52 protein-coding genes and 1 other RNA gene (2 of these 53 cut by a window edge) are annotated in these 56275 nt (G+C 64.8%); 26 read left to right on the forward strand and 27 right to left on the reverse strand.

Annotated features, from left to right (window positions below; all coding sequences use genetic code 11):
* The 4 genes from ACOAPY_RS11890 to ACOAPY_RS11905 form a co-directional block, all read right to left on the reverse strand.
* A protein-coding gene (locus ACOAPY_RS11890) for a tetratricopeptide repeat protein (protein WP_465153405.1) crosses the window boundary here: on the reverse strand, nucleotides 1–117 show its 5' portion. 1254 nt of this gene lie to the left of the window's left edge; the window shows 117 of its 1371 coding nt (coding positions 1–117); the start codon lies at nucleotides 115–117; its stop codon lies off the left edge, out of view.
* On the reverse strand, nucleotides 114–1268 hold the full coding sequence (locus ACOAPY_RS11895) for a PilZ domain-containing protein (RefSeq protein ID WP_465153406.1): 1155 nt from the start codon (nucleotides 1266–1268) through the stop codon (nucleotides 114–116). Before ACOAPY_RS11895 ends, ACOAPY_RS11890 begins: the two co-directional genes overlap by 4 nt.
* A 40-nt stretch (nucleotides 1269–1308) precedes the next feature.
* On the reverse strand, nucleotides 1309–2790 hold the full coding sequence (locus ACOAPY_RS11900) for a glycosyltransferase family 2 protein (RefSeq protein WP_465153407.1): 1482 nt from the start codon (nucleotides 2788–2790) through the stop codon (nucleotides 1309–1311).
* A gap of 91 nt (nucleotides 2791–2881) precedes the next feature.
* Nucleotides 2882–4192, reverse strand: a complete 1311-nt coding sequence (locus ACOAPY_RS11905) for a nucleotide sugar dehydrogenase (RefSeq protein WP_021699762.1) — start codon at nucleotides 4190–4192, stop codon at nucleotides 2882–2884.
* A 693-nt stretch (nucleotides 4193–4885) separates the two neighbouring features.
* Here ACOAPY_RS11905 and ACOAPY_RS11910 point away from each other — a divergent pair.
* Complete coding sequence (locus ACOAPY_RS11910; RefSeq protein WP_465153408.1) at nucleotides 4886–6451, forward strand: methyl-accepting chemotaxis protein; 1566 nt, start codon at nucleotides 4886–4888, stop codon at nucleotides 6449–6451.
* 44 nt (nucleotides 6452–6495) lie between these two features.
* On the opposite strand, the gene ACOAPY_RS11915 is transcribed toward ACOAPY_RS11910, so the two are convergent.
* Nucleotides 6496–7164, reverse strand: a complete 669-nt coding sequence (locus ACOAPY_RS11915) for an alpha/beta family hydrolase (protein WP_465153409.1) — start codon at nucleotides 7162–7164, stop codon at nucleotides 6496–6498.
* A gap of 41 nt (nucleotides 7165–7205) precedes the next feature.
* Here ACOAPY_RS11915 and ccoN (ACOAPY_RS11920) point away from each other — a divergent pair, with 41 nt between their 5' ends.
* The 13 genes from ccoN (ACOAPY_RS11920) (at nucleotide 7206) to hemN (ending at nucleotide 20603) form a co-directional block, all read left to right on the forward strand.
* Nucleotides 7206–8645 carry a cytochrome-c oxidase, cbb3-type subunit I gene (gene ccoN / locus ACOAPY_RS11920; RefSeq protein WP_465153410.1) on the forward strand — a complete coding sequence of 480 codons (1440 nt, stop codon included), beginning with the start codon at nucleotides 7206–7208 and terminating at the stop codon, nucleotides 8643–8645.
* Nucleotides 8645–9259, forward strand: a complete 615-nt coding sequence (ccoO, locus tag ACOAPY_RS11925) for a cytochrome-c oxidase, cbb3-type subunit II (RefSeq protein ID WP_076426563.1) — start codon at nucleotides 8645–8647, stop codon at nucleotides 9257–9259. The genes ccoN (ACOAPY_RS11920) and ccoO (ACOAPY_RS11925) overlap by 1 nt, the downstream gene beginning before the upstream one ends.
* Nucleotides 9260–9265: 6 nt before the next feature.
* Nucleotides 9266–10216, forward strand: coding sequence for a cytochrome-c oxidase, cbb3-type subunit III (ccoP, locus tag ACOAPY_RS11930; RefSeq protein ID WP_076426562.1), 951 nt, complete (start codon nucleotides 9266–9268; stop codon nucleotides 10214–10216).
* A 331-nt stretch (nucleotides 10217–10547) separates the two neighbouring features.
* Nucleotides 10548–11990 (forward strand): cytochrome-c oxidase, cbb3-type subunit I, encoded by a 1443-nt coding sequence (gene ccoN / locus ACOAPY_RS11935; RefSeq protein WP_076426561.1) that lies wholly within the window; start codon nucleotides 10548–10550, stop codon nucleotides 11988–11990.
* Nucleotides 11990–12607 carry a cytochrome-c oxidase, cbb3-type subunit II gene (ccoO, locus tag ACOAPY_RS11940; protein ID WP_076426560.1) on the forward strand — a complete coding sequence of 206 codons (618 nt, stop codon included), beginning with the start codon at nucleotides 11990–11992 and terminating at the stop codon, nucleotides 12605–12607. Before ccoN (ACOAPY_RS11935) ends, ccoO (ACOAPY_RS11940) begins: the two co-directional genes overlap by 1 nt.
* A gap of 6 nt (nucleotides 12608–12613) precedes the next feature.
* The gene (locus ACOAPY_RS11945) at nucleotides 12614–12799 is read left to right on the forward strand and encodes a CcoQ/FixQ family Cbb3-type cytochrome c oxidase assembly chaperone (protein ID WP_043216308.1); all 186 of its coding nucleotides are present in this window, start codon (nucleotides 12614–12616) and stop codon (nucleotides 12797–12799) included.
* Complete coding sequence (gene ccoP, locus ACOAPY_RS11950) at nucleotides 12796–13773, forward strand: cytochrome-c oxidase, cbb3-type subunit III (protein ID WP_465153411.1); 978 nt, start codon at nucleotides 12796–12798, stop codon at nucleotides 13771–13773. The genes ACOAPY_RS11945 and ccoP (ACOAPY_RS11950) overlap by 4 nt, the downstream gene beginning before the upstream one ends.
* Before the next feature lie 135 nt (nucleotides 13774–13908).
* Nucleotides 13909–15324: a cytochrome c oxidase accessory protein CcoG gene (gene ccoG / locus ACOAPY_RS11955; RefSeq protein WP_465153412.1), complete on the forward strand. Its 1416-nt coding sequence runs from the start codon at nucleotides 13909–13911 to the stop codon at nucleotides 15322–15324.
* Nucleotides 15325–15337: 13 nt separating this feature from the next.
* Entirely contained in the window at nucleotides 15338–15841 is a 504-nt protein-coding gene (locus ACOAPY_RS11960; protein ID WP_465153413.1) for a FixH family protein, read from the forward strand.
* 4 nt (nucleotides 15842–15845) lie between these two features.
* Nucleotides 15846–18254 (forward strand): heavy metal translocating P-type ATPase, encoded by a 2409-nt coding sequence (locus ACOAPY_RS11965; RefSeq protein WP_465153414.1) that lies wholly within the window; start codon nucleotides 15846–15848, stop codon nucleotides 18252–18254.
* Between the two features lie 11 nt (nucleotides 18255–18265).
* Nucleotides 18266–18475, forward strand: a complete 210-nt coding sequence (gene ccoS, locus ACOAPY_RS11970; protein ID WP_076578513.1) for a cbb3-type cytochrome oxidase assembly protein CcoS — start codon at nucleotides 18266–18268, stop codon at nucleotides 18473–18475.
* Complete coding sequence (locus tag ACOAPY_RS11975; RefSeq protein ID WP_465153415.1) at nucleotides 18468–19151, forward strand: sulfite exporter TauE/SafE family protein; 684 nt, start codon at nucleotides 18468–18470, stop codon at nucleotides 19149–19151. Before ccoS ends, ACOAPY_RS11975 begins: the two co-directional genes overlap by 8 nt.
* 69 nt (nucleotides 19152–19220) lie before the next feature.
* Nucleotides 19221–20603: an oxygen-independent coproporphyrinogen III oxidase gene (gene hemN / locus ACOAPY_RS11980; RefSeq protein WP_465153416.1), complete on the forward strand. Its 1383-nt coding sequence runs from the start codon at nucleotides 19221–19223 to the stop codon at nucleotides 20601–20603.
* A gap of 46 nt (nucleotides 20604–20649) precedes the next feature.
* Here hemN and ACOAPY_RS11985 read toward each other — a convergent pair whose 3' ends face one another.
* Nucleotides 20650–21099 carry a hypothetical protein gene (locus tag ACOAPY_RS11985; protein ID WP_465153417.1) on the reverse strand — a complete coding sequence of 150 codons (450 nt, stop codon included), beginning with the start codon at nucleotides 21097–21099 and terminating at the stop codon, nucleotides 20650–20652.
* A 149-nt stretch (nucleotides 21100–21248) separates the two neighbouring features.
* Between ACOAPY_RS11985 and fnr the strand changes: the two genes are divergently transcribed.
* Both fnr and ACOAPY_RS11995 read left to right on the forward strand, forming a co-directional pair.
* Nucleotides 21249–21983 carry a fumarate/nitrate reduction transcriptional regulator Fnr gene (gene fnr / locus ACOAPY_RS11990; protein WP_076578508.1) on the forward strand — a complete coding sequence of 245 codons (735 nt, stop codon included), beginning with the start codon at nucleotides 21249–21251 and terminating at the stop codon, nucleotides 21981–21983.
* A 9-nt stretch (nucleotides 21984–21992) separates the two neighbouring features.
* Nucleotides 21993–22541, forward strand: coding sequence for an adenine phosphoribosyltransferase (locus tag ACOAPY_RS11995; RefSeq protein ID WP_076578506.1), 549 nt, complete (start codon nucleotides 21993–21995; stop codon nucleotides 22539–22541).
* A 116-nt stretch (nucleotides 22542–22657) separates the two neighbouring features.
* Here ACOAPY_RS11995 and ACOAPY_RS12000 read toward each other — a convergent pair whose 3' ends face one another.
* From ACOAPY_RS12000 to ftrA, 7 genes are all read right to left on the reverse strand, one after another.
* Complete coding sequence (locus ACOAPY_RS12000) at nucleotides 22658–23806, reverse strand: acyl-CoA dehydrogenase family protein (protein WP_465153418.1); 1149 nt, start codon at nucleotides 23804–23806, stop codon at nucleotides 22658–22660.
* Between the two features lie 56 nt (nucleotides 23807–23862).
* On the reverse strand, nucleotides 23863–24483 hold the full coding sequence (locus ACOAPY_RS12005) for an eCIS core domain-containing protein (protein WP_465156790.1): 621 nt from the start codon (nucleotides 24481–24483) through the stop codon (nucleotides 23863–23865).
* A gap of 13 nt (nucleotides 24484–24496) precedes the next feature.
* On the reverse strand, nucleotides 24497–25684 hold the full coding sequence (locus tag ACOAPY_RS12010) for a PepSY-associated TM helix domain-containing protein (protein WP_465156792.1): 1188 nt from the start codon (nucleotides 25682–25684) through the stop codon (nucleotides 24497–24499).
* Nucleotides 25685–25752: 68 nt separating this feature from the next.
* Complete coding sequence (locus ACOAPY_RS12015) at nucleotides 25753–28218, reverse strand: TonB-dependent siderophore receptor (protein ID WP_465153419.1); 2466 nt, start codon at nucleotides 28216–28218, stop codon at nucleotides 25753–25755.
* Nucleotides 28219–28329: 111 nt separating this feature from the next.
* Nucleotides 28330–29274, reverse strand: coding sequence for a FecR domain-containing protein (locus ACOAPY_RS12020; protein ID WP_465153420.1), 945 nt, complete (start codon nucleotides 29272–29274; stop codon nucleotides 28330–28332).
* Between the two features lie 3 nt (nucleotides 29275–29277).
* On the reverse strand, nucleotides 29278–29790 hold the full coding sequence (locus ACOAPY_RS12025) for a sigma-70 family RNA polymerase sigma factor (protein WP_465153421.1): 513 nt from the start codon (nucleotides 29788–29790) through the stop codon (nucleotides 29278–29280).
* Between the two features lie 58 nt (nucleotides 29791–29848).
* A complete protein-coding gene (ftrA, locus tag ACOAPY_RS12030; RefSeq protein WP_465153422.1) occupies nucleotides 29849–30835 on the reverse strand; it encodes a transcriptional regulator FtrA in 987 nt (328 codons plus the stop codon).
* A gap of 96 nt (nucleotides 30836–30931) precedes the next feature.
* Between ftrA and ACOAPY_RS12035 the strand changes: the two genes are divergently transcribed.
* The gene (locus ACOAPY_RS12035; RefSeq protein WP_465153423.1) at nucleotides 30932–31369 is read left to right on the forward strand and encodes a rhodanese-like domain-containing protein; all 438 of its coding nucleotides are present in this window, start codon (nucleotides 30932–30934) and stop codon (nucleotides 31367–31369) included.
* A complete protein-coding gene (locus tag ACOAPY_RS12040; protein WP_465153424.1) occupies nucleotides 31363–31839 on the forward strand; it encodes an N-acetyltransferase family protein in 477 nt (158 codons plus the stop codon). The genes ACOAPY_RS12035 and ACOAPY_RS12040 overlap by 7 nt, the downstream gene beginning before the upstream one ends.
* 1 nt (nucleotide 31840) lies before the next feature.
* Here the strand turns inward: ACOAPY_RS12040 and recR are convergent, their stop codons facing one another.
* The 3 genes from recR to dnaX form a co-directional block, all read right to left on the reverse strand.
* Entirely contained in the window at nucleotides 31841–32440 is a 600-nt protein-coding gene (gene recR / locus ACOAPY_RS12045; protein WP_076578491.1) for a recombination mediator RecR, read from the reverse strand.
* 164 nt (nucleotides 32441–32604) lie between these two features.
* Nucleotides 32605–32931 carry a YbaB/EbfC family nucleoid-associated protein gene (locus ACOAPY_RS12050; protein ID WP_003240957.1) on the reverse strand — a complete coding sequence of 109 codons (327 nt, stop codon included), beginning with the start codon at nucleotides 32929–32931 and terminating at the stop codon, nucleotides 32605–32607.
* 24 nt (nucleotides 32932–32955) lie between these two features.
* On the reverse strand, nucleotides 32956–35046 hold the full coding sequence (gene dnaX, locus ACOAPY_RS12055) for a DNA polymerase III subunit gamma/tau (protein ID WP_465153425.1): 2091 nt from the start codon (nucleotides 35044–35046) through the stop codon (nucleotides 32956–32958).
* A gap of 178 nt (nucleotides 35047–35224) precedes the next feature.
* On the opposite strand from dnaX, the gene imuA reads away from it, so the two are divergent.
* From imuA to ACOAPY_RS12070, 3 genes are read left to right on the forward strand one after another with little or no spacing between them, the layout of a single operon-like run.
* Nucleotides 35225–35830, forward strand: a complete 606-nt coding sequence (gene imuA / locus ACOAPY_RS12060; protein ID WP_465153426.1) for a translesion DNA synthesis-associated protein ImuA — start codon at nucleotides 35225–35227, stop codon at nucleotides 35828–35830.
* 8 nt (nucleotides 35831–35838) lie between these two features.
* Nucleotides 35839–37245 (forward strand): Y-family DNA polymerase, encoded by a 1407-nt coding sequence (locus tag ACOAPY_RS12065; RefSeq protein WP_465156794.1) that lies wholly within the window; start codon nucleotides 35839–35841, stop codon nucleotides 37243–37245.
* Entirely contained in the window at nucleotides 37221–40310 is a 3090-nt protein-coding gene (locus tag ACOAPY_RS12070) for an error-prone DNA polymerase (protein WP_465153427.1), read from the forward strand. The genes ACOAPY_RS12065 and ACOAPY_RS12070 overlap by 25 nt, the downstream gene beginning before the upstream one ends.
* A gap of 120 nt (nucleotides 40311–40430) precedes the next feature.
* Here the strand turns inward: ACOAPY_RS12070 and ffs are convergent.
* Nucleotides 40431–40527: signal recognition particle sRNA small type (gene ffs, locus ACOAPY_RS12075), an RNA gene on the reverse strand.
* Between the two features lie 81 nt (nucleotides 40528–40608).
* Complete coding sequence (locus ACOAPY_RS12080) at nucleotides 40609–42243, reverse strand: methyl-accepting chemotaxis protein (protein WP_465153428.1); 1635 nt, start codon at nucleotides 42241–42243, stop codon at nucleotides 40609–40611.
* Between the two features lie 149 nt (nucleotides 42244–42392).
* Between ACOAPY_RS12080 and ACOAPY_RS12085 the strand changes: the two genes are divergently transcribed.
* From ACOAPY_RS12085 to ACOAPY_RS12100, 4 genes are all read left to right on the forward strand, one after another.
* Nucleotides 42393–42701: a hypothetical protein gene (locus ACOAPY_RS12085; RefSeq protein ID WP_465153429.1), complete on the forward strand. Its 309-nt coding sequence runs from the start codon at nucleotides 42393–42395 to the stop codon at nucleotides 42699–42701.
* Nucleotides 42683–42883, forward strand: coding sequence for a hypothetical protein (locus ACOAPY_RS12090; RefSeq protein WP_465153430.1), 201 nt, complete (start codon nucleotides 42683–42685; stop codon nucleotides 42881–42883). The genes ACOAPY_RS12085 and ACOAPY_RS12090 overlap by 19 nt, the downstream gene beginning before the upstream one ends.
* A 66-nt stretch (nucleotides 42884–42949) precedes the next feature.
* Nucleotides 42950–43228 carry an HU family DNA-binding protein gene (locus tag ACOAPY_RS12095; protein ID WP_465153431.1) on the forward strand — a complete coding sequence of 93 codons (279 nt, stop codon included), beginning with the start codon at nucleotides 42950–42952 and terminating at the stop codon, nucleotides 43226–43228.
* A 135-nt stretch (nucleotides 43229–43363) separates the two neighbouring features.
* Nucleotides 43364–43672, forward strand: coding sequence for a TRL-like family protein (locus ACOAPY_RS12100; RefSeq protein WP_021702563.1), 309 nt, complete (start codon nucleotides 43364–43366; stop codon nucleotides 43670–43672).
* A gap of 36 nt (nucleotides 43673–43708) precedes the next feature.
* Here the strand turns inward: ACOAPY_RS12100 and ligA are convergent, their stop codons facing one another.
* From ligA to smc, 3 genes are all read right to left on the reverse strand, one after another.
* Complete coding sequence (gene ligA, locus ACOAPY_RS12105; RefSeq protein WP_465153432.1) at nucleotides 43709–46066, reverse strand: NAD-dependent DNA ligase LigA; 2358 nt, start codon at nucleotides 46064–46066, stop codon at nucleotides 43709–43711.
* 68 nt (nucleotides 46067–46134) lie between these two features.
* Nucleotides 46135–46947, reverse strand: coding sequence for a cell division protein ZipA (gene zipA / locus ACOAPY_RS12110; RefSeq protein ID WP_076426536.1), 813 nt, complete (start codon nucleotides 46945–46947; stop codon nucleotides 46135–46137).
* A 174-nt stretch (nucleotides 46948–47121) separates the two neighbouring features.
* Nucleotides 47122–50610 carry a chromosome segregation protein SMC gene (gene smc / locus ACOAPY_RS12115; RefSeq protein WP_465153433.1) on the reverse strand — a complete coding sequence of 1163 codons (3489 nt, stop codon included), beginning with the start codon at nucleotides 50608–50610 and terminating at the stop codon, nucleotides 47122–47124.
* 174 nt (nucleotides 50611–50784) lie between these two features.
* Here smc and ACOAPY_RS12120 point away from each other — a divergent pair, with 174 nt between their 5' ends.
* Complete coding sequence (locus ACOAPY_RS12120; protein WP_465153434.1) at nucleotides 50785–51399, forward strand: HD domain-containing protein; 615 nt, start codon at nucleotides 50785–50787, stop codon at nucleotides 51397–51399.
* Here ACOAPY_RS12120 and ACOAPY_RS12125 read toward each other — a convergent pair.
* The 6 genes in view from ACOAPY_RS12125 to ccmE are tightly spaced (at most 11 nt apart) and all read right to left on the reverse strand, a layout consistent with a single transcriptional unit that may run on beyond the window.
* The gene (locus ACOAPY_RS12125) at nucleotides 51396–51713 is read right to left on the reverse strand and encodes a hypothetical protein (RefSeq protein WP_465153435.1); all 318 of its coding nucleotides are present in this window, start codon (nucleotides 51711–51713) and stop codon (nucleotides 51396–51398) included. The genes ACOAPY_RS12120 and ACOAPY_RS12125 overlap by 4 nt on opposite strands.
* Complete coding sequence (gene ccmI / locus ACOAPY_RS12130; RefSeq protein WP_465153436.1) at nucleotides 51710–52906, reverse strand: c-type cytochrome biogenesis protein CcmI; 1197 nt, start codon at nucleotides 52904–52906, stop codon at nucleotides 51710–51712. Before ccmI ends, ACOAPY_RS12125 begins: the two co-directional genes overlap by 4 nt.
* On the reverse strand, nucleotides 52906–53388 hold the full coding sequence (locus ACOAPY_RS12135) for a cytochrome c-type biogenesis protein (RefSeq protein ID WP_076578453.1): 483 nt from the start codon (nucleotides 53386–53388) through the stop codon (nucleotides 52906–52908). The genes ccmI and ACOAPY_RS12135 overlap by 1 nt, the downstream gene beginning before the upstream one ends.
* A complete protein-coding gene (locus ACOAPY_RS12140) occupies nucleotides 53385–53918 on the reverse strand; it encodes a DsbE family thiol:disulfide interchange protein (protein ID WP_076426530.1) in 534 nt (177 codons plus the stop codon). Before ACOAPY_RS12140 ends, ACOAPY_RS12135 begins: the two co-directional genes overlap by 4 nt.
* Nucleotides 53915–55888: a heme lyase CcmF/NrfE family subunit gene (locus ACOAPY_RS12145; protein ID WP_076578809.1), complete on the reverse strand. Its 1974-nt coding sequence runs from the start codon at nucleotides 55886–55888 to the stop codon at nucleotides 53915–53917. Before ACOAPY_RS12145 ends, ACOAPY_RS12140 begins: the two co-directional genes overlap by 4 nt.
* A gap of 11 nt (nucleotides 55889–55899) precedes the next feature.
* A protein-coding gene (gene ccmE / locus ACOAPY_RS12150; RefSeq protein ID WP_076426529.1) for a cytochrome c maturation protein CcmE crosses the window boundary here: on the reverse strand, nucleotides 55900–56275 show its 3' portion. Its footprint extends 80 nt past the window's final position; 376 of the gene's 456 nt are visible here — the last part of the coding sequence; its start codon lies off the right edge, out of view — the gene reads right to left on this strand; its stop codon occupies nucleotides 55900–55902.

Genomic DNA, 56275 nt, shown 5'->3' on the forward strand with positions numbered 1-56275 from the left:
CTCGGCGGTGGCCAGGTCGCCGCCGGTCTGCGCACGCTTGGCCAGCTGCAGGTCGGGCAGCTGGGTGCAGCCGCCCAGTGCGGCCGCTAGCGCCAGGGCCAGGCCGCTGCGCTTCATTTGCCGGCCGCCACGCTGTCGAACAGCCCGCCCAGCGGCTGGATGCGCACGTCCACCGGACGCTTGGCCAGCTCGGTGGCCAGCGGCTGGTCAGGCTGAATGGCGACGCGGATATCCGAGGCCAGACCGCCATCCTGCAGCGCCAGGGTGCTGATGCGCCCGCTGCGCTGCTCGCTTTCGCCGGCCACTAGGAAGTTCACCGGGCTGCCCGGCTGCAGCTCGTCGAAGGCGCGATAGGGGAAACGCGCCTCAACCGTGGCCACGGCATCGACCGGCGCCATCATGAACACCGCAGCGCCCTTGGCCGCCACCTGGCCGTCGCCGACCAGCTGCGCCACCACCCGGCAGTCGCAGGGGCTGGTCAGGGTGCCCTGGAAGCTCTTGTCGAACAGCCGCTGCAGATTGTCGGGGGCCATCTCCTCCGGTTTCAGCACGTTCTTCAGCACATCCAGCGCGCTGGACGAGAACGTGCCCACCGGGGCGCCCTTGGCGACCGTGTCACCGACCTTCACCAGGCTCTGTACCGTACCCTCGCGCGGCATGGAAACCTGCTGCCCCGGGACCGAGACCTGGGCGGAATCGGCATGGGTGATGAAGTACACGTCATACAGCTGGTACAGCACATAGCTGCTTGCGGCCACACCCACCAGGAAGATGCTCATGCTCAGGCCGAGCGCCTTGACCCTGGCGGCCAGGCTCATCTTGTCGTCGCCCTTGCCCTTGCGCGGCTTGGTGAAATTTTCGCGCTGCAGGGTACTGATCAGGTCGCCAACATTGACCAGCTCGCCACTGAGGAAAGAGCTGATCAGGTAGCGCAGCGCCGCGATCTCGCGCGGGCGCAGCTCGTGGAACTCGCAGCCGGCGCGCTTGCCGTCGACCAGCGAGCGGACCTGAAACTGCACGTCCATGGCGAAGCCGATGCCTTCGACTTCGAACATCAGCTTGCCCTGGAAGCGCTGGCCCTCGCTGAGCAGCGTATTGCCCGGCTGGAAGCCGAAGCCGCCCACCGATAGGTCGAGCAGCTGCGCCTCCAGTTCCTGGCCCTGCGGCGTGCGATAGCGAATCTTCGCCGGCAGCTTGAGACGCGCGTACTGGCGCTGGGCTTCGGCTTCATGGACCACGTTGCTGTTCGGGCTGATCACTGCGTTCATCTTCGTTCCTTGTGCAAACTGCAAATTGAATGGGGCCGGGTCAGACCACCCACATCAGGGTGGCGGCGAAAACGCTGGCAGCCGAAAAGGTCATGGCGCGTGATGACCAGGTGTTGAACCACGCCTGGAAACCGCCCAGGCCGCGGTCGAGCTTGGTCTTCTGGCGGGTCCACGACTGCTGGTCGAGGCGAAAGAACACGTAGACCTTCACCAGTGCGCCGACGATCTGGTTGTAATAAAGGATCAGTGGGTAAGCCGGCCCTATGCGGTGCCCGGAGGCCAGCAGCAGCAGGGTCAGCACCAGGCGGGTGAGACCGATCCACAGCATGTAGATGAGCAGGTAGGCGAAGCCGTACTTGATGCTCGCCACGATGGCCACCGCCGGGCCGAGCAGGCTGGTCCACATGGACACCCGCTGATCGAGCAGCACCACGCTGGTGAACAGCCCCAGATGCCCGGTGCCGAGCCGCAGCGCCCGCGAGTTCTGCCGCAGGTTGTTGCCATACCAGCGGAACATCAGCTTGCGACTGGCCTTGATGAAGCTCTTCTCCGGCGGGTGCTCGACCGTGTTGATCGCCGCATCCGGCACGTAGAAGGTGTCGTAGCCCAGGCGCATCAGGCTGTACCAGCTGGACTTGTCGTCGCCGGTGAGGAACTTGAAGCGCCCCAGGCGCCAGTGCTCGAGGTGATCGTTCTCCACATCGGCAATGAAGCCGGCATCGGTGACCACTTGGGCACGAAATACCGACATGCGCCCGGTCAGCGTCAGCACCCGCTTGGACAGGGCCATGGAGCACATGTTGATGTGGCGCTGGGCGAAGCGCAGCTTGTGCCATTCCTCCATGATGTAGCCGCCGCGCACCTCACAGAACTCGTTGGTAGTGAGCCCGCCGAGGTTGTCGAACAGCTTGAAGTAGGGAACCGTCTTGCGCACCACGCCGGCGCTCAGCACGGTGTCGCCGTCGATCACCGCGACCACCGCACTTTCGTCCGGATGCGCCCGCGAGATGGCGCGGAAGCCCTGCGCCAGGCCGTCGCGCTTGCCGGTGCCGGGAATCCGCACGAAGTTCAGCTTGACCCGCTCCGGCGGCGCCAGCGCGGCCCACAGGTTCTTCACCAGCAGCTCGTCGGAGAGTTCGACGATCGAGCACACCACGGTGCTCGGGTAGCCGCAGTCGATGGCTTCCTGGATCACCGAGCGATACACCGCAGCCGTGGTCAGCGCATCGATGCGGAAGCTGGTGACCATCAGGAACACATGCGAAGGATCGGCCGATGCACCGAGCTTGCGGGCCTTGCGCCGGTAGTAGGGGTACACCAGATAGAGGAAGATCACCCCACGCACATAGTGGATGGCCCCCATCGAATAGCGCCAGATCCCCACGACCCCGAGCAGCAGCAGGAAGTCCGTGGATTGCGGATCGAACACGCTATGCGGCAGCAGCAAGGCCATGCCGCCCAATATCGCAAGGTAAAAAAGCCACCCGGCGCTCTGCAACAGGCGCCCTTTGAGATCATCCATTTTTCGCCAACCCCGTTAGGTTACAGCTCTGCAACGGGGGCGCTGTTGTTGTTGTTCTACGCCCGGTGCACAGTTCCAGCGGTAGCCTGGGCTACCAGCAGAGGCCTTCCTTGACCTCGTCGCTGCACTGGCGCATGAAGCCCACCAGATCGATCAGCTTCTTGCCCGGAGGGAGCTGCTGCACCACGGTTTCGAACAGCTCGTCACCGTTGCCGAGCACGATCACGTCGGCATCGGCCACCACCTGGTTGAGGTCGGCGCGCAGCAACGAGGATACGTGCGGGATCTTCGACTCGATGTAGTCGCGGTTGGCACCGTGGACGCGGGCGTACTCGACATTGCGGTCGAAGATCTTCAGGTCGAAGCCCTTGCCGATCAGCATCTCGGCCAGCTCGACCAGCGGGCTTTCGCGCAGGTCATCGGTTCCCGCCTTGAAGCTCAGGCCGAGCAGCGCGATCTTGCGCTTGTCCTGGCTGGCGATCAGGTTGTAGGCGTTGCGCACCTGCGCCTCGTTGCTGGGCATCAGCGAGCTGATCAGCGGCGAGTCGACGTCCAGCTGGGTAGCGCGGTAGTTCAGGGCACGCACGTCCTTGGGCAGGCAGGAGCCGCCGAAGGCAAAACCCGGACGCATGTAGTACTTGGACAGGTTGAGCTTGTGATCCTGGCAGATCACTTCCATCACCTCGCGACCATCGACGCCCACCGCCTTGGCGATGTTGCCGATCTCGTTGGCGAAGGTGATCTTGGTGGCATGCCAGACGTTGCAGGTGTACTTGATCATCTCGGCGACCTCGACGGTCTTGCGGATGATCGGTGCGTCCAGCTCGCTGTAGATGGCCTCCAGCAGGTCGCCGGAAGTCTGGTCCAGTTCGCCGATCACGGTCATGGCCGGGAAGTCGTAGTCCTTGATCGCGGTGCTCTCGCGCAGGAACTCGGGGTTCACCGCCACGCCGAAATCCTTGCCTGCGACCAGCCCGGAGTATTTTTCCAGGGTCGGGATCACCACGTTGCGCAGGGTTCCCGGCAGTACGGTGCTGCGCACCACCACGGTGTGGCGGGTGCTCTTCTCGGGCAGGACCCGACCGATCTGCTGGCACACCTCTTCGATGTAGGAAACATCGAGATCACCGTTGCGCTTGCTCGGCGTCGGCGGCGCGAGAAAGGAGATGTCAGTCTCCAGCACGGCCTCGCGCACATCCAGCGTACCGCGCAGGTTGCCGCTGCTGACGCCCTTGCGCAGCAAATCCTCCAGCCCCGGTTCGACAATCGGCGACTTGCCGCTGTTGATCAGTTCGATCTTCAGTGGCTGAACGTCCACACCGATGATCTGATGCCCCCTGGCCGACAGGCATCCTGCACAGACGGCCCCTACATAACCCAATCCAAAAATGCTGATGCGCATCGAGCGATCTCCTCCTTGCGTTGATCGAGACGGCCGCCACACGGCTGACCGGCACACTTCGCGAGACCGACTACTGGGACTACGAACTCCACGGTTCTCTACTACCGCTGCAAAACAACTTCCGCTTCGGCACAAGCCATGGCCGAAAGTTCAACTTGGCAGGGAGCAAAACAAATGCCATGTGAGGTAACTAAGCTCCTCGCACGACAATTAGAAAGTTATTCTTTTTAAAACAGTAACCTAGTTACCGAGAGTAACGCGTGATCGTGATCACAAATGCCATTTTTTTGGCACCACGATGGAGCAGCTGCTCTGGAATGCAGCATACAGCCGAAAAAATAGAAAGTAACACCTAATTTTCCCTGGGCATGGCACGGAATAAGACGACCATAAAGGTAACAAAAAACACCATAACGCCATTTTTATGACGTCAAAAATAGCCAAGCAATCCCGTGCGGATCAATTATCCAGATCCATTACCCAAGATTAATAAAAAGTGACATCCGACCAAACCCAACAATATTGGCTTCATTAACCCTTATAACTTCCGGAAAAATACCGAAAGTTGCACAGCGGTATTTTCTTATCCAGGCGGACAACTTCTTCTCCCCGCAAGCGCGTGACTCCGGCTAAACTTTGCGCTGCGCCGGCCGATCTGCCGGGGACTAGCCACAGGATCAAGAAGCGACAGGCATGCGAAACAACCAGCCCGTTACCCAGCGCGAACGCACCTTCCCTGCGCAGCAGCGACTGATTTCCACCACCGACCTGAAAGGCCAGATCACCTATTGCAATCAGGCCTTCATCGAGATCAGCGGTTTCGAGCGCGAGGAGTTGATGCGAGCGCCGCACAACATCGTGCGCCACCCGGATGTGCCGCCTGCAGTCTTCGAGCACATGTGGCAAACCCTGAAGAAGGGGCGTCCCTGGATGGGCGTGGTGAAGAACCGCAGCAAGAACGGAGACCATTACTGGGTCAATGCCTACGTCACGCCCATTCTCGACAAGGGCCAGGTGGTCGGTTACGAGTCGGTACGGGTCAAGCCGAGCGCCGAGCAGGTCCGCCGAGCCGAAGCGCTGTACGCCCGGATCAACACGGGCAAGCCAGCCATCCCCAGCACCGACCGCTGGCTGCCGGTCCTGCAAGCTTGGCTGCCGTTCATCCTGATCAGCCAGATCGGCTTCCTCATCGGCCACTGGATCGGCTCGACCTGGGGCTTCCTGCTCTCCGCCCTGCTCTCGGTGCCACTGGGCCTGGCCGGCCTGGGCTGGCAGAACCGCGGGGTCAAGCGCCTGCTGCGCCTGGCCGAGCAGACCACCTCGGACCCGCTGATCGCCCAGATGTACACCGACAGCCGCGGCGCCGAGGCGCGCCTGGAAATGGCCATGCTCAGCCAGGAGGCGCGCCTGAAAACCTGCCTGACTCGCCTGCAGGACACCGCCGAACGCCTGACCAGCCAGGCCCGCCAGGCCGACCACCTGGCCCATAACAGCTCGGCCGGCCTGGAGCGCCAACGCATGGAAACCGAGCAGGTAGCCACCGCGATCAACGAAATGGCGGCCACCACCCTGGAGGTGGCGAGCAATGTGGCGCGCACCGCCATCGCCACCCAGGAAGCCAACCGCCTCACCGGTGAGGGACGCAACGTGACGACCGAAACCCGGGAGGCGATCCAGCGCCTGTCGCTTTCAGTCAGCGAAACCGGTGAGACCGTCTCGCGCCTGGCCCAGGACAGCAACGAGATTGGCGGCGTCGTCGACGTCATCAAGGGCATCGCCGACCAGACCAACCTGCTTGCCCTGAATGCCGCTATCGAGGCGGCGCGCGCCGGGGAGATGGGCCGCGGTTTCGCCGTAGTCGCCGACGAGGTGCGCTCGCTGGCACAACGTACCGCCGAGTCGACAGGCCAGATCCACGCCCTGATCGCCAAGCTGCAGCGCACTGCGGAAGAGGCAGTGATGACCATGGAGATCGGCCGCAAGCAGGCCGACCAAGGAGTGGAGCGCGTTCTGCAGGCCGACCAGGCACTGGCCGGGATCAGCGCCGCGGTCGCCAATATCAGCGACATGGCCAACCAGATCGCCGCCGCCGCCGAGGAGCAGAGCGCGGTTGCCGACGAGATCAACCAGAACATCACCACGATCGCCCAGCTCGCCGACCAGACGGCTGGCGAAGCACAGAGCACCGCGCAGCTCAGCGAGGCATTGACCTCAACCGCCCAGGATCAGTATTCGCTGGTGGAGCGCTTCAATCGCTAAGCAGCTGACTCACAAAAAGGCCGGCTATCGCCGGCCCGGCAACCTCAACTGTGCAGGAAGGCGGCCACCCGCTCCGCAGCCCGCTGCAGGTGCTGCGCGTGAGTCAGGCCTGACGCCTTGAGCGGTTTGAGATCGTGGTCGGCTGCTGTCAGCCACTCCAGCGTGATGCCGGGCGCCAGGCTATAGCCGCTGACAGTCTCGCGATCACCCAGCGCATCACGTTCGCCCTGAACAATCAGGCTACGCGTGTGCAATTCAGCCAAGTGCGCCACCCTCGGTTTCTCTGGCTTGCCAGCCGCATAGAAGGGATACCCCAGGCAAACCAAGGCATCGGCACCCAACTCGTCCGCCAACAGACTGGCCATGCGCCCTCCCATTGACTTGCCACCAATGGCCAGCGGGCCCACAACCGCAGCCCGCACCTGCTGGTAGACATCACGCCAGCAATCCAGCAGCTGCGCCTGCGGATTAGGCGGGCGCTTGCCTCCTCCCACACGCCTCGCCGCCATGTAGGGAAACTCGAAGCGCAGAACGCTCACGCCGCGCATCGCCAGCCGCTCGGCCATGCCTTGCATGAACTCGCTGTCCATCGGTGCGCCGGCGCCGTGAGCGAGGATCAGGGTGACCTGCGACATTCCGCCCGCCCCGTTCCACAGCCATCCCCGTGCGCGACATTGATCCTCGTCAATAACCATCATCGTGCCATTACCCATGCTTGCCTTGCTTTTCATAACCGTGGATGGAAGCCCAACACATGAACACAACCAGCACTGCGGCCTACAACTATAAGGTTGTCCGCCAGTTCGCCATTATGACGGTGGTTTGGGGCATAGTCGGGATGGGGCTCGGCGTGTTCATCGCCGCCCAACTGGCCTGGCCCGAACTGAACTTCAACTTGCCTTGGACCAGCTTCGGCCGCCTGCGCCCACTGCATACCAATGCGGTGATCTTCGCCTTTGGCGGCTGCGCATTGTTCGCCACCAGCTACTACTCGCTGCAGCGGACCTGCCAGACCCGCCTGATCTCCGACAAACTGGCCGCATTCACCTTCTGGGGCTGGCAGGCGGTGATCGTACTGGCAGCCGTCACGCTGCCGCTCGGCATCACCACCTCCAAAGAGTATGCCGAGCTGGAATGGCCGATCGATATTCTGATCACCATCGTCTGGGTGGCCTATGCCGTGGTGTTCTTCGGCACCCTGATGAAGCGCAAGACCAAGCACATCTACGTCGGCAACTGGTTCTTCGGCGGCTTCATCCTGACCGTGGCCATGCTGCATGTCGTCAACAACCTGGAACTGCCGGTCAGCCTGACCAAGTCCTATTCCCTGTACGCAGGCGCGACCGACGCCATGGTGCAGTGGTGGTATGGCCACAACGCCGTGGGCTTCTTCCTGACCGCCGGCTTCCTGGGAATGATGTACTACTTCGTGCCCAAGCAGGCGGGGCGCCCGGTGTACTCCTATCGGCTGTCGATCGTGCACTTCTGGGCGCTGATCACCCTGTACATCTGGGCCGGCCCGCACCACCTGCACTACACCGCCCTGCCGGACTGGGCACAGTCCCTCGGCATGGTGATGTCCCTGGTACTGCTGGCTCCGTCCTGGGGCGGCATGATCAACGGCATGATGACCCTGTCCGGCGCCTGGCATAAGCTGCGCTCCGACCCCATCCTGCGCTTCCTGGTGGTTTCCCTGGCCTTCTACGGCATGTCCACCTTCGAAGGCCCGATGATGGCCATCAAGACCGTCAACGCCCTCTCCCACTACACCGACTGGACCATTGGTCACGTGCACGCCGGCGCCCTCGGCTGGGTAGCGATGATCTCCATCGGCTCGCTGTACCACCTGATTCCGAAAGTGTTCGGCCGCGAGCAGATGCACAGCGTCAGCCTGATCAACTCGCACTTCTGGCTGGCCACCATCGGTACCGTGCTGTACATCGCCTCCATGTGGGTCAACGGCATCACTCAGGGCCTGATGTGGCGTGCAGTCAACGACGACGGCACCCTCACCTACTCCTTTGTCGAAGCCCTGGAAGCCAGCCACATCGGCTTCGTGGTGCGGGTACTGGGCGGCGCCATCTTCCTGCTCGGCATGTTCCTGATGGCCTGGAATACCTGGCTGACCATACGCGCCGCCAAACCGGCCGAATATGACCGCGAAGCCCTGATTCCTGCAGAGGTCGCCCACTGATGAGCAGCAAACACGAGATTTTCGAGAAAAACGTCGGCCTGCTGGCCATCGCCATGGTCCTGGCGGTGAGCATCGGCGGCCTGACCCAGATCGTCCCACTGTTCTTCCAGGACGTGGTCAACGAACCGGTCAAGGGCATGCAACCCTACACCGCCCTGCAGCTGGAAGGCCGCGACATCTACATCAAGGAAGGCTGCGTCGGCTGCCACTCGCAGATGATCCGCCCGTTCCGTGCCGAAACCGAGCGCTACGGCCACTACTCCGTCGCCGGCGAGAGCGTCTGGGACCACCCGTTCCTGTGGGGCTCCAAGCGTACCGGCCCGGACCTGGCTCGCGTCGGCGGCCGTTACTCGGACGACTGGCACCGCGCCCACCTGTACAACCCGCGCAACGTGGTACCGGAATCCAAGATGCCGGCCTACCCGTGGCTGGTTGAGAACAAGCTCGACGGCAAGGACACCGCCGCCAAGATGACCGCCCTGCGCGCCCTCGGCGTGCCCTACACCGACGCTGACGTCGCCGCGGCCAGCGAGTCCGTCAAGGGCAAGACCGAAATGGACGCATTGGTGGCCTACCTGCAGGTGCTCGGCACCAGCCTGAAGAACAAGAGGTAATAGGACATGACCGCATTCTGGAGCTGGTACATCACCCTGCTCACCCTGGGCAGCCTGCTCGCGCTTCTGTGGCTGATCTTCGCCACCCGCAGCGGCGAGCAGCCCGGCCCGACCGACCAGACCCTGGGTCACTCGTTCGACGGCATCGAGGAATACGACAACCCCCTGCCGCGCTGGTGGTTCATGCTGTTCCTCGGCACCCTGATCTTCGCCGGTGCCTACCTGCTGCTGTACCCGGGCCTGGGCAACTTCGCCGGCAAACTGCCGGGCTACGAGGGCGGCTGGACTCAGGTCAAACAGTGGCAGCGCGAAATGGACAAGGCTGACGCCGAGTACGGCCCGATCTACGCCAGTTACGCGAAGTTGCCGGTGGAGGAAGTCGCCAAGGATGAGCGCGCACTGAAGATGGGCGGCCGCTTGTTCGCCTCCAACTGCTCGGTTTGCCACGGCTCTGACGCCAAAGGCGCTTACGGCTTCCCCAACCTGACCGACAAGGAATGGCGCTGGGGCGGCGATGCTGCCTCGATCAAGCAGACCATCGCGGGCGGCCGCACCGGCATGATGCCGCCACAAGCGGCGATGATCGGCGAGGAAGGCGTCCGCAATGCCGCCGCCTACGTGCTGACCGAACTGGCCGGGCGCAAGCTGCCGGAAGGTGAAACCGCCGACATCGGTGCCGGCCAGAAGATCTTCGCCAGCACCTGCTTCGCCTGCCACGGCGCCGATGGCAAGGGCACCCCGAGCATGGGCGCGCCCAACCTGACCAACCCGAGCGCCTTCATCTACGGCAGCAGCTTTGCCCAACTGCAGCAGACCATTCGCTACGGCCGCACTGGCCACATGCCGGCACAACTGCAGTACGTCGGCAGCGAAGACAAGGTCCACCTGCTGGCTGCCTATGTCTACAGCCTGTCGCAGAAACCGGCGGCAAACGAGGAGACCCTGGCTAGCGAGTAAACCTATCGGCGGGTGCCTTACGGCACCCGCTACCTCTTCATCGAATGCGACCCGATGTCGCACCTGTCTGACCGCTTGCATACCACCTGACGGGAGTTGGTCTAAGCTGCCCAAAAGTCGTACCCGGTAATAATCTCTAGGCAATCCCCTCCTTTGAGCAGGGTTACCACGGGTACTGGAGTGCCAGTCGACAGGTTCAGCAATGCCTTCCGAGGCCGCTAGAACCTTGATCGTACAGGCATCCCGGCGTTGCAATGGATACCTTGATTCTCCATACTTGCCGCCGCTTTTTTGGCCTATAAAACTCTCCCTTAACCGTGGTACCCCTAGCATGAGCACAGCAATCAGTCAGACTGCTTATAACTATAAGGTGGTCCGCCAGTTCGCCGTTATGACGGTAATCTGGGGGGTCATCGGGATGGGTCTCGGGGTGTTCATCGCCGCACAACTTGTGTGGCCGGAACTCAACCTGAACCTGCCGTGGACCAGCTTCGGCCGTCTGCGCCCGCTGCACACCAACGCGGTGATCTTCGCCTTTGGCGGTTGCGCCCTGTTTGCCACGTCCTACTACGTGGTTCAGCGCACCTGTCAGACCCGCCTGATCTCCGACAGTCTGGCCGCCTTCACCTTCTGGGGTTGGCAAGCCGTCATCGTACTGGCAGTGATCACCCTGCCGCTGGGCTACACCTCCTCCAAGGAGTATGCCGAGCTGGAGTGGCCGATCGACATCCTGCTGGCAGTTGTCTGGGTCAGCTACCTGCTGGTGTTCTTCGGCACCATCATCAAGCGCAAGACCAAGCACATCTATGTCGGCAACTGGTTCTTCGGTGCCTTCATCCTGGTCACCGCCATGCTGCACATCGTCAACAGCATGGAAATGCCGGTCACCCTGTTCAAGTCCTACTCCATGTACTCCGGCGCCACTGACGCCATGGTGCAATGGTGGTATGGCCACAACGCCGTGGGCTTCTTCCTGACCACCGGCTTCCTGGGGATGATGTACTACTTCGTACCCAAGCAGGCCGAGCGTCCGATCTACTCGTACCGCCTGTCGATCGTGCACTTCTGGGCGCTGATCACCCTGTACATCTGGGCCGGCCCGCACCACCTGCACTACACCGCCCTGCCGGACTGGGCCCAGTCCCTCGGCATGGCCATGTCGGTCGTCCTCCTGGCCCCGAGCTGGGGTGGCATGATCAACGGCATGATGAGCCTCTCCGGCGCCTGGCATAAGCTGCGCTCCGACCCCATCCTGCGCTTCCTGGTGGTTTCCCTGGCCTTCTACGGCATGTCCACCTTCGAAGGCCCGATGATGGCCATCAAGACCGTCAACGCTCTGTCCCACTACACCGACTGGACCATCGGCCACGTGCATGCCGGCGCCCTCGGCTGGGTAGCGATGATCTCCATCGGCTCGCTGTACCACCTGATTCCGAAAGTGTTCGGTCGCGAGCAGATGCACAGCGTCGGCCTGATCAACGCCCACTTCTGGCTGGCCACCATCGGTACCGTGCTGTACATCGCCTCCATGTGGGTCAACGGCATCACCCAGGGTCTGATGTGGCGTGCAGTCAACGAAGACGGCACCCTCACCTACTCCTTCGTCGAAGCCCTGGAAGCCAGCCATCTCGGCTACATGGTTCGCGCCCTTGGCGGTGCCTTCTTCGTCGCCGGCATGCTGCTGATGGCCTACAACACCTGGCGTACCGTGCGTGCCGCTGACAAGAGCAAGTACGACGCCGCCGCCCTGATTCCTGCAGAGGTTGCTCACTGATGGCCGGTAGCAAACACGAAATTTTCGAGAAGAACATCGGCCTGCTGGCGATCGGTATGGTCCTGGCCGTCAGTATCGGCGGCCTGACCCAGATCGTCCCGCTGTTCTTCCAGGACGTCACCAACACCCCGGTGGAAGGCATGAAGCCGCGCACCGCACTGGAACTGGAAGGCCGCGACATCTACATCAAGGAAGGCTGCGTCGGCTGCCACTCGCAGATGATTCGCCCGTTCCGCGCCGAAACCGAGCGCTACGGTCACTACTCCGTCGCCGGCGAGAGCGTCTGGGACCACCCGTTCCTGTGGGGCTCCAAGCGTACCGGCCCGGACCTGGCTCGCGTCGGCGGCCGTTACTCGGACGACTGGCACCGCGCCCACCTGTACAACCCGCGCAACGTGGTACCGGAATCCAAGATGCCGGCCTACCCGTGGCTGGTTGAGAACAAGCTCGACGGCAAGGACACCGCCGCCAAGATGACCGCCCTGCGCGCCCTCGGCGTGCCCTACACCGACGAGGACATTGCCGGTGCTCGAGAGGCCGTCAAGGGCAAGACCGAAATGGACGCGCTGGTCGCGTACCTGCAAGGTCTTGGTACCGCAATCAAGAACAAACGGTAACGCATGATGGATATCGGGATGATCCGTGGCATAGGCACGGCAGTAGTCTTCATCGCCTTCATCGGCGTGGTGCTCTGGGCTTACAACAGCAAGCGCAAGTCGAGCTTCGACGAAGCGGCCAACCTGCCGTTTGCCGATGACATCCCAGCCAACAAGCGTGACGAGCAAGCTTCTGGGAGCAATAAAGAATGACTTCGTTCTGGAGTATCTACGTCAGCGTACTGAGCCTCGGCACCCTTGCCGCGCTCACCTGGCTGATATTCGGTGTGCGTAAAGGCCAGCGCCCTGACGCTACCGACGAAACCGTCGGCCACTCCTTCGACGGTATCGAAGAGTTCGACAATCCGCTGCCGAAATGGTGGTTCCTGTTGTTCGTCGGCACCATCGTCTTCGCCCTCGGCTACCTGGTTCTGTACCCGGGCCTGGGTAACTGGAAAGGTCTGCTGCCGGGCTACAACGAAGCCGGCAACGGCAAGCCCTTCACTACTGGCCAGTCCGGCTGGACCGGCGTGCACCAGTGGGAAAAGGAGATGGTTCGCGCCGACAAGGAATACGCGCCCATCTATGCCAAGTACGCCAAGCTGCCGATCGAGGAAGTGGCCAAGGACGAACAGGCCCTGAAAATGGGTGGCCGCCTGTTCGCGTCCAACTGCTCGGTCTGCCACGGCTCCGACGCCAAGGGTGCATACGGCTTCCCCAACCTGACCGATAACGAGTGGCGCTGGGGTGGTTCGCCTGCCGACATCAAACAGACCATCATTGGTGGTCGTCATGGCATGATGCCGCCGCAAGGCCCGGCCATCGGCGAAGATGGCGTGCGCAATGTCGCCGCTTACGTGCTGACCGAACTGGGTGGCCGCAAGCTGCCGGAAGGCGTTACTGCTGACATCGAAGCTGGCAAGAAGGTCTTCTCCACTACCTGCTTCGCCTGCCACGGTGCGGACGGCAAGGGCACCCCGAGCATGGGCGCACCGAACCTGACCAACCCGAGCGCCTTCATCTACGGCAGCAGCTACGCTCAACTGCAGCAGAGCATTCGTTACGGCCGCAGCGGCAACATGCCCGCACAGCTGCAGTACGTGGGCAGCGAAGACAAGGTGCACCTGCTGGCCGCCTATGTGTACAGCCTGTCCCAGGGCAAGTCCGAGGCAGCAACCGAGAAGTAAGCCTTCACCCGCCCGGGACGCGACCGCTGGTCGCACCCGGGCAACGCTCGATCAGGCGTACCATAGTGCATGTGAAATTCTGACTCCCCCGGCAAGTATCGCGGGAGCAATCACCCCAGCCGTGGTACGACCCTGATGAGCGAACAGATTCCCGTCCGAAACATCACCCCTCCCCCGGCCAAAGGCGGCGAATCCGTCGACCTTTACGCCAGTCGCGAAAAAATCTATACCCGTGCCTTTACCGGCCTGTTCCGCAACCTGCGGCTTGGCGGTGGCGCTTTCCTCTTTCTGCTCTACTTCGGCACCGTCTGGCTCAGCTGGAATGACCGCCAGGCTGTCTGGTGGAACCTGCCGGAACGTAAGTTCTTCATCTTCGGCGCTACCTTCTGGCCGCAGGATTTTGCCCTGCTGTCCTGGCTGCTGATCATCTGTGCCTTCGGCCTGTTTTTCATCACCGTGTTCGCCGGTCGCGTCTGGTGCGGCTATACCTGCCCGCAAAGCGTGTGGACCTGGATCTTCATGTGGTGCGAGAAAGTCACCGAAGGTGACCGCAACCAGCGCATGAAGCTGGACAAGGCGCCGATGAGCTCCAACAAGCTGCTGCGCAAGATCGCCAAGCACAGTCTCTGGCTGATGATCGGCCTGGTCACCGGCCTGACCTTCGTCGGCTACTTCTCGCCCATCCGCGACCTGCTACCCAGCCTGCTCAATGGCACGGCTGACGGCTGGGCCTACTTCTGGGTCGGCTTCTTCACCCTGGCCACCTACGGCAACGCCGGCTGGCTGCGCGAACAGGTGTGCATCTACATGTGCCCCTACGCGCGCTTCCAGAGCGTGATGTTCGACAAGGACACCCTGATCGTCTCCTACGACCCGCGCCGTGGCGAGAGCCGTGGCCCGCGCAAGAAAACCGCCGATTACAAGGCCGAGGGCCTGGGTGACTGCATCGACTGCACCATGTGCGTACAGGTCTGCCCGACCGGTATCGACATCCGCGACGGCCTGCAGATCGAGTGCATTGGCTGTGCGGCCTGTGTCGACGCGTGCGACGCAATCATGGACAAGATGGGCTACCCGCGCGGACTGGTCAGCTACACAACCGAACACAATCTTTCCGGGCAGAAGACCCACCTGTTGCGTCCGCGCCTGATAGGCTATGCCCTCGCTTTGGTGGCGATGATGAGCCTGTTTGCCTGGGCCGTTTTCAATCGTTCGCTGGTAGAAGTCGATGTGCTCAAGGACCGCGTACTGTTCCGCGAGAACGAGCAGGGTCATGTCGAGAACGTCTACACCGTGAAACTGATGAACAAAGCCCAGCGCGACCTGACCTACCTGATCTCCGTCGAAGGTATCGACGGTCTCGAGTACGAAGGCAAGCGCGAGGTCAAGGCTGCCGCCGGCGAGGTGCTGTCGATTCCGGTGGAACTGTCCATCGCGCCGGAGAAGCTGCCGTCCAGCGCCAATGAAATTCTATTCAAGGTCCAGGCCTTGGAAGATCCCACTATCGAGAACGATGCCGACAGCCGATTCATCGGCCCGAGCGTGCGCTGAACAAGGTCAAGCAATGTCGTCGCAACAAACCCCGGTCAACCCCTGGTACAAAGAAGTCTGGGTCTGGTTCATCCTCGGCATCCTCGGTCTGTCCGTGGTGCTGGGGACCAGCATGCTGGTGATCGCCACCAACAACCCGCCTGGCCTGCTGTCGGACAACTACTACGATGTCGGCAAAGGTATCAACACGTCGCTGGAGCGCGAGGACCTGGCTGAACGCCTGCAGCTCGAGGCCTTCCTGACACTGGACAACGAGAAGGGCACGGTCGAGTTGCATCTCAAGGGCTACAGCAATCCGCCGCAGCTGGTGCTCAACCTGATCTCGCCGACCCAGCCGGAGCGCGATCGCCGCGTGGTCGTGCAGCGCCAGCCCGATGGCCGCTATACCGGCAATCTGCTGGACGCAGTCGAAGGACGGCGCTTCGTCGAGCTGATCGGCCAGGAAGGCGGCAAGGACTGGCGCCTGTTCGAGGAAAAGCAACTGGCCAGCAGCCAGAGCATCCACCTCGGCGAGTAATGTCTTGAGCAGTCCCCTACCCTGCTATCACTGCGGCCTGCCGGTGCCTGCCGGCAGCCGTTTCGAGGCCCGCGTTCTGGAGCAGACGCGGGCCTTCTGCTGCCCGGGCTGCCAGGCCGTGGCCGAAGCCATTGTTGCCGGCGGCCTGGAAAGCTACTACCGACATCGCAGCGACAACGCCATCAACCCGCAGGCACTGCCCAAGGCCCTGCCGGACGAACTGGCGCTGTATGACCGCGACGAAGTGCAACGCGGCTTCGTCGAACACCAGGGCGAGCTCAGCGAGACTCGCCTGCTGATCGAGGGCATCAGTTGCGCCGCCTGCGGCTGGCTGATCGAGAAACACCTGCGCGGCCTGCCGGGCGTGGTGGATGCCAACCTCAACCTGTCCAACCAGCGCCTGCAGGTACGCTGGTCCGACAGCCAGATCCCGCTCAGCCAGCTGCTCGCCGAGCTCCGCCGCATCGGCTATGCCGGCCATCCCTGGCAGGAAGACGATGCCAGTGCGCGCCTTGCCGAAGAGAACCGCAAGGCCATGCGCCAGATTGGCGTTGCCGGCCTGTTGTGGATGCAGGTGATGATGGCCGCCATGGCCACCTGGCCGGAGTTCAACGTCGACCTCTCGCCGGAACTGGACAAGATCCTGCGCTGGACCAGCCTGTTCCTGACCACCCCCATCGTCTTCTATTGCTGCGGCCAGTTCTTCCGTGGCGCGCTGCGCGACCTGCGCACCCGCCACCTGACCATGGATGTATCGGTATCGCTGGCGATCGGCGGGGCCTACGTGGCCGGCATCTGGTCCACCGTTACCGGTGTCGGCGAACTGTACTTTGACGCCGTGGGCATGTTTGCCCTGTTCCTGCTCGCTGGCCGCTATCTGGAACGCCGCGCCCGCGAGCGCACGGCAGCGGCCACTTCGCAGCTGGTCAATCTGCTCCCCCCCTCCTGCCTGCGCCTGGAACCCAGCGGCCAGAGTCAGCGCGTGCTGCTGCGCGAGCTGGCCATCGGCGACCGCGTACTGGTCCCCCCAGGCGGCCAGCTCCCGGCAGATGGACGCATCGTCGCCGGGCAGTCGAGTGTCGATGAATCGCTGCTCACCGGCGAGTACCTGCCGCTGCCAAAAGGTGAAGGGGACTCGGTCACCGCCGGAACCCTCAATGTCGAGGGGCCGCTGACCGTTGAGGTCGAGGCACTGGGCGAGAACACCCGTCTTTCGGCCATCGTGCGCCTGCTGGAGCGAGCGCAGGCCGACAAACCGAGAATGGCCGAACTGGCTGACCGTGTGGCGCAGTGGTTCCTGCTGGTGGTGCTGGCCGTCGCTGCGGTCGTGGGGCTGGTCTGGTGGCAAATAGACCCACAGCGCGCCTTCTGGATCGTCCTGGCGCTACTGGTCGCCACCTGCCCCTGCGCCCTGTCGCTGGCCACGCCGACCGCGCTGACCACCGCCACCGGCAGCCTGCACAAGCTTGGCCTGCTGCTGACGCGCGGGCACGTGCTGGAGGGCCTGAAGCAGATCGACACGGTGATCTTCGACAAGACCGGCACGCTGAGCGAAGGACGCCTGACCCTCGAGCGTATCGAAACCCTGCGCGAACTGGATGCGGATGCCTGCCTGGCACTGGCGGCCACGCTCGAACACGGTTCTGAACACCCCATCGCCCGTGCCTTTGGTCACAGCAGCAAGGGCGCCGAGCAGCTGATCAGCGAACCGGGCCAGGGCCTCGAGGGCGTGGTCAGCGGTCGTCGTCTGCGCATCGGCCAGCCGAACTATGTCGCAGCCCTGGCCGGGCGCCCGGCGCCGAACATTCCCGGTGAACACGGCCAATGGTTGTTGCTCGGCGATGAGCGCGGGCCGCTGGCCTGGTTCGTCCTCGGCGACCAGCTGCGGGCCGATGCCGCGCAACTGATTGACGCCTGCCGTGCCGAGGGCTGGGCCATCCTCCTGCTCTCAGGCGACAGCTCGCCGATGGTCGCCGAGGTGGCTCGCCAGCTCGGCATCGAGGACGCCCGCGGCGGCCTGACCCCTGACGCCAAGCTGGCCGTGCTGCAGGAGCTGCACCAGCGCGGCCGTCGCGTGTTGATGCTCGGCGACGGGGTCAACGACGTACCGGTACTGGCCGGTGCCGACATCAGCGTAGCCATGGGCAGTGCCACCGACCTGGCCAAGACCAGCGCCGACGCGGTGTTGCTGTCCAACCGCCTGAGCAGTCTCATAGAAGCCTTTAGCCTGGCCCGTCGCACTCGCCGCGTGATCATCGAGAACCTGACCTGGGCCACCCTGTACAACGGACTGGTGCTGCCCTTCGCCGCGCTTGGCTGGGTCACCCCACTGTGGGCCGCACTCGGCATGTCGGCCAGCTCACTGCTCGTGGTACTGAACGCACTCCGCCTGGCCCGAGTGAAGAACGCCTAGGAGCCCGAGTCATGTCCGCCATCTACTTCCTGATCCCCATCGCCGTCGGCCTGGTTGGCTTCGCCATCTGGCTGTTCTTCTGGGCAGTGGACAACGGCCAGTATGACGATCTGGACAGCCCGGCCCACAGCATCCTGTTCGACGACGAAGACCCCCAGCACAAGGCCGGTGTCGCCGAAGCCGACAAGGCCGAGAAGCCCGAGGACGAACCGCGTGCCTGAGCTCGTCGCGCCACTGCTGTCCGCAGTGATCCTCGGCCTGCTCGGCGGCGGCCACTGCCTGGGTATGTGTGGCGGGCTGATGGGTGCACTGACCCTGGCCATCCCGCCCGAGCAGCGCGCGCGACGCCTGCGCCTGCTGCTGGCCTACAACCTCGGGCGCATCCTCAGCTATGCCACCGCCGGCCTGCTCATTGGCCTGGCCGGCTGGGCCGTAGCCAGCAGCCCGGCTGCCATGGCCCTGCGCGTGCTGGCAGGCCTGCTGCTGATCGCCATGGGCCTTTACCTGGCAGGCTGGTGGAGCGGCCTGACCCGCATCGAGGCACTCGGTCGCCACCTGTGGCGTCACCTGCAACCCGTCGCCAGCCGCCTGATGCCGGTCAGCAGCCTGCCACGTGCCCTTCTGCTCGGCGCCGTGTGGGGCTGGCTGCCCTGCGGTCTGGTCTACAGCACGCTGCTGTGGGCCTCCAGCCAGGGCTCACCGGGTGAAAGCGCGCTGCTGATGCTGGCCTTTGGCCTGGGCACCTGGCCGGTGCTGCTGGCCACCGGCATGGCCGCCGAACGGCTGACCGCACTCCTGCGCCAACGCGGCGTGCGGGTCGCTGGTGGCCTGCTGGTGATCCTGTTTGGTATCTGGACATTGCCCGGCCCGCATCAGCATTGGCTGATGGGCCATTGATACAAATCAAGAGGCTCCCCTCGGGCTCTCCCTAGACTGGCATCACTCGCCACTCCAGGGATTTCCCCGATGCTCGATGCCATCCACTGGGACGCCGACCTGATCCGCCGTCACGACCGACCGGGCCCGCGCTACACCTCATACCCCACCGCCGTGCAATTCCATGGCGAAGTCGGCTCCTTCGACCTGCTGCACGCCCTGCGTGACAGCCGCAAGGCCAAGCGCCCACTGTCGCTGTACGTGCACGTGCCGTTCTGCGCCAACATCTGCTACTACTGCGCCTGCAACAAAGTGATCACCAAGGATCGCGGCCGCGCCCTGCCCTATCTGGAGCGCCTGGAGCAGGAGATCGAAATGATTTCCCGCCATATCGACAGCGCACAGGTGGTCGAGCAACTGCACTTCGGCGGCGGAACCCCGACTTTCCTCAGCCACGACGAACTGCGTCGACTGATGGAGCATCTGCGCAAGCACTTTCACCTGCTTGACGATGATCGCGGCGACTACGGCATCGAGATCGATCCGCGCGAGGCCGACTGGTCGACCATGGGTCTGCTACGCGATCTGGGCTTCAATCGCGTCAGCCTTGGCGTACAGGACCTCGATCCCAACGTGCAGCGAGCGATCAACCGCCTGCAGACACTGGAACAGACCCGCGCCATCGTCGAAGCCGCGCACACGCTGCAGTACCGCTCGGTGAACATCGACCTGATCTACGGCCTGCCGCTGCAGAATCCGGACAGCTTCGCCCGCACCGTGGCCGAGGTGATCGCCCTGCAGCCTGATCGGTTGTCGGTGTTCAACTATGCCCACTTGCCCGAGCGCTTCATGCCGCAGCGCCGTATCAACGAAAGCGACCTGCCCAGTCCGGCGCTGAAACTGGAAATGCTGCAGCGCAGCATCGAGCAGCTGACCGCCGCCGGCTACCGCTATATCGGCATGGACCACTTCGCCCTCCCCGATGACGAGCTGGCCATGGCACAGGAGGACGGCACCCTGCAGCGCAATTTCCAGGGCTACACCACGCACGGTCACTGCGATCTGATCGGGCTTGGCGTATCGGCCATCAGCCAGGTCGGCGACCTTTACAGCCAGAACAGCAGCGACCTGGCCAACTACCAGCAAAGCCTGGCCAACGGCCAGCTGGCGACCCAGCGCGGCCTGCATTGCAACGAGGATGACCGCATCCGCCGCGCGGTGATCCAGGCGCTGATCTGTCAGTTCCAACTGAATTTCGGCGAAATCGAACAGCGCTTCGCCATCGACTTTCGCAGCTACTTCTCAGCCATCTGGCCGCAACTGCAGCAGCTTGATCGCGACGGTCTGATCGAACTCGGCGCCCAGGGTATTGAAGTGCGACCGGCCGGACGCCTGCTGGTACGCTCGGTGTGCATGCTGTTTGATCACTACCTGGAGCAGCAGAACCAGCAGCGTTTCTCGCGGGTCATCTGAACCAGGCGCCGGCCATAAGGCCGGCCCGCCTCGGGCAAAGGATTGATCAGCCCATCGCCAGGCGACTGGCCTGCAGTCGCTGGTCATCACTCAGGCGCTTGTCCTTGAGCGCCGTCAACAGACTCGCCTGAGCCGTGCTCAGCGCGCCTTGCAACGAGGACAGCTCACCACGCAGGGCTTCCACGCGCATCTGCTTGATCCGCGGATCCGCTCCCGACTCCGCCATCAGCGCCTGCAGCTCGGCCTGTTTATCGGCGATCTGCTGGCGCAGGGCACGGATCAACCGGAGAATCTCCTTGATGTTGTCCGGCAGGTTGGCCTCCTCGATATCATCATGCTTCGCGGTGGCTCGCGCTTTACCCAACTCCGACAGCGTAACCCGCAGACCGTCACGCACCTCAGGCTCGCCGGGGGCTGTGCCGCTGGCCCTTGCCACCTGACGCTGTATGCCCTGCGCCAGGCGTTCACTGAGCCCACTCACGTCCAGTTTCAACATGCTGCCTCCTCCACATGACGCCAACTGGCTATCGGGCGATCCGGCCATAACTTGAGCAAATGGTCAGACATGCGCAGCCGCTCTGGCCCAGCCGGGCGCCAATGGGTTAACCTTCGATTTTGTGTGTGACTCTCCACTCAGGGGTAGCGATGTCAGAGTTCATCAAGGTGCACAGCCCGCACCAGGCCCATTGCAAGGACTGCAGTCTCGCCGCGCTGTGCTTGCCGCTGTCCTTGAACCTCGAGGACATGGATGCCCTGGACCGCATCGTCAAGCGGGGCCGCCCATTGAAGAAGGGTGAGTTCCTGTTTCGCCAGGGCGACACCTTCGACTCGGTATTCGCCGTGCGTGCCGGCGCGCTGAAAACCTTTACTCTCAGCGACGCCGGTGAAGAGCAGATCACCGGATTCCACCTGCCCAGCGAACTGGTTGGTCTGTCCGGTGTAGACAGCGAACTCTACCCCGTATCCGCGCAGGCACTGGAGACTACCTCCGTCTGCGAGATCCCCTTCGAGCGCCTGGATGAACTTTCCGTGCAGCTCCCTCAATTGCGCCGTCAGCTGATGCGGGTCATGAGCCGGGAGATCCGCGACGACCAGCAGATGATGCTGCTGCTGTCCAAGAAGACCGCCGACGAGCGAATTGCCACCTTCCTGGTCAACCTTTCCGCGCGATTCCGCGCCCGCGGTTTCTCGGCCAACCAGTTCCGCCTGGCCATGTCACGCAATGAGCTCGGCAACTACCTGGGCCTCGCGGTGGAAACCGTGTCACGAGTATTCACCCGCTTCCAACAGAACGGCCTGATCAACGCCGAAGGCAAGGAAGTACAGATCCTCGATCCAATTGAACTGTGCGCCCTCGCCGGCGGTAGCATGGCGGACTGAGGACGCGTGATGATCTTCGACGAATTCGACATCAAGTCGCTGATCCGCCCCGTGCCGGACTTCCCCAAGCCGGGCGTGGTGTTCCGCGACATTACCCCGCTATTCCAGTCGCCGCGCGCCCAGCGCATGGTCGCCGACAGCTTCATCCAGCGCTACGTGGAGGCCGATTTCAGCCATGTGGCCGCGATGGATGCGCGCGGTTTTCTGATCGGCTCGGTGATCGCCTACGAACTGAACAAGCCGCTGATCCTGTTCCGCAAACAGGGCAAGCTGCCGGCGGACGTGCTCTCCGAGAGTTACCAGACCGAATATGGCGAGGCCCTGCTGGAAGTTCACAGCGACAGCCTGTGCGATGGTGACCGGGTCCTGATCTTCGATGACCTGATCGCTACCGGCGGCACCCTGCTGGCCGCCGCCCGGCTGGTCCGGCGCCTCGGAGCCCAGGTGTACGAAGCCGCCGCGATCATCGACCTGCCCGAGCTGGGGGGGTCGCAGAAACTGCAGGACGCCGGTATTCCGACCTTTGCACTGACCGCCTTTGCCCTCGACGAGCACTGAGCAGGAACGACTACCTGCTCAGCAGTTCGTGCAGCCTGGCGCCGATTGCCGCTGCCTTGTCAGCGCGGCCATTGATCAGCGCACACGTTTCAGCGAGCGCCAGTCGCAGCCGGCACTCACAAGCCCATCTGCTTGCTGATGATCTCGTTCATGATCTCCCGCGATCCGCCGCCGATGGAGAGGATGCGGTTGTCGCGGTACAGGCGCTCTACCAGGCTTTCACGCATGTAACCCATGCCGCCGAGGATCTGCACCGCATCGTAGGTGATGCGATCAGCCACGTCGGTGGCGAAGTTCTTGGCCATGGAGATTTCCTTGATCACGCTCTTGCCGGCGGCCATCTTCGCCGCCTGGCGGTAGGTGAACTCGCGAGACACTTCCAGTTGGGTGGCCATCTCGGCCAGGCGGTGCTTGAGCACCTGGAACTTGCCGATCGGCTTGCCGAAGGCCTCGCGCTCGCGGGCCCAGCGCATGGCCTCTTCCAGGGCCATCTGCGAGGTCATGTTGGCCATCAGTGCCAGGCTCAGTCGTTCGCTCTGGAAGTTGGCCATGATGCAGGCAAAGCCCATGTTCTCGGCACCGATCAGGTTCTCCACCGGCACCTTGCAGTCATCGAAGAACAGCTCGGCAGTGTCCGATGAGCGCCAGCCCATCTTCTTCAGCGAGCGGCCAACGGTGAAACCAGGCGTGCCCTTCTCGATCAGCAACAGGCTGACACCGCCGAAGCCCTCGCCGCCGGTGCGCACGGCCACGGTGTAGTAGTCGGCACGCACGCCGCTGGTGATAAAGGTCTTGCTGCCTGTCACGCGGTAGTAATCACCGTCGCGCACGGCACGGGTCTTCAGATTGGCCACGTCGGAACCGCCGGAAGGCTCGGTCACCGCCAGCGCCATGATCTTCTCGCCAGCCAGCACCTCGGGCACCACACGGTCGCGCAGTGCTGGCTTGGCCCACTTGAGTACCGGCGGCAGGCCGATGTCCAGCGAACCGAGGCCGGCGACCAGGCCGCCAGAGCCGGAACGCATCAGTTCCTCGCTGGCCGCCACCTTGGCAAACAGGTCACCTTCATGGCTGCCGCCGAACTGCTCCGGGTAACCGATGCCGAGAATCCCGGCCGCCCCCGCCTTGCGGTACAGCTCGCGGGGGAACTCCTCGGCTTCCTCCCAGTCGGCGATGTGCGGTAGCACTTCGCGCTCGATGAAGCGGCGCACCGAGTCGCGTACCAGCTGATGAGAAGGATCGAAGTATTCCTGGAAGGCGGACATGCGGGTGGCTCCCGGTTGTTGTTTGCCGCCACACTAACCTAGCGCTTGCTTGGTTTTCAATAGCCGCGCTGTTCTCGCAGCGCACGCGATACCCGCAGCTGCAGTTCGTAGGCCGGCCCCTCGACTGCCTCGAAGTCCCGCGTGTAGCGGCGGGCAAAGCCTTCCACGCCCCACGCGCGGTACTGCTGCACATGGTGCAGCTCGTGAGCCCAAAGCGCGACATCAAGCTCGGCGGCTTCAGCCTCGCGAAACACGATCAGGTCGACCAGGGTCACGGCCTGGATGTCGGGGTTCTGCAGCAGGGTGCTGGCAGCATCCAGCTGCTCGCCGCCGCCCACCCGGTAGCGCACGGCATCCAGCAGCTCGGCCGGATACCAGGCCAGCAGCTGCTGGCGGATCGCCGTCGGCATCGGTGCGCTGCCGGCGGCCAGCAGTTGCTGACGTGACTGCAGAATCCAGCCCTGCAGGTTGCTGGCTGCCAGCTCCAGCGCCTGCTCCTGCACCTGCGCGTACTCCGGCACGCACAGGCAGCCGTAGAGACAGACCTGCACCTGGCCAGGTGGACAGGTGTTGGCACCGGCCGGCAGGGCCAGTGCCAGAAGCAGGGTACTCAGTCGAAAGGGCAGCAGGCGCACGGGAAGTTCCAGGAAGAATTGCGGGGCGCCGGCTATGACCACGGGCACGGACAGATTATCCCTGCTCAGCAAGCCGCCGTTCAACGCGCTGCGCCGTGAACAGGCGGGCGCGCTGTTTGCGCCACCAGATCACCATGCCGGTGATGCTGAGTACGGCAATGGCCAGGCCCAGCACGGCGATCAACACCCGCCCGGGGAAGCCGAGGATGCGCCCGCCGTGGATCGGTAGCTGCAGCTGGTAGAAGCGCTCGCCCAGGGTGCCGACACCGGGGATTTCGCGACCGATCACACGGCCGTCCTCGCCATGCACGAAGACCCAGGCGTTGCCCTGGTCGCTGGCATGGTCGCCGAAACCGGCACCGAAGAAGTTGTACTCGAAGCTGTAGTACAGCTCGGTAATGGGTTGCTGCAGCCCCAGGCGATCACCCTCCTCCCGCGCCAGCGCATAGGCCTGGCGGTAGTTCAGCTGCAGCTCGCCCAGCGCCTCCTTGGGCAGCCGGCCGCGCGCCTCGTAGGTACTCAGCGGTACCTCCGAGAACAGCGAAACCACGGGTTTGAACACGTCGGCCGGCAGGTTCATTGCCACACTGCTGACCGCCACCGGGGTCAGCAGCAGCCACAGCCACAGGCCACCGGCGCGGTGCACGTCGTGGTTGAGGCGCTGGCGCTTGATCTTCCAGGCCTTGCCCCATTTGCGCCAGAACGGTCGACCGCGCGGGAGGGTCAGCCACAGCGAGACCAGGCAGTCGATGGTCCAGAGAATGGCGACGATGCCCATCAGCAGGATGCCCCAATTGCCCGGCAGGCTGAGGCTGTAGTGGAACTCGAGGATAAAAGGGACGAAGTTCTCCCGAGAGAAACAGCAGGCGCCCCACTCCCGCTCGCCCAGCACGCTGCCGTCCGCCGGGTCGAGGTAGAACACCCGTGGCGCCAGCGGATAAGGCTGGCCGCTGGCCGGATCGGTGCGCGGCACGGTGGCCAGCAGCGCCGAATGGCCGGGTTCGTCCGGCTGTTCCAGATACCAGACCAGGCGCTGCGGATGAGCCGCCTCCAGCCGCTCGATCAGGCTCGGGCCGTCCATGCGCGCCGTGGCGGTGTGATCGGTCTGGTAGAACTGCGGGTTAAGCCACTCATCCAGTTCGTGGTGGAAGGCCAGCACGCTGCCGGTCACACCGGCCAGGGCGAGGAACACCGCAGTAGCCAGCCCGAGGTAACGGTGCAGCCGGACCAGAATGTTGCGCATCATGATTTTCCGTCTCGCAAACAGCAGAAAACCGCCGTCTCTGGCGAGACGGCGGCCATTGCGCTGGGTCAGAACTTCTGGGTGACGGTGGCCACCACGGTACGCTCCTCGCCCAGGTAGCAGGCGGTGGCCGAATAGCAGGAGGCCACGTAGTACTCATCAGTGAGGTTGTTGGCGTTGACCCGCACCGAGGTGCCCTGCAGGCCGACGTGGGCCAGGTCATAGCTGACTGCCGCGTCGAACAGGGTGTAGGACGGCACCTGGAAGTCGTTCAGGTCGCTACCCTCGCTCTCGCCCACATAGCGGGCGCCAGCGCCGATGGTCAGGCCGGCCAGCAGACCTTCCTTGAAGCCGTAGTCGGCCCACAGGCTGGCCATCTGCTCGGGTGTCTGGTACGGGGTGTTGCCCTTGGCATCCACCACGCCACCGAGCGCGTCGAAGACGAAGTAGGACTTGCTGTATTCCACGTCATTGTAGGTGTAGCTGCCCAGCAGCTGCAGGTTGTCGGTGACCTGCACGCGGGCCTCCAGCTCGACGCCCCTGGAATCGATGCCACCAACGCCCTTGTATTCGTAGTTGTCGGTGAAGCTGTTCTCCTTGGCGAACAGGTTCTCCATCTCGAGGGTGAATAAGGAGATGGTGTACAGGTCGTCGGTGCCCGGCGGCTGGAACTTCAGGCCTGCCTCCCACTGCTCGCCGGTAGTGGGCTTGAGGATCTGCGCACCATCGGAGTAGTTGGACGTGGGGTTGAACGAAGTGGAGTAGCTGACATAGGGCGAGAGGCCGTTGTCGAAGGCATACAGCACGCCGAGGTGGCCGCTGAGCTTGTCGCCGGTGTTGGCGTCCTTGGTGCCCTGCTGATCGTCGTCGATGGATACGTCGTACCAGTCCTGGCGCAGACCGGCGGTGAAGTTCCAGCCGCCCAGCTCGATCAGGTCCTGCACGTACAGGCCGGCCTGCTTCTGCCGGCGCAGGGCGTCGCTGACGGTGGCCAGGGCAGCCAGGTCGTTGGCCGGGTATTGCGGATTGAACACGTCCAGCGGGGTCACCGAGCTGTAGTCGCGGTCGTAGCGCACCTTGTTCTTCGAGTACTGGTAGTCCAGCCCGGTGACCAGGGTGTGCTGTGCCGCGCCGGTGGCGAATTCGGCTTGCAGCAGGTTGTCGACGATCCAGGCGTGCAGGTTCTCCTCGCCACCGCTGAAGCCACGGGCCAGCTCGTTGCCGGTGGCGCTCACATATCCGTTGCCCCACACCTGGCTGTTTTCGGTGCTGGCGGCCAGGTAGCGGAAGTTTTGCCGCGCGCTCCAGGTGTCGTTGAAGCGGTGTTCCAGTTCATAGCCGAGCATCTGCTGGCTGCGCTTGAATTCCTCGATGTCCGGGTCACCCTCGAAGAAGCTGGCAGAGATACGCTCGCCGTTACGCGTGTGCAGGGTGCCGGAGGCCGGCAGGCTGCCGTGGTAGCCGCCATTGGGGTCTTCCTGCAGGTAGGCGTAGAGATTGAGCAGGGTGTCGTCACCGAGGCTCAGCGCCAGGCTGGGCATCAGCGCGTAGCGAGTCTCTTCGACATGCTCGACCTGCACATCGGTGTCCTTGGCCAGGCCGACCACGCGGTAGGCGACGTTGTCGCTGAGCGGGCCGGTGACGTCGAAGGCCGTCTGTTTGTAGTCATGGCTGCCGAAGGACACATCGATGCGGCCGGCCTGTTCGAACTCGGGGCGCTTGGTGGTCAGCGCTGCCAGACCACCCGGATTGCTGCGACCGTAGAGCACCGAAGACGGGCCCTTGAGCACATCGATGCGTTCGAGGAAGTAGGGATCGATCTGCAGGCTGGTAAAGGAGCCCGGATCGCCCATGGCCTTCAGGCCGTCGATGATGATGTTGTCCACCGAACCATCGTTGATCCCGCGCATGGCCAGGTAGTCATAGCGATGGGTGTTGCCGTAAGGGTTGGTGAGCACACCGGCGGTATAGCGGGTAGCCTCGGCGACGGTACGCGAGCCCTGCTCCTCGATCTGCGCGGCAGTCACCACGGATACGCTCTGCGAAGTGTTCACCAGCGCCTTGCTGGTCTTGGTCGCCACGCTGCTGTGGGTGGCGTTGTAGCCGTCCATGCTGCCCAGCGCGTTGCCCAGGGCGAAGCCCTCGACCTCGGTGGTCTGCAGCGACAGGCTGGCGCCCTCGCCAACCAGGCTCAGCGAATAGCTGCCGCTGGCGTCACGCACCACCTGCATACCGCTGTCCTGCAGCAACCGGGCCAGGCCCTCATCCACCGAGTACTGGCCCTGCAGGCCCTGGCTCTGCTTGTTGGCGGTGAGCTGGCCGTCGACAGCGAGGAGAATCTGCGCCTCGCTGGCGAACTGGCTCAGGGCGCTGGACAGCGGACCGGCCGGGATGGCGTAGCTGCGCAGGCTCTGCTCGGCATCGGCGGCCTGGGCCAGGCCGCCCAGGCCCGGCTGCAGGGCGGCCAGCGGCATGGCCAGCACGGCGGCGCGAATCGCCCGACGCAGGGCGTGCGGAGTAGTGGAGTAAGGCATGTGAATCCCCCTGGATAGCGATGGCATAGCGGGCAAAATCGCCCTAATGCGCTTGAAGCCAAGCCAGATGAAAAAAGGGGAACCACGAATGCGAAATATTTATATCCGCACTCAAGTCGCAGCTGAATGGCGCGGCTCGATGCTGATCCACCACGGCAGCCGATGCACCACACGCACCGGCAGGCTGGCCTCCAGGGCGGCGTAGATGCGCTCCGGCTGCGCCAGCGGGAAGGCGCCAACCAGGCGCAGCTTGGCCACCCGCGGATCGCAGCCCAGATGTCCACGCTGGTGGCGGCTCAGCTCGGCGACGAACTCTCCCAACGGCATGTCATCGGCCTGCAGAACGCCGTGGGTCCAGGCCTGCTGGCCCTGGCGCAACGGCGCCGGGCTATCCACCCAGTGGGCATCGAAATAGGCCTGCTGACCCGCAAACAGGCTCTGCCGGCGGGCACCAATAATCTCCAGCGCGCCGATCTGGGTCGAGACCAGGTAACCGTCGTCCAGCTGGCGCACGGCGAAACGCCCGCCCTGCACCCGCAGGCGCGCATGGGCGGTTTCCAGCCACAACGGACGGGCATCGTCGGCCGCCTCGACCAGCACCTCGCCGCGGTACAGCATCAGGCGTCGCAGTTGGGCAGTGAAATCCACGTCCAGCGCGCTGTCGGTGTTCAGCCACAGGCGGCTGCCATCGGCCAGTTGGCTGTCACGTACCTCGCCCACCGCCGTGCGCTGGCTGGCCTGCCATTGCTGCCAGGGCAGTGCACGGCCGCCCAGCCCCAGCAGACCAACGCCCGCCACGATGGATAGCGCCTTGAGCGCCTGGCGTCGCTCCACTCCACGCGCCTGCAGTGCCGAACGCGCCGCCTGGCGCTGCGGCAGGCGTTCAAACTGACCGCTGATGCTCTCAACCCGCAGCCAGGCCTGGCGGTGTTGCGGCCGGGCCTCCAGCCAGCGCTGCCAGGCGAGCCGGTCCTGCTCGCTGGCGTGCTCGTCGCGCAGCCGGGCGAACCAGTCGGCAGCCTGCTGCAACACGGCAAAATCAATCGACTGGCCCATGCCTCAGTCCTGCGCCAGGGTCAGGCAATGGAGCATGGCCTGGGCCATGTACTTCTTCACCATACGCTCGGACACACCGAGCTTTACCGCAATCTGCGCGTAGGTCAGACCATCGAGCTGAGCCAGGAGGAAAGCATCGCGCACCTTGCCCGGCAGGCGCCGCAGCAGGGCGTCGATCTGCAGCAGGGAAGCCATGATCAGCTCGCGCTGCTCCGGTGAGGGGGCGTACTGCTCCGGCTGCTGGGCCAGGGATTCGAGATAGGCACGCTCGATGGCCAGGCGCCGCCAGTGATTGACCAGCAGCCCATGGGCGATGGTCGACAGGTAGGCACGTGGCTCACGCAGCGGCGCGAGATCGCGCTCTTTGCTCAGCAGGCGCAGGAAAGTGTCCTGGGCCAGGTCGGCAGCCCCCTGAGAGCAGTCCATGCGCCGCCGCAACCAGCTGATCAGCCAGCCGTGGTGATCCCGGTAAAGCTGCTGGAAGGTTTGTTGCTGTGAGACCGCGCTAACCGCCATGGGATACGTCTGCCGCTGGACGTGGAATTGGCGCGAATGGTAATGCTTCTCAAGTGTTTTACGCCAGCGGCGTCTGGGCTTTCGTGCCATGCCTGCCGAAGCGCTCGCGATAAGCGCTTGGCGATAGCCCCAGATGGTTGCGGAACGCAACGCGAAAACTCTCCACGGTGCGATAGCCACACTGCTCGGCGATACGCTCGACGCTCTGCGCATCGCCCTCCAGCAGCTCGCGGGCACGGGACAAGCGCTCGTGTTGCAGCCAGGCCTTGGGCGTCATGCCGGTGGCCGCGCCGAAACGGCGCAGGAAGGTGCGCTCGCTCATCGCTACCCGCGCCGCCAGCTGCCTGACCTCCAATGGCTGATCGAGGCGCTGGCGTACCCACTCCAGCAGGCCGGACAGATCATGGCGCGCGGAGTGCGCCACCGGCGCGGGGATGAACTGCGCCTGGCCGCCGGCACGCTGCGGCGCCATCACCAGGCGCTGGGCCACGCGATTGGCGACCTGGTTGCCGAAGTCACGCGCCACCAGGTGCAGACAGGCATCAATGCCAGCGGCGCTACCGGCCGAGGTGATCAGCTGGCCGGCGTCGACATACAGCACCTGCGGATCCACCTCGATGGCCGGGTAGCGCTGCGCCAGCTCATCCGTATAGCGCCAGTGGGTGGTGGCGCGCTGGCCGTCGAGCAGACCGCTGGCCGCCAGCACGAACACCCCGGAACAGATCGACAGCAGCCGCGCGCCACGCCCGTGGGCCTCGCGCAGGGCATCGAGCAACGCCGGCGGTGGCAGCTCGGCACGGTCGCGCCAGCCGGGAACGATGATGGTGCGGGCCTCGGCCAAGCCTTCTAAGCCGGCATCGGCCAGCACCCGGATGCCACCCGTGGCGCGCATCGGCCCCTCGTCGAGGCCGACGATGCGGTGGCGATACCAGGGGAAATCGAACTCCGGCCGCGCCAGGCCGAAGATCTCCACGGCGATACCGAATTCGAAAGTGCACAGGCCGTCATAGGCGAGGATGGCCACCAGGCCGGGGTCGTTGCGCATTGGCGGAAAATTTCCGATACCTGTCCGAGCCGCCACTGTAGCGGAGTCGCGGCGACTCATACAGTGGCGCCATACCCCATCACGAGGAGTTCCACCATGAGCCTGGTCAGCCAGTTCCCCGCCGCCACTTCCGCCATCGCCCTGATGCATTTCAGCCAGCGCCTCGCCTTCGAGACCGACTGCTCGGACGTCTACCGCAGCCGGCAGGAAGGCCAGGTCGACTACGTGCTGGTCGATGTACGCGGCGAGGCCGCCTACGCCGCCGGCCACGTACCCGGCGCCATCAACATCCCGCACCGCCTGATGAGCACCGAGCGCATGGCTGAGTTTCCCCGCGACACCCTGTTCGTCGTCTACTGCGCCGGCCCGCACTGCAACGGCGTCCACCGCGCCGCGGTGCGCCTGGCGAGCCTCGGCTACGCGGTGAAGGAGATGATCGGCGGCGTCACCGGCTGGCTCGATGAGGGCCTGAACCTGGTCAGCGGCGATGCCCAGCCGAGCGCCGCCTCGCAAAGCGTCAGCTGCGCATGCTGATCCGCCAGGCCTGCGCGGCGGACGTGCCGCAGTTGCTTACGCTGATGCGCCAGCTGGCCGCCTTCGAGGACTACCTGGCGGACTTCGCCGTGGACGAAGCCGCGTTGCACCGGCGCGCCTTCGGCCCCACGGCGCAATGCCAGGTCTTCGTCGCCGAGACCGCAGCAGGCGAGCTGCGCGGCTACGCCATCGCGCTGCTCGTCCCGTTCACCGTTGATCTGCGCCCGACCGTGCGCCTCAAGGAGTTGTATGTGACGGCGCCCTGGCGCTCACAGGCTCTGGGCAGGCAACTGCTGGGCACGCTGGCGCAATGGGCGCTGGAGCAAGGTGCCGGACGCCTGCACTGGGACGTACTGGCCGGCAATGCTCGTGCGGAAAGTTTCTACCAGCGCCTGGGCGGTCGCCCGGTGCAGAAATGGATCGCTTACGAGATGGATGACGCCGAGCTGCAGACGCTGGCGCGCTACTGAGTCAGCCGGAAATCGGCCGGCGCCCAGCCAGGGCATGGGCCAGGGTGCCGCCATCCACCAGCTCCAGCTCGCCACCCAGCGGCACGCCATGGGCGATGCGCGACAGCACGATGCCCTTGCCCGCCAGCATCTGCGCGATGTAGTGAGCCGTGGCCTCGCCCTCCACCGTCGGGTTGGTGGCGAGGATCACCTCAGAGAACTGGCTGGCGCCGATATGCGCCAGCAACTCGGGAATGCCGATGGCTTCCGGGCCCAGGCCATCCAGCGGCGAGAGGTGGCCCTTGAGCACGAAGTAGCGCCCGCGATAGCCGGTCTGCTCCACCGCGAACACGTCCAGCGGTCCCTCCACCACGCACAGCAGCGAGTCGTCGCGGCGCGGATCGCTGCACTGCGGGCACAGCTCGTCCTCGCTCAGGGTGCGGCAACGCTTGCAGTGCCCCACCCCCTCCATGGCCGCCGCCAGCGCCTGCGACAGGCGCATGCCACCGCTACGATCGCGCTCCAGCAACTGCAGGGCCATACGCTGCGCGGTCTTCTGCCCGACACCGGGTAGCAGACGCAGCGAATCGATCAGTTGGCGGATCAGCGGGCTGAAGCTCATGGGCAAGTGTCGCTATGTGAATGAGGCTGCGCGGAGCAAGGGGCGTTCAGGCGGCGTGCAGGGCAAGGCGCGAGAAGGCGTGGGCACCGGAGTTTACTGCGCGTAAATGAGGATGCCCGCGCCTTCGAGCAACGCAGCCATGTGCGTCGACTGGGCGGCCCGGTTTAGAAGGGCATTTTGAAGCCGGGGGGAAGCTGCATGCCTGCGGTCATACCGGCCATCTTCTCCTGGCTGTTCTGCTCGACCTTGCGCACGGCGTCGTTCACCGCAGCGGCGATCAGGTCTTCCAGCACTTCCTTGTCTTCCTGCATCAGGCTGTCGTCCAGGGTGATGCGCTTGACGTCGTGGCGACCGGTCATCACCACGCTCACCAGGCCGGCACCGGACTGGCCGGTGACTTCGGCGTTGGCCAGCTCTTCCTGCATCTTCTGCATTTTTTCCTGCATCTGCTGGGCCTGCTTCATCAGGCCCGCCATGCCGCCTTTCATCATGATGGTGTTCCTCGGCTAATCGACTCAGGGAGTCAGGGGTTCGATGGAGTCGGGGCGAATGCTCGCCCCGAACTGTTGAATCATCTGCTGCACCAGCGGGTCGTCATGGATCGACTGCTCGGCCAGGCGCTGACGCTCGGCGCGCTTGCGCGCGGCAGCCTGGGCCGGAGTCTCCTGCTCGGGACGCAGCAACTCGATGCGCAGGTTCAGGCTGCGCCCCAGGTGCTGATTGAGCGCTTCGTTCAGGCGACGCTGCTGGGTGGCATTGAACAGCGCACTGTGCGCCGGGTCCAGGTGCAGCAGCCAGTCGTCACCCTTGGCCTCGACCAGGGTGCAGTTGGCGCCGATGCTGCCGGTCATGCCGGACAGGCCCAGGCGCGGAAACAGATCCAGCCACTCGGCGGCCAGGCCGGTGGCCGGCTGCGCCGCCGGTAATGGCTCGGGCTCGGCCGGCGCCGCCGCAGGCGCGTCGAAGTCGTAATCGAGGCTGTCGGCATCGGCCTCGTAGTAGTCGTAGTCGCCGGGCGGCGGCTCGTCGTCATCGCCCTCCTCGACCGGCGCTGCCGCAACGCTCGGGGCCGAGGCCGCCGGTGCCGGCTCGAGCGGCACAGCGGCAGTGGTTTCAGGAACACTTGCAGCAACCTGCGCGACCGGCTCGGCAACCTGTACGGGCGATTGTGCTGCGGGCGCTTCCCAGGGCAGATCGACCGGCGCTGCCTCGACCACTGGCGCAGGCAGCTCGACAGGTGCGGGGGTGGCGGCCATGGCCGGTGTGGCTGCAGGGGTGGCAGTTTCACTCGGAGCCGGAGCCGGAGCCGGAGCCGGAGCCGGAGCCGGAGCCGGAGCCGGAGCCGGAGCCGCCACAGGCTGGGGTTCCGGCACGGCTGGCGCAACAGCTGGAGCAACCGAAGCAACGATAGCGGCCGGCGCAGCCACGGGGGCCACACCGGCCACCGGGGTCTGGCTGGAATCAGCGGTGGCCTTGCTGATCCCCAGGTCCTTTAAAGGTGACCTCGGCGCTCCATCGGCATCCGCCGGGCGGAACGCCAGCATGCGCAGCAGCACCATCTCGAAGCCACCGCGCGGGTCCGGCGCCAGCGGCAGGTCGCGGCGGCCGATCAGGCCCATCTGGTAGTAGAACTGCACGTCTTCGGCCGGCAGCGCCTGGGCCAGCGCCAGTACCTTGTCGCGGTCGCCCTGGCCGTTGTCCACCGCCTCCGGTAGCGCCTGGGCGATGGCCACACGGTGCAGCACATTGAGCATTTCCGAGAGCACGCCATTCCAGTCCGGGCCTTGCTCGGCCAGGTGGCGCACCGCTTCGAGCAGCGCACGGGCATCGCCTTCCAGCAGCGCATGCAGCACGCCGTAGACCTGGCCGTGATCAAGAGTACCGAGCATCGAGCGCACATCGGCGGCCAGCACCTTGCCCTCACCGAAGGCGATGGCCTGGTCGGTGAGGCTCATGGCGTCGCGCATCGAGCCGTCGGCGGCGCGGCCGAGCAGCCACAGGGCGTCTTCCTCGAACGAAATGCTCTCGGCGGTCAGTACATGGGTCAGGTGCTCGACCACCCGCTCTGGCGGCATGTTCTTCAGGGAGAACTGCAGGCAGCGCGAGAGGATGGTGACCGGCAGTTTCTGCGGGTCGGTAGTGGCGAGCAGGAATTTGACGTGGGGTGGCGGCTCTTCGAGGGTCTTGAGCAGCGCGTTGAACGAGTGCGTGGAGAGCATGTGCACTTCGTCGATCAAGTAGACCTTGTAGCGCCCACGGCTAGGTGCGTACTGCACGTTTTCCAGCAGTTCGCGGGTGTCCTCCACCTTGGTGCGGCTCGCGGCGTCCACCTCGATCAGGTCGACGAAGCGGCCCTCGTCGATCTCCCGGCACACCGAGCAGGTGCCGCAGGGAGTGGAGCTGATGCCGGTTTCGCAGTTCAGGCACTTGGCGATGATCCGCGCGATGGTGGTCTTGCCCACGCCGCGGGTACCGGTGAACAGGTAGGCGTGGTGCAGGCGCTGGCTGTCCAGGGCATTGATCAGGGCCTTGAGCACATGGGTCTGGCCGACCATCTCGCGGAAGCTGCGCGGACGCCATTTACGTGCAAGGACCTGATAACTCATGAAAAACCGTCGCGGCTGAGAGTGCGGAAGTGGCTAATCCTAGCGGAGCACCGGGTAAATTGCATCCGCCATGGACTGCGCCCCTCATCGGGGTGGACTTGCTGACCTCCGCCTCATCGAATACTGTTTTTATATACAGTATTTTAGCGATATCGCCATGCATGCCCAGACACACTTCATGAACGCCCGAAACAGTGCCCTAGCCAACCTGCTGGATGAGCGCCGTGTATGGAAGGGCCAGGCCCTGGCGCCGAAGGCCGGCACCCATCCCACAGGCCATGCCACGCTCGACGCTGTACTGCCAGGTGGCGGCTGGCCCGAGGAGGCGCTCAGCGAGATCCTGCTGTCCGCCCCCGGCACGGGGGAACTGCGCCTGCTGTGGCCGACCCTGGCGCGTCTGAGCCGGGCCGGCGAACGCCTGGTCCTGGTGGCCCCTCCCTACCTGCCGTATGCCCCCGCCTGGCAGGCAGCAGGTATCGATCTGGACCGCCTGGAGATCATTCGTGCCCGTAGGGAGGAAACCTTGTGGGCCGCCGAGCAGTGCCTGCGCTCCGGCAGCTGTGGCGCCGTACTGTGCTGGCCGGAACACGCCAGCGACCGCGCCCTGCGCCGCCTGCAAGTAGCCGCTGAAACCGGGCATACCCTGGCCTTCACCTATCGCCCGGCCAGTGCCGCGCACAACCCCTCGCCTGCGGCCTTGCGCCTGTGGCTGGAGGGATCTGGCCAATTGCGAGTGCTCAAATGCCGTGGCGGCCTGGCACCGGCCCACGCCATCCGGATCTGATCGTCGCCATGCGCTGGGCTTGTATCCTCCTGCCGCAACTCGCGCTGGACCATGCGCTACGCCAGCGGGATGACCCGCACACGCCGCTCGCGCTGCTCACCGGGCCGGCCAACCGTCGCGTCATACAGACGCTCAACCCGGAGGCCCGCGAGCTTGGCTTGCGCGCCGGCATGCTCCTGAGCACTGCCCAGCTTCTGAGCCGTGATTTCGCCACTGCCGACTATGACCTGGCGGCCATCGCGCACTGCCAGGGGTTTCTCGCCAGTTGGGCCTACCGCTTCAGTTCGCAGGTCAGCCTGCACTATCCCCGCGCCCTGCTGCTGGAAGTGCAATCCAGCCTCGCCCTGTTCGGCCCCTGGCCTCGCCTGGAGGCCCGCCTGCGCGAGGAACTGGAGCTGCTTGGCTATCAGCGACGCATCGTCCTGGCACCCAACCCGGCGGCCGCTCGCGCCCTGGCCAATGTTCACGACGGCCTGGCCGTGGCAGACGAGGCCACCCTCGCCCAGGCCATCGGCCGCTTGCCGGTACAGCGTGCCGGGCTTGGCCGTGACGAAGCCGAGGCATTGCTGCGCATGGGTCTGCGCAGGCTGGACGCCGTGTTGCGGCTGCCGCGCGAAACCCTGGCACGGCGCTTCCCCGCCAGCCTGCTGGAACATCTCGACCGCCTGTTGGGCCGCCGTCCGCTGGCCCTGGACTTCTACCTGCCGCCGGACGAGTTCAGTACGCGTATCGAGTTGAATTTCGAGGTTCAGTCGCATCAGGCCCTACTCTTCCCACTGCGCCGTGTCATCAGTGATCTGGCCGCCTACCTGGCGGGCCGCGACAGCGGTGTACAGCGCTTCACCCTCATGCTTGAACACCGCAGCGGCGTGCCGACCGGGCTGAACGTCGGCCTGCTCGCCGCCGAACGCGAAGCGGACCGGCTGTTCGAGCTGACCCGCACGCGCCTGGAGCAGCTGCAGCTACCGGCACCGGTATTGGCGTTGCACCTGCAAGCCCGCGACTTGCCGGCCTTCGTACCGCAACGGCGGGAGCTGTTCGAGGCTCGACCACAGCAGAACCTCGGCTGGGAACAGCTACGCGAGCGCCTGCGCGCCCGCCTGGGCGATGATGCCCTGCAGGGTCTCGGTGCACATGCCGACCCGCGGCCCGAACACGCCTGGCGCCCCTATCCCGGCAGAGCACCAACCGAGACTCGCCCACGCCCCGGCTGGTTGCTGGGCGAGCCCGAGGCGCTGCGCGAGGCGCCGCTGCAGCTGCTGGCCGGCCCCGAGCGCATCGAATCCGGCTGGTGGGATGGCGGCGATCTGCGTCGAGACTACTACCGGGCACGGCTGCGCAGCGGCCAGCAGGCCTGGGTGTTCCACGAGCCGGGAACGGACAACCGCTGGTGGCTGCACGGATGGTTCGCATGAGTGGTTACGCCGAACTGCACTGCCTGTCCAACTTCAGTTTCCAGCGTGGGGCCTCCAGCGCCCTGGAGCTGTTCGAGCGCGCCCAGCGCCTGGGCTACCAGGCACTGGCGATCACCGATGAATGCAGCCTGGCCGGCATCGTACGTGCCTGGCAGGCTGCCAGGACCACGGGTGTGCCGCTGATTGTCGGCAGTGAAGTCCGTATCGAGGCAGGCCCCAAGCTGGTTCTTCTGGCCAGTAACCTCACCGGTTATCAGCAGCTCTGCCACCTGATCACCCAGGCCCGGCGCCGCGCAGAGAAAGGCCGCTACCGCCTGCGGCCGGATGACCTGCAAGGCCCGCTCGACGGTCTGCTGGCGATCTGGCTGGCGGACGACGAGCACCGCGCCGGTTCCTGGCTTAAGGAGCGCTTTGGCCAGCGATTGTGGCTGGGTATCGAGCTGCACCGAGGCCCGGATGATGCGTCAAAACTGACCAACCTGCTGGATCTCGCCAAGCACACGGGAATTCCCGCAGTGGCCTGTGGCGATGTGCACATGCATGCCCGCGGCCGCCGCGCCCTGCAGGACTGTATGACGGCCATCCGTCAGCACCTGCCGCTGACCGAGGCCGGGCAATATCTGTTCGCCAACGGCGAGCGTCATCTGCGGCGCCTGGAGGAGCTGCGCGAACTCTACCCGCCCGAGCTGCTGGAAGAGAGCCTGCGCATCGCCGCACGCTGCCGCTTCGATCTGGGTGAGTTGCGCTACCAGTATCCCCATGAGGTAGTTCCCGCCGGTGAGAACCCTACCAGCTGGCTGCGCCGCTTAGTCGAGCAAGGCATACGCACACGCTGGCCGGATGGCGTGGCGCAAAAGGTTCGCGACCAGCTGGAGAAGGAGCTGCAGCTGATTGCCGAACTGAAATACGAGAGCTACTTCCTCACGGTCCACGACATCGTCGCCTTCGCCCGCAGCCAGCACATCCTCTGTCAGGGGCGCGGCTCGGCGGCCAACTCGGCGGTGTGCTTCGCCCTCGGCATCACCGAGCTGGACCCTGGCCGCAGCAACTTGCTGTTCGAGCGCTTCCTGTCGCGCGAGCGCAACGAGCCGCCGGATATCGACGTGGACTTCGAGCACGAGCGTCGCGAGGAAGTCATCCAGTACGTGTTTCGCCGCTATGGCCGCCATCGCGCCGCCCTCACCACCGTGGTCAACCGTTACCACGCCGCTGGCGCCATCCGCGACGTCGCCAAGACCCTCGGCCTCCCGGCCGAACAGCAGAGCGCCCTGGCCGACTGCTGCGGCCGCTGGAGCGACCGCCTGCCCTCGGATGAACGCCTGGGCGAGGCCGGCTTCGACCCACAAAGCCCGCTACTACGCCGCCTTCTGGCGTTGACCGGGCAACTGATAGGCTTCCCTCGCCACCTGTCGCAGCACCCCGGTGGCTTCGTCATCTCCGAGCAGCCGCTGCATGAACTGGTACCGGTAGAGAACACGGCCATGGCCGACCGCACGGTGATCCAGTGGGACAAGGACGACCTGGATGCAGTCGGCCTGCTCAAGGTCGATGTGCTGGCCCTGGGCATGCTCAGTGCACTGCGCCGCTGCTTCGACCTGATCGAAAGCTATCGTGGGCAGCGCTGGACCCTGGCGACGCTACCCCAGGAGGACAAGGCCACCTACGAGATGATCAGCCGGGCCGACACCATCGGCGTATTCCAGATCGAGTCACGGGCACAAATGGCCATGCTGCCGCGCCTGCGTCCACAGTGTTACTACGACCTGGTCATCGAGGTGGCCATCGTCCGCCCCGGCCCGATCCAGGGCGACATGGTTCATCCCTATCTGCGACGCCGCAATCAGGAAGAGGCGGTCACCTACCCCAGCGCTGAACTCAAGCCCGTCTTCGAGCGCACCCTGGGCATTCCCCTGTTTCAGGAACAGGTTATGGAGCTGGCGGTGGTTGCCGCCGGCTATACGCCAGGCGAAGCGGATGACCTGCGCCGCTGCATGGCCGCCTGGAAGCGGCACGGCGGCCTGGAGCCGCACCGGCAAAAGCTCACCCAGGGCATGCTGGAACGAGGCTACAGCCTCGAGTTTGCAGCGTGCATCTTCGAGCAGATCAAGGGCTTCGGCGACTATGGCTTCCCCGAATCACATGCCGCCAGCTTCGCCCTGCTCACTTACGCCAGCAGCTGGTTGAAGTGCCATGAGCCCGCCGCCTTTGTCTGCGCCCTGATCAACAGCTGGCCGATGGGCTTCTACAGCCCCGACCAACTGCTACAGGACGCTCGCCGCCATGCTGTCGAAGTGCGCCCCCTGGATGTGCGGCACAGCACCTGGGACTGCAGCCTGGAGCCGGCCGAGGGAGTAAAACCCGCCATCCGCCTGGGTCTGCGCCTGATCCGCGGACTGCAACAGGCAGACATGCAGCGCCTGATCGCTGCACGACAGCGGCGGCCTTTCTCCGATATCGCCGACCTGTGCCTGCGCGCCGGCCTGGACTCGCGCTGCCGTGCCCTTCTGGCGGACGCCGGAGCCCTGCAAGGTCTGGCCGGCAATCGCCACCAGGCACGCTGGGCGGTAGCCGGCGTAGAGAAACAGGCGCCACTGTTCGCGGGCCTGCCAGCGGAGGCCGAGGTCGCGGTGCAGTTGCCAGCGCCCAGCATCGGCGAAGATGTACTCGGCGACTACGCCAGCAGCGGCACGACTCTCGGCCCACACCCGCTGAGCCTGCTGCGCGGGGAACTGCAGTCACGCCGCTGCCGCAGCGCGGCGGAGCTGCTGCAGATCGGCAACGGCCGCCTGGTCAAGGTCGCCGGCCTGGTCAGAGGCCGCCAGCGCCCGCAGACCGCCAGTGGCATCACCTTCGTCACGCTCGAAGACGAGCATGGCATGGTCAACGTAGTGGTCCGCCACGAACTGGCCGAGCGTCAGCGCCGGGTACTGGTCAGCTCGCAACTGATGCAGGTGGACGGTCATCTGGAAGAAAAGAGCGGCGTACGCCACGTCATCGCCGGCCGCCTGCACGACCTCACGCCACTGCTCGAGGGCCTGGATGTACGCAGCCGGGATTTCCGCTAAGCCCGAGAAGGAGCGGTAAAGGACAGCGCTGATTTGCAGAAGCGCAACGATGGATCACCCTTTGGATCACCTGAGTGACCAAGGCAAGGATCGTCGGCATTCATGGGGATTTGGAGGCGGCCCCACCAGCCACACCCCGGCACACGATGTTCCCGCTATGGCTGCTTCCTTCCGGACCTGACCAGGTTGACGGGTAATCGTTGCGGGGGGACCGATGGGACCACCATAACGAAGCCCGTCGAACGACGGGCCGCGCCATTGTACTGGTAAACCGGGAAGTTACAACCGCTTCAATCACTTACACACGGAAACGACCCACCAGCTGGGCCAGGCCATGCGACAGTTCGGACAGGCGGGCACTGGCCTGGGTGCTCTGCTCGGAAGTCTGTGCCGCCTCGTTGGAAAGGTCGCGGATGTCACTGATGTTGCGTGCGATCTCTTCGGTCACGCTGCTCTGCTCCTCGCAGGCGGTGGCGATCTGCGCGGCCATGTCGTTGATCCGCGCCACCGAGTCACCAGTGGCAGACAACGCGCCATCCACGCCAGCGGCCCGCTCGACGCTGAAGCGCGCTTTTTCGCTGCCGGAGTGCATGGCCTTAACCGCATTGTGCACGCCAACCTGCAGACGCTCGATCATCTGCTGGATATCCTTGGTGGAGTCCTGGGTGCGCGCGGCCAGCGCACGCACCTCGTCGGCCACCACGGCAAAACCGCGGCCCTGTTCACCGGCACGCGCCGCCTCGATGGCCGCGTTGAGTGCCAGCAGGTTGGTCTGTTCGGCAATCCCCTTGATCACCGCCAGTACAGCACCGATGTTGGCTGTCTCCTGCTCCAGAGTCTGGATAGTGTCGGAGGCACTCTCCACCTCATTGGCCAACTGGCGGATGGCGTGGATGGTGGCGCCCACCACCTCGGCACCCTCGCGGGACTGCAGCTCGGCACTGCGCGCCGCATCGGCGGCATTCTGCGCATTGCGCGCTACCTCGTGCACGGCTGCGCTCATCTCGGTGGCAGCCGTGCTGACCTGATCGACCGCCGCATGCTCGCTGGTGATCAGACGATCATTGGCCGCAGCCATGCCAGCCAGTGTCTGAGCAGACTGGGCGACTTCGCCGGTCACCCGGCCAACCTCGCGAATCAGCGGTTGCAGCTTGTCGAGGAAACGGTTGAAAGCGTCGCTCAGCTTGCCCAGTTCATCACGCGAAAGCACCTCCAGGCGCACACGCAAATCGCCATCGCCCTCGGCAATCTGTTCGATGCGATGCAGCAGATTGTGCAGGGGACGAGTCACCAGCAACGGGAAGCCGACTACCAAGACGCAACAAATGAGCAAACCGATGGCAATGATCAGCCCCTGCTGCCAGCTGCGCTCCTCACCCAGGGCAATAGCAGCCTTGCCTTCGGCATTGGCTTCGTTGTCCTCCAGTTCACCGAGCTTGTCGATGGCATCGCGCATCGCCTCGAACTGCGCCTCGCTGTCGCCGTAACTGAGCGCAGACGCTGCAGCGGGGTCCGATTCACTCAGCGCCAGCACCTTGCCGGAGGTGCTCTTCCATTGCGCAAAGCCTGCGTCGAACTTGGCCACCAGCGCCTTGGCCTCGGCACCCGGCTGCATGTCGGCGTACTTGTGCACGCGCTCGTAGGCCTGCTGCAGGTTCTCCGCATGGGAGTCGCGCAGGCTCTGGGCAAACTCGCCAGCCGCTTCGTCGAGCAGGCTGCGTTCGGCCACGAAGGCCTGGTAGAGGTCCCGATCCGCGTTCAACAGCAGGCTGATAGCCGGCAGATAGCGATTGGTCAGGCGCGTGCTGGAATCGGCAACCTGACCAATGCCCTGGACGCCGAGGCTGCCGATAAGCACCAGCAGAACGGCAAGCAGCAGGATTGGCAGAGCGATCTTCCAGCGGAAACCGAGATCGGCAAATAGACGCAACATGATGGGACTCCACGCTTACCAACGTTGTTGTTTGCCTTAAGCATAGCCAGCGCCAGGCAACTGAGGAGGCAGATCATCTTGCGAATACCCTGGCGCCAGCGGCAGCCCAACAGTGATTGACTCTGCGCACTTCCAACTCAAGGATCGCAATGCCTTTGTCACTGACTCGCGGGCTCGGCAATCTAACCAGCCTGATAAGCCTGTCGATGGCTGCCAGTCTGATCATGCTGGGCGGCACCCTGCTGCTGCCGGTACGCGACAACGGCGGCACATTGCTTGGCGGCGTGGGAGGCGAATACGGTTTGTATCTGTTGCTGCTGGCCTTGGGCATGGGCTTCTCCATGACCATGGCGACCGTCGCCCAGTGGCTGATGTATCCGGACAATCGACAGGGGTGCTACTCCTGTCGCCGAGCCGTGACGAGTTGTGGAGCCTGGGGATGGCCAGCCTCCTGCTGACGTCGCCACTGCTCCTGCGCGCCCCGCGACTTCCCAACCCTCTGCGCGCAGGCTTGCTCACCACGCTGGTGCTGCTCTGCAGTCTCGCGTTCTACCTGCTCGCGCTGTTTTTCGACACGCGCTCGGCACCGAGAGAATGCCTTGACCATCTGCAGCGACAAGTCCGCCTGTGCATCGAATGACAGACGCGGAGCGTTACGGCTTTTTGTGCTAGCTTGCCCGCCCACATACACCGACCGGAGCGCCCCATGGCCATCACCAAAGACCAGCTGATTTCCGACCTCGCCGAAGCCTGCGACCTGCAGAAGAGCGACGTGCGCGCCCTGCTCGACCAGCTCGGCGAGATCGTTGCCGATGCCCTGGAGAACGACGGCGAGATAAGCCTGCCAGGCATCGGCAAGCTCAAGGTCAACGAGCGCCCGGCGCGTACCGGCCGCAACCCGGCCACCGGCCAGTCGATCCAGATCGCTGCGAAGAAGACAGTCAAGCTGGTGCCGGCCAAAGCCCTGCTGGATGGCCTTAACTGAGCGGCGCGCCCGCTCAGAACATGAACCAGTCAACGCTGCGGGCACGCACGTTTGCTCCGCAGCCCCTCCTTGGTTAAGGTCGCCGCGAGCCCGGTTTTGGGCCGGGACGTATCAAAAAGCCAAGGATGCTAGAAAATGCTGAAACGTATTCTGACTGCCACTGCCTTCGCCACCCTGCTGAGCGGCTGCGCCAACGGCCTGTCGCCGGTCGGTGTCGGCCTGATCACTGACGTGAAAGGCCCGATCACCGCTACCACCGCCCAGGGCGGCAAGCAGGGCACCTCCTGCGCCACCACCATCATCGGCCTGATCAACAAAGGTGACGCCTCCATCGAGGCCGCCAAGGCCAACGGCAGCATCTCCACCGTGGCCACCGCCGACTACCACACCAAGGGCTTCTACCCCTTCTACGGCAAGACCTGCGTCAACGTCACCGGTCAGTAATGGCCTGGGCCCCGGCGCTCGCCGGGGCCTCCTCGCTCAACGCCCGTAGCCGGCCAGCAGCGCCAGAAACTCCGCTTCATCCATCACCTTCACACCGAGTTCGTTGGCCTTGGCCAGCTTGGAGCCGGCACCCGGCCCCGCCACCACGCAGGCGGTCTTGGCCGACACCGAACCGGCCACCTTGGCCCCCAGGCTCTCCAGCTTCTCCTTGCCGACATCGCGGCTCATAGCCTCCAGCGTGCCGGTCAGCACCCAGGTCTGTCCCGCCAGGGGCAAGCCCTCCACCACCTTCTTCTCGCTTGCCCAGTGCATGCCGAACTCGCGCAGCTGAGCCTCGATCAGGGCGGCGCGCTCGGCATTGGCCGGGATGTCGAAGAAATCGCGCAGCGACTTGGCGGCTTTCTCGTTGAGGCGTTCGACCTGGCGCAGATCCAGCCAGTCGGCCGTGATCACCCCCTGTAGGCTGCCGAACCTGGCCGCCAGCTTCTCCGCGCCGGTGGCGGCGATGAAGGGGATGTTGAGCTTGTCGATGAAGCCCGCCAGGGTCGCACAGGCGGAGAACTCTGGACTGAGGTCGCCCTCCTCCTGAAGCTCGATGCCACGGGCCAGCAGGTCATCGATGACCTTGAGGTTGTGCCCATCCTCGAAGAAGTTGCGGATCTCCGAGGCCACTTCCAGACCGACATCCGGCAGGTAGGTCAGCACCTCCGGCAGGGCCACGCGGATGCGTGCCAGCGAACCCAGCGCGCGAGCCAGCAGCTTGGCGGTTTCCTCACCCACATCCGGGATGCCCAGGGCGTAGATGAAGCGTGCCAGAGTCGGCCTGGCGCTATCGCGGATTGCCGCCAGCAGGTTGCGCGTGGACAGGTCGGCGAAGCCTTCCAGCACCACCACCTGCTCGTAGGTCAGGGTGTAGAGGTCGGCCGGCGAGGCCACTAGGCCGGTGTCGACCAGTTGCTCGACGATCTTGTCGCCCAGGCCCTCAATGTCCAGGGCACGGCGCGAGGCGAAGTGAATGATCGCCTGCTTGAGCTGGGCGGCGCAGGACAGGCGACCGACGCAGCGATAGACCGAACCCTCGCTGGTGGTTTCACGGCCCTTGCTGCGCTTGACCAGCTGGGTGCGCTCGACGGCGGAGCCACACACCGGGCACTGCTCGGGTACATGCACCGGGCGGGCATCGGCCGGGCGGCGCTCGGCCACCACCTGCATCACCTGCGGAATGACGTCGCCGGCGCGGCGGATGATCACGGTGTCACCGATCATCAGGCCCAGGCGCGCGACCTCGTCCATGTTGTGCAGGGTGGCGTTGGAGACGGTGACGCCGGCCACCTTGACCGGTTTCAGGCGTGCCACCGGGGTGACGGCGCCGGTGCGGCCGACCTGGAACTCCACATCGAGCAGCTCGGTGAGCTCTTCCTGGGCCGGGAACTTGTGGGCCAGCGCCCAGTGCGGGGTGCGCGCGCGGAAGCCGAGCTGCTGCTGGTCCTCGATGTTGTTGACCTTGAACACCACGCCATCGATGTCATAGGGCAGCGCCATGCGCCGCTCGCCGATATCGCGGTAGTAGGCCAGGCACTGCTCGATGCCACGCGCCAGCTTCAGCTCGCGACTGATCGGCACGCCCCAGGCCTTGAGCTGTTCGAGCATGCCAACCTGGGTGGCCGGCAGCTCGCCGCTGACCTGGCCGACGCCGTAGCAGCAGAACTCCAGCGGGCGGCTGGCGGTGATCTTCGGGTCGAGCTGGCGCAGGCTGCCGGCGGCCGCATTGCGCGGGTTGGCGAAGGTCTTGGCACCGCTCTCGGCCTGGCGCGCATTCAGCTCGTCAAAGCCGGCTCTGGGCATGTAGACCTCGCCGCGCACTTCCAGCACAGCCGGCCACCCCTCGCCCTTGAGCTTCAGCGGCACGTTGCGAATGGTGCGCACGTTGGCGCTGATGTCCTCGCCGGTGCTGCCGTCGCCGCGGGTGGCACCGCGTACCAGCTGGCCGTCGCGGTACAGCAGGCTGACGGCCAGGCCGTCGAGCTTGGGCTCGCAGCTGTATTCCACCTCGGCGCCGCCACCGAACAAGTCGCCGCCAGAGAGGCCGAGGCCGCCCTGCACGCTGCGGTCGAAGGCTCGCAGGTCCTCCTCCTCGAAGCCGTTGCCCAGGCTGAGCATGGGCACCTCGTGGCGCACCTCGCCGAAGGCGCTGAGCGCCTCGCCACCCACGCGCTGGGTCGGCGACTCCGGCGTCACCAGCTCGGGGTGTTCGGCTTCCAATGCCTGCAGCTCGCGGAACAGGCGGTCGTACTCGGCGTCCGGCACGCTCGGCTCGTCCAGTACGTAATAGCGGTAGTTGTGCTCATCCAGTTCGGCACGAAGTGCGGCAATGCGTTGGGCGGCGTCGGTCATGCTGTGTGGGTCCTGGAAAACGACAAGAGCAGCCTAGGCTGCTCTTGGGATTGCGTAAGCTAGAACGCTTAGCGTTTGCCGGCGAGCTGCTTCTTGCGCTCGAACTCGACGATACGCTGGCGGTAGTGCTCGATGGTCTGCGCGGTCATCACACTGCGCTGGTCGTCCTTCAGCTCACCATTGAGCTCATGAGCGAGCTTGCGTGCGGCGGCGATCATCACGTCGAAGGCCTGCTTCGGATGGCGTGGGCCCGGCAGGCCGAGGAAGAAACTCACCGCCGGGGTGTAGAACAGCTCGAAGTCGTCCAGATCGAAGGTGCCCGGCTTGACGCCGTTGGCCATGGAGAACAGCACTTCGCCGTTGCCGGCCATGCTTTCGTGGCGGTGGAAGATGTCCATCTCGCCAAAGCGCAGGCCGCTTTCCAGAATGTTCTGCAGCAGCGCCGGGCCCTTGAAGCCCTCGGCGTCGCGGGCGATCACATTGATCACCAGCACTTCCTCGACCGGCAGTTGCTCCTTGCTCGATTTGGCGCTGTGCGGCTCGTCTTCATCTTCGACCGGCGTCAGCAGGGTCGGCACCGGCTCGTCGGCATCCAGCCCCAGGTCACCCTGCTTCGGCTCGATGTTGCGCTTGCGATTGAGCTCGCTGGCGCTGACGGTGGGCATATCGGCTTCGTTGAATTCGGGCTCGCGCTTGCGATCGATGACACGGGCAGGGCCCAGCAGATCGGGGTCGGCATCGTCATCCGGCAGGTTGCTGAAACTGTGGTCAAGCTTGAACTTCAGCTTGCCGCTACCGCCCCGCATGCGGCGCCAGCCGTCAAACAGAATGCCGACGATGACGATGACACCAATGACGATCAGCCAATAGCGCAGCTCCATGAAACTCCCAAACCCCTAAACGATGAAAATGTAATGAAAATAAGGGCTTCCTGCCCCTTTGGAACGCGAACAACTGTATGTTTTTACAGGTGATTTTCGCGTGTAACAAAAGTGAGGCCTAAGCTAGCACGACGAACGGTAAATGTGCACCGTGGCAAGGCATTTCCTGATTTTTCAGGCCTCCACCAGCGTCATGGCCTCCTCGACATCCACCGCCACCAGGCGCGAGCAACCCGGCTCGTGCATGGTTACCCCCATCAGCTGATCGGCCATCTCCATGGCGATCTTGTTGTGGGTGATGTAGATGAACTGCACCGTCTCCGACATTTCCTTGACCAGTCGCGCATAGCGGCCGACGTTGGCGTCGTCGAGTGGCGCGTCCACCTCGTCGAGCATGCAGAACGGCGCCGGATTCAGCTTGAAAATGGCGAACACCAGGGCCAGCGCAGTCAGCGCCTTCTCGCCGCCGGACAGCAGGTGAATGGTGCTGTTCTTCTTGCCCGGCGGGCGCGCCATGATCGCCACACCGGTGTCCAGCAAGTCCTCGCCGGTAAGTTCCAGGTAGGCATGGCCGCCACCGAAGACCTTGGGGAACAGCGCCTGTAGACCGGCGTTGATCTGGTCGAAGGTTTCCTTGAAGCGGTTACGAGTTTCCTTGTCGATCTTGCGGATGACGTTTTCCAGCGTCTCCAGCGCCTCCACCAGGTCGGCGTTCTGCGCATCCAGGTAGCGCTTGCGCTCGGACTGCTGCTGGTACTCGTCGATCGCCGCCAGGTTGATCGCACCGAGACGTGCAATGCGCCCAGCCAGCTGCTCCAGCTGCTGGTCCCAGGCCGCCTCGCTGGCGTCGCTGGGCAGAGTGGCGAGCACCCCATGCAGGTCGTAGCCGTCTTCCAGCAACTGGTCCTGTAGGGCCTTGCGCCGCACGTTGAGGCCCTGCCAGTCCATGCGCTGCTGCTCTAGCTGGCCGCGCAGCAGTTGCGCCTGCTGCTCGGCCTGGCTGCGCCGCTTCTCGGCATCACGCAGCTCACGGTCGGCATCTTCCAGGGCCAGGCGCGCGAGCTTGAGCTCGTCCTCGACGCCCATGCGCTTCTCCAGCAGCTCTTCGAGCTTCATGCGCAGCTCTTCCAGCGGCGCGGCGCCCTCCTCCAGGTTCAGCGAGAGCTGCTCGCGGCGCTCGATGGCGCGTTCGAACTGCAGCTCCAGGCGCTCCAGCGCCTGGCGCGTGGACTCGTGCTGAGCCCTGATTGAACCCAGGCGCACGGCCAGCTGATGGGCGTGATCCTTGTGCTGGCGGGCCTCCTGGCGAACCCGATCGAGACGCTCGCGCAACTGGTCGCGGCTGGCCAGCAGTTGCTCGCGCTGCTCGGTATCGGTAGCCATGGCGTCCAGCGCGTCCTGCAGTACCAGACGTGCTTCACCCAGCTGTTCCTGCTCCAGCTCGCGCTGCTCGGCGACCTCGCCCTGCTCTTCGTCCAGACGGCGACGGCGCAACGCCAGTTGCTCGGCCTTGGCCTGACCAGCGGAAAGCCTGGCCTTCAGCTCGCCCTGGCGACGTGCTTCGTCCTGGACCAGGCGGCGCTGCTGTTCGCGCGCGTCTTCCTGCTGGCGCTGGCTGGCCTGCAGACGCTGCAGGGTATCCTCGAGATCGGCCAGGGCCGCCTCGCGTTCATCGCGCTCGGCGTGCAGCCGTTCCAGCTCCTGGCCGCGGGCCAGCACGCCGCTTTCTGCCTCGCTGGCGCGGCGCACGCGCAGGAAATGCCGACCGACCCAGTAGCCGTCGCGGCTGATCAGGCTCTCGCCGTCGCCCAGCTGCAGGCGCTGGGCCAGAGCCTGATCCAGGCTCTCTACCGGGCGTACCCGGCCCAACCAGGGTGCCAGGTCGATACTCGCCTCGACCTTGTCCAGCAGGCTGCCAGCGATGCGCGCACTGCCGGTTTGCGGATTGATCAGGCGCAGCTCGCCCTGGTCGAAACCGCCCAGGCTCAGATGATTGAAATCGTCCAGCAGCACGGCCTGCAGGTCGGCGCCGAGCACCGTCTCCACCGCCAGCTCCCAGCCGCTCTCCACCCGCAGGCCTTCGGCCAGGCGTGGACGGTTGTTCAGCTGGTGTTCGCGCAGCCATTCCGAAGCGCCCTTGCCCGGGTTCAGCGCGGCCTGCTGCAACGCCTCCAGGGAGGCAATACGTCCATTCAGCCGCTGCAGTTCGCCCTGGGCCTGCTGCTGGGCCTGGGTGGCCTGCTGCAGCTCGCCACGCAGCTGTTCGAGGCGTTCGGCCTGGCCGGCTTCGGCGGCATGCAGCTCGTCCAGCTGCAGCTCGCTGGCGGCCAGCTGCTCGGCCAGCTCAAGAATCGCGGCGTCTTCCGGATCAGCAGCCAATTGGGCCAATTCGTCGGCCAGGCGGCGCTGGCGCTCGGCCAGACGCTCCAGGCTCTGCTCCAGCTGGGCAATGCGCGACTGCTGGACTTCGGCCTGGCGGCGCGGTTCGGCACTGCGCTGGTTGAAGCCGTCCCACTGCTCCTGCCAGCCATGCATGGCGCTCTCGGCTTCTTCCAGCGCGGCGGCGGACTCCTCGGCCGCGGCACTGGTGAGTTCCTGCTCGGGCTCGAGCATGGCCAGCTCTTCCGCCAGGGTCGCCAGCAGGGTGCGATCATGGCCCAGGTGCGATTCGGTCTCAAGGCGCGCGCGCTCGGCCTCGTTGAGGTCGTCCTGCAGCTGGCGCAGGCGCTGCTGGCCGTGCTGGATGCTCTGCTCGACGCGCGCGATGTCACCGCCCACCGAATAGAAACGCGCCTGCACCTGGTTGAAGCGCTCAGACAGCTCATGGTGGCCGTCGCGCAGACGCTCGATACTGGCGTCGGCACTGCGCTGCTCGGCCACCAGGGCCTCGTAGGCCACCTCCTGGTCGCCGATCACCTGTTCGCGGCTACCGACCTGCAGGTTCAGCGTCTGCCAGCGCAGGGCCGCCAGCTGGGCCTTGAGCTGACGCTCCTCGGCCTTGTATTCCTGGTACTTCTCGGCGGCCTGGGCCTGGCGGTGCAGGCGTTCGAGCTGACGTTCCAGCTCTTCGCGCAGGTCGGTCAGGCGCGCCAGGTTCTCCTGGGTGCGGCGAATGCGGCTCTCGGTCTCACGGCGGCGCTCCTTGTACTTGGAGATGCCGGCGGCTTCCTCGATGAAATTCCGCAGATCCTCGGGCTTGGCCTCGATCAGCTTGGAAATCATGCCCTGCTCGATGATCGAGTAGCTGCGCGGGCCGAGACCGGTGCCGAGGAAGATGTCGGTGATGTCGCGGCGGCGGCACTTGGTGCCGTTGAGGAAGTAGGTGTTCTGCCCGTCGCGGGTCACCCGGCGGCGGATGGAAATCTCGGCGAACGCCGCGTATTCGCCCACCAGCGAGTTGTCGCTGTTGTCGAAGATCAGCTCGATGGAGGCCTGGGTCACCGGTTTGCGGGTGTTGGAGCCGTTGAAGATGACGTCGGTCATCGACTCGCCGCGGAGGTTCTTCGCCGAACTCTCACCCATCACCCAGCGTACGGCGTCGATGATGTTGGATTTGCCGCAGCCGTTGGGGCCGACCACCGCCGCCATGTTGCTGGGGAAGCTGACCGTGGTGGGGTCGACGAAGGACTTGAAGCCCGCCAGCTTGATGCACTTCAGGCGCATGCCGGACACTCCGGACGGGAACTGCGCAAAACGGGGCTGTCCGCTGCCATAAAGTGCATGGAAATCCTTGAGATAAGGGGCGAAACGGGAAGTCGAGCGAGTGTATCACAGGGGTTTTCGCGGCCAAGAGCATGCCGCGCTATGCTGGGCGCCCCGACTCTGGCGAGGTGAGGAATGCTCTCGGTAACACGCTGGCAAGCGCTCTGGCAGGAACTCGGCGGCACGGCCCCGGCCGGCAGTTTCGCCGAACTGAACGGCGCCTATGGCGCCGCAGACCGCCACTACCATGGCGCGGCGCACATCACCGCCTGCCTGGCTCACCTGAACCACTGGCGCCACCTGGCCGCAGACGCCGCACTGGTGGAAATGGCGCTGTGGACCCATGACCTGGTCTACGACACCCGCCGCCAGGACAACGAAGCGGCCAGCGCCGAGCGCGCCTGCCAGTGGCTGGCGGACGCCGGCCTCGGTGTGCACGCTGACGCCCTGCGCGAGATGATCCTCGCCACCCGCCATCAGCAGCCGCCGACGGACAGTGACGCGGCGCTGGTGGTGGATATCGATCTGTCGACCCTGGGCAGCACCACGCAGGTGTACGCCGGCTACGAAGCCGCCGTGCGCCGGGAATACGCCTGGGTGCCGGAACCCCTGTTCCGCGCCGGTCGGGCCCGATTGCTGCGCCAGCTGCTGGCCATGCCGGTGCTATACCATCACGCGCCGCTGGCCGCACAGTGGGAAGCGCCGGCCCGGCGCAACCTGCAGGCTGCGCTGGCGGCGCTGGAAAGCTAGTTGCTGAAGGTACGCCCGAGGCCGGCGGGCACGCCGCTGCTGTCGGTCGGCTGCCAGGGACCATTGGGCGTGCTGGACCAGGCCCAGCCGCGGTTCCAGCGATAATAGACGCGCTCGCGGTAGTACAGCTTGCTGCTGCCCTGAATCACGTACACGCCCAGCGCCGGGTCCCAGTAGGCGTTGCCGCCGGGCGGCGGCGCGTAGCGCGGATGGCTCTGCTGGCGCACGGGCTCGTCCGGACCGGGAGCGATACCGGGCTGCAGGGTGCAGCCGCCGAGCACCAGCAGCGTCAGCACCAGCCATGCACGATTCACTGGGCCTGCTCCGGGCTGTCGATCAACAGCGTCTGCGCATCACGGGTGGAGCTGGCAATCGGCTGACCACGGCCGACCCACTCGCCCTGGGTGGCCACGCCGCTGCGCGAAATGCGCGCGACCAACTGTATTTCGGGGAAGCTGGACAGCTTGAGCTGCGCCATCATCGCGTCGGCATCGCTCAGCTCGAGCTGGGCCGGCAGGTCCGCCACCGTCAGGCGCTTGACCGCCAGCGGCATGGGCGGGCCGGAAGCCGCGCGGGCGAAGACGAACACCGCATCGCCTGGCTGCACCTTGGCCCTGACCTCGGGCGCCAGATCGACGCTGACGCGGATCACCGCCATGGACTTGTTGGCCACGGCCTCCGGCAGCGATTGCCCGGCTGCCTGCGCCTGCTCACGGGCCTGGGCGATGCCGCTCTCGATCGAGCTGCGCGACGGATCATCCGCCGGCATCTGCGCCAGCAGACGCTGCCAGTAGCCCACGGCATCGGCAAAACGCTGGTCCTCGAAGGCGGCAATGCCGAGCAGACCCAGGCTGGTGACTTCGTTGGGGTCTTGACGCAGGGCCTCGTCGGTCAGCGCCTGGAGCTGCTCGCTCCACTGCTTGCCGCTGGCGAAGTACAGAGCCTGAGCCCACTGCCCCAGCAACTCGGGCTCGCGCCCGGCCACCCGAATGACCTGTTCAAAGGCCTTGGCCGCCTCGACCGCACGGCCCTCGCCCATGTACAGGCGTCCGAGGAAATACCAGGCCTCGGCCGAATCCGGGTTGTCTTTGACCGCCTGCTCCAGCCGGGCCGCCATCTGCTGCATCGACGGCTGCTCCTGCATGGCCGCCAGTTGCTGACTGGCTCCCCAGTGCCAATAAAGGCCGAACGCCGCACCTGGCACCGCCAGCGCCAGCAGCAGGGGCAGCGCCTTGCCCAGGCGCAGGCCGCGCCCCGGGCCCGCGCCCTCGGTATCGGCCAGCAGCTCGCGCGCCGCCTCGGCCTGGCCGGCGTCGAACTGCTCGACGGTCAGGGTGCCCGCCTCGCGCTGGGCAGTGAGCTCGGCCAGACGCTCCTGATACAGGGCAACGTTCAGCGCGGTGCGATCTTCCTCGGCCTGGGCGCGACGACCGCGCAGCACGGGAACCAGTAGAAAAGCCGTACCAACCAGCAAAAGCAGGCCGACGGCGAGCCAGAATTCGATCATCAGTCTTGGGTATCCCGGTTTTCTGTCAGCAGCGCGTCGAGGCGCTCACGTTCGGCCTTGCTCAGGGCGACCTGCGCCGGCGCCTTCTCCACCTTGCGGCGACGCAGCACCAGCACGCAGAGCACGATGGCACCCACGCCCAGCAGGCCAAAGGGGCCGTACCAGAGCAGCCAGGTGCGACTGTCGAGCGGCGGCTTGTACATCACGAAATCGCCATAACGCATCACCAGGAAATCGACGATTTCCTTGTCGCTACGGCCATCGTCGAGCATGCGATAGATCTCGCGACGCAGGTCGGTGGCAATCGGTGCATTGGAGTCGGCGATGTTCTGGTTCTGGCACTTGGGGCAGCGCAGTTCCTCGGTGAGGCTACGGAAGCGCTCGCGCTCCACCTCGTCGCGAAACTCATAGGTATCGATGGCTGCACGGGCGACACCCACCAGGCTCAAGCCCAGCAGGCAGGCAATCAGCAGGCGCTTCATGGCTTGTCCTCCAGCAGTGCCTGGTAACGCGGCGCAAGTTCCTCGCGCCAGACACGCTCGTCGATAGCCCCCACGTACTTGTGGCGGATGATGCCCTGGGCATCGATCAGGAAGGTCTCGGGAGCGCCATAGACGCCCAGATTGATCCCCAGCGAGCCTTGCGGGTCGGCGATGTTGACCTGGTAAGGGTCGAGGTAGTCCTTGAGCCACTGCCGCGCCGCCACACTGTCATCCTTGTAATTGACGCCATAAATGACCACACCAGCCTTGGCCAGCTGATTGAGCATCTGGTGCTCGGCCTTGCAGGTCGGACACCAGGTGGCCCAGACGTTGACCAGGGCAGGCCCCTTGAGGTCCTTCTCGCTGATCAGGCGCTGCTCATCCTTGAGATCGGGCAGACTGAAGGATGGCAAGGGCTTATCGATCAGTGCCGAAGGCAGCTCCTGCGGGTTGAGGAACAGGCCGCGGTAGAGGAACACCGCCATGCCGAGGAACAACGCCAGCGGCAGCAACAGAGCCAGACGCTTCATGCCGCAGCCTCCTTCATGCCCAGCACGTCACGCACACGGGTACGCACCTTGACCCGGTAGCGCGGGTCGAAGGCCGCCAGCAGCCCACCCAGGCCCATCATCAGGCCGCCCAACCAGATCCAGCGTACATAGGGCTTGATATGCACGCGCACCGCCCACGCCCCGTTCTCCAGCGGCTCGCCGAGAGCGACGTACAGGTCACGGGTGAAGCCCGCGTCGATGCCCGCTTCGGTCATCGGCATCTGCTGCACGGTGTAAAGACGCTTCTCCGGGTGCAACACAGCCACCTCCTCGCCGTTCTCCAGCACGCGCACGGTGCCCTTGTCCGACGTGAAGTTGGGGCCCTCGAAATGCTTCGCTCCCTCGAAGACGAACACGTAGCCGCCCAGTTCCAGCGATTCGCCCGGCGCCAGGCGCAGGTCGCGCTCGGCACTGCTGTGACTGACCAGCACCACGCCGATCGCGCATACGGCCATCCCTAGGTGCGCCATGTGCATGCCCCAGTAGCTGCGGGACAGACTGCGCATTCCCTTGAGCAGCCCCTTATGGCGGCACTTGTCGAGCAAGTCACGGACACTCGCGAGCAGCACCCAGAAGGCCAGCAGGAACACCGCCAGCACGCTCCAGTGGAAGTCACCGAAGGCCCAGCTGGCAAGGAAGCCAAGCACCACTGAACCGATCAGCACCGGCGTGAGCATGCTCAGCAACCACTTAACCGGGGTGTCCTTCCAGCGCACCATCACGCCGACTGCCATGACCAGCATGAGCAGCGCCATCAGCGGCACGAACAAGGCGTTGAAATACGGCGGGCCGACCGAGAGTTTGGCGCCCGTCAGCGCATCCAGAACCAGCGGGTAAAGGGTACCCAGCAGAATCATGGCGGCCGATACCACCAGGACCAGATTGTTGGCCAGCAGGAGCGTCTCGCGCGACCACAGGGCGAACCCCACCTGACTCTTCACCACGGGAGCACGCACGGCGAACAGCGCCAGCGAGGTGCCGACCACAATCAGCAGGAAGATCAAAATGAACACGCCGCGCTCTGGGTCGTTGGCGAAAGCATGGACCGAGGTCAACACACCCGAGCGAACCAGGAAGGTTCCGAGCAGGCTCAGGGAGAAGGCGGCGATGGCCAGCAGCACCGTCCAGCTCTTGAACACACCACGCTTCTCGGTGACGGCCAGCGAGTGGATCAGCGCGGTGCCGACCAGCCAGGGCATGAACGAGGCGTTCTCCACCGGGTCCCAGAACCACCAGCCACCCCAGCCCAGTTCGTAGTAGGCCCACCAGGAGCCGAGGGCGATACCGACGCCGAGGAAGGCCCAGGCAACGATGGTCCAGGGCCGCGACCAACGGGCCCAAGCGGCATCGAGTTTACCGCCGAGCAAGGCGGCGATGGCGAAGGCGAAGGCCACCGAGAAGCCGACGTAGCCCATGTACAGCATCGGCGGGTGGACGATGAGGCCGAAGTCCTGCAGCAGCGGGTTGAGATCACGACCATCCGCCGGGCTGTTCGGCAACAGGCGCTCGAACGGGTTCGAGGTCACGATCATGAACAGCAGGAAGCCGATGCTGATCATGCCCATCACCGCCAGTACACGCGCCAGCATGACTTCCGGCAACTGCCGCGAAAAGATCGCCACCGCGAAGGTCCAGCCGCCGAGGATCAGCGCCCACAGCAGCAGTGATCCCTCGTGAGCCCCCCATACGGCGCTGAACTTGTAATACCAGGGCAAGGCGCTGTTGGAGTTGTTGGCCACGTAGGCGACGGTGAAGTCGTCCACCATGAACGCCCAGGTCAGGCAGGCGAAGGAGATCGCCAGCATGGCAAACTGCCCCCAGGCCGCAGGCTGGGCCAGGCCCATCCACTGACGGTCGCCCAGCCAGGCACCTACCAGTGGCAGGGTCGACTGCACCACGGCCAGGCACAGGGCGAGAATCAGGGCCAGGTGGCCCAGTTCCGGAATCATCAAAGCGGCAGTCATGGCTTGACCTCAGCATCGGCCGGCAGCTTGCCGCTCTCCTTGAGCGCCTTGGTCACTTCCGGCGGCATGTAGTTCTCGTCGTGCTTGGCCAAGACCTCGTCGGCTATCAGCACACCTTCGTCATTCAGCTTGCCGAGCGCGACGATGCCCTGCTCCTCACGGAACAGATCCGGCAGGATGCCGCGGTAACGGATGGTCACGTTCTTGGCAAAGTCAGTCACCACGAACTCGACGTCCAGCGAGTCAGCGGAGCGCTTGACCGAACCCTTGGCCACCATGCCGCCAGCGCGGATGCGGGTGTCCTTGGGCGCCTCACCATTGGCGATCTGGGTCGGGGTGTAGAACAGGTTGATGTTCTCTTGCAACGCACTC

Source organism: Pseudomonas stagnisoli, from assembly GCF_048595745.1.
Classification (GTDB): Bacteria; Pseudomonadota; Gammaproteobacteria; order Pseudomonadales; family Pseudomonadaceae; genus Aquipseudomonas; species Aquipseudomonas alcaligenes_A.

Coding starts and splice junctions, on each gene's coding strand:
- ACOAPY_RS11895 (WP_465153406.1), bottom strand. CDS start 1,268: ATGAACGCAGTGATCAGCCCGAACAGCAACGTGGTCCATGAAGCCGAA.
- ACOAPY_RS11900 (WP_465153407.1), bottom strand. CDS start 2,790: ATGGATGATCTCAAAGGGCGCCTGTTGCAGAGCGCCGGGTGGCTTTTT.
- ACOAPY_RS11905 (WP_021699762.1), bottom strand. CDS start 4,192: ATGCGCATCAGCATTTTTGGATTGGGTTATGTAGGGGCCGTCTGTGCA.
- ACOAPY_RS11910 (WP_465153408.1), top strand. CDS start 4,886: ATGCGAAACAACCAGCCCGTTACCCAGCGCGAACGCACCTTCCCTGCG.
- ACOAPY_RS11915 (WP_465153409.1), bottom strand. CDS start 7,164: ATGGGTAATGGCACGATGATGGTTATTGACGAGGATCAATGTCGCGCA.
- ccoN (WP_465153410.1), top strand. CDS start 7,206: ATGAACACAACCAGCACTGCGGCCTACAACTATAAGGTTGTCCGCCAG.
- ccoO (WP_076426563.1), top strand. CDS start 8,645: ATGAGCAGCAAACACGAGATTTTCGAGAAAAACGTCGGCCTGCTGGCC.
- ccoP (WP_076426562.1), top strand. CDS start 9,266: ATGACCGCATTCTGGAGCTGGTACATCACCCTGCTCACCCTGGGCAGC.
- ccoN (WP_076426561.1), top strand. CDS start 10,548: ATGAGCACAGCAATCAGTCAGACTGCTTATAACTATAAGGTGGTCCGC.
- ccoO (WP_076426560.1), top strand. CDS start 11,990: ATGGCCGGTAGCAAACACGAAATTTTCGAGAAGAACATCGGCCTGCTG.
- ACOAPY_RS11945 (WP_043216308.1), top strand. CDS start 12,614: ATGGATATCGGGATGATCCGTGGCATAGGCACGGCAGTAGTCTTCATC.
- ccoP (WP_465153411.1), top strand. CDS start 12,796: ATGACTTCGTTCTGGAGTATCTACGTCAGCGTACTGAGCCTCGGCACC.
- ccoG (WP_465153412.1), top strand. CDS start 13,909: ATGAGCGAACAGATTCCCGTCCGAAACATCACCCCTCCCCCGGCCAAA.
- ACOAPY_RS11960 (WP_465153413.1), top strand. CDS start 15,338: ATGTCGTCGCAACAAACCCCGGTCAACCCCTGGTACAAAGAAGTCTGG.
- ccoS (WP_076578513.1), top strand. CDS start 18,266: ATGTCCGCCATCTACTTCCTGATCCCCATCGCCGTCGGCCTGGTTGGC.
- hemN (WP_465153416.1), top strand. CDS start 19,221: ATGCTCGATGCCATCCACTGGGACGCCGACCTGATCCGCCGTCACGAC.
- ACOAPY_RS11985 (WP_465153417.1), bottom strand. CDS start 21,099: ATGTTGAAACTGGACGTGAGTGGGCTCAGTGAACGCCTGGCGCAGGGC.
- fnr (WP_076578508.1), top strand. CDS start 21,249: ATGTCAGAGTTCATCAAGGTGCACAGCCCGCACCAGGCCCATTGCAAG.
- ACOAPY_RS11995 (WP_076578506.1), top strand. CDS start 21,993: ATGATCTTCGACGAATTCGACATCAAGTCGCTGATCCGCCCCGTGCCG.
- ACOAPY_RS12000 (WP_465153418.1), bottom strand. CDS start 23,806: ATGTCCGCCTTCCAGGAATACTTCGATCCTTCTCATCAGCTGGTACGC.
- ACOAPY_RS12010 (WP_465156792.1), bottom strand. CDS start 25,684: ATGCGCAACATTCTGGTCCGGCTGCACCGTTACCTCGGGCTGGCTACT.
- ACOAPY_RS12015 (WP_465153419.1), bottom strand. CDS start 28,218: ATGCCTTACTCCACTACTCCGCACGCCCTGCGTCGGGCGATTCGCGCC.
- ACOAPY_RS12020 (WP_465153420.1), bottom strand. CDS start 29,274: ATGGGCCAGTCGATTGATTTTGCCGTGTTGCAGCAGGCTGCCGACTGG.
- ACOAPY_RS12025 (WP_465153421.1), bottom strand. CDS start 29,790: ATGGCGGTTAGCGCGGTCTCACAGCAACAAACCTTCCAGCAGCTTTAC.
- ftrA (WP_465153422.1), bottom strand. CDS start 30,835: ATGCGCAACGACCCCGGCCTGGTGGCCATCCTCGCCTATGACGGCCTG.
- ACOAPY_RS12035 (WP_465153423.1), top strand. CDS start 30,932: ATGAGCCTGGTCAGCCAGTTCCCCGCCGCCACTTCCGCCATCGCCCTG.
- ACOAPY_RS12040 (WP_465153424.1), top strand. CDS start 31,363: ATGCTGATCCGCCAGGCCTGCGCGGCGGACGTGCCGCAGTTGCTTACG.
- recR (WP_076578491.1), bottom strand. CDS start 32,440: ATGAGCTTCAGCCCGCTGATCCGCCAACTGATCGATTCGCTGCGTCTG.
- ACOAPY_RS12050 (WP_003240957.1), bottom strand. CDS start 32,931: ATGATGAAAGGCGGCATGGCGGGCCTGATGAAGCAGGCCCAGCAGATG.
- dnaX (WP_465153425.1), bottom strand. CDS start 35,046: ATGAGTTATCAGGTCCTTGCACGTAAATGGCGTCCGCGCAGCTTCCGC.
- imuA (WP_465153426.1), top strand. CDS start 35,225: ATGAACGCCCGAAACAGTGCCCTAGCCAACCTGCTGGATGAGCGCCGT.
- ACOAPY_RS12065 (WP_465156794.1), top strand. CDS start 35,839: ATGCGCTGGGCTTGTATCCTCCTGCCGCAACTCGCGCTGGACCATGCG.
- ACOAPY_RS12080 (WP_465153428.1), bottom strand. CDS start 42,243: ATGTTGCGTCTATTTGCCGATCTCGGTTTCCGCTGGAAGATCGCTCTG.
- ACOAPY_RS12085 (WP_465153429.1), top strand. CDS start 42,393: ATGCCTTTGTCACTGACTCGCGGGCTCGGCAATCTAACCAGCCTGATA.
- ACOAPY_RS12090 (WP_465153430.1), top strand. CDS start 42,683: ATGGCCAGCCTCCTGCTGACGTCGCCACTGCTCCTGCGCGCCCCGCGA.
- ACOAPY_RS12095 (WP_465153431.1), top strand. CDS start 42,950: ATGGCCATCACCAAAGACCAGCTGATTTCCGACCTCGCCGAAGCCTGC.
- ACOAPY_RS12100 (WP_021702563.1), top strand. CDS start 43,364: ATGCTGAAACGTATTCTGACTGCCACTGCCTTCGCCACCCTGCTGAGC.
- ligA (WP_465153432.1), bottom strand. CDS start 46,066: ATGACCGACGCCGCCCAACGCATTGCCGCACTTCGTGCCGAACTGGAT.
- zipA (WP_076426536.1), bottom strand. CDS start 46,947: ATGGAGCTGCGCTATTGGCTGATCGTCATTGGTGTCATCGTCATCGTC.
- smc (WP_465153433.1), bottom strand. CDS start 50,610: ATGCGCCTGAAGTGCATCAAGCTGGCGGGCTTCAAGTCCTTCGTCGAC.
- ACOAPY_RS12120 (WP_465153434.1), top strand. CDS start 50,785: ATGCTCTCGGTAACACGCTGGCAAGCGCTCTGGCAGGAACTCGGCGGC.
- ccmI (WP_465153436.1), bottom strand. CDS start 52,906: ATGATCGAATTCTGGCTCGCCGTCGGCCTGCTTTTGCTGGTTGGTACG.
- ACOAPY_RS12135 (WP_076578453.1), bottom strand. CDS start 53,388: ATGAAGCGCCTGCTGATTGCCTGCCTGCTGGGCTTGAGCCTGGTGGGT.
- ACOAPY_RS12140 (WP_076426530.1), bottom strand. CDS start 53,918: ATGAAGCGTCTGGCTCTGTTGCTGCCGCTGGCGTTGTTCCTCGGCATG.
- ACOAPY_RS12145 (WP_076578809.1), bottom strand. CDS start 55,888: ATGATTCCGGAACTGGGCCACCTGGCCCTGATTCTCGCCCTGTGCCTG.